Source organism: Halalkalirubrum salinum, from assembly GCF_005543295.1.
In the GTDB taxonomy this organism is placed as follows: domain Archaea; phylum Halobacteriota; class Halobacteria; order Halobacteriales; family Haloferacaceae; genus Halalkalirubrum; species Halalkalirubrum salinum.
The window spans coordinates 1-56,032 of sequence record NZ_SRSG01000003.1 but is presented as its reverse complement, the minus strand read 5'-3'; the positions used below and the strand labels follow the sequence as shown (position 1 = coordinate 56,032).

The following is a 56,032-nucleotide window of genomic DNA, read 5'->3' as shown; positions in this document are numbered from 1 at the left end:
CGATCGCCTCTCCAAGTACCACCACCCCAACCGTCGTGGCGACGATCGGGACGAGATAGCCGACAAGCGCGGCCTGAAACGCGCCGTATCTCTCGAGAATGCTAAAGTACAGCAGGAACGCGATCGCGGTTGAAAAGACGCCGAGATACACAATTGCGGCGACTGCTGTCGGGTCTGCGATCGCAATGGTCGGGCGCTCGCCGGCTAGCGCACTCAACACGTGTAATACAACCGCACCGAGTCCCATCGACCAGCCGACGAGCGGGAGGCGATCGAGCGTCGGACCAGCGCGTTGGATAATGACCCCACCGAGTGAGACGCTCGCGACTTGGCCGAGGATGATCAGCCGACCGATTGTATCCCCGCCGAGGAGGTTCGCTGGATCCGGCTGAATGACGAAGGCGAGTCCGACGAAGCCAAGCCCAACACCGACGACACCCACGCGAGACAGTCGCTCGCCGAGCAGCACGAACGCCCACAGCGCGGTGACGATCGGAACGAGTGAGGTCATGATCGCGGCGACGCTGCTCGGAACCGTCTGTTGGCCGATGAACAACAGTCCGTTCCCGGCGACGAGAAACAGTCCGCCGCCTGCGATCGCCTGGAAATGGTTCATCCCGCGCGGTCGCCAGCCGTCTGTTCGGAGGATTGCGTACGCCAGGAGGACGATCGCCGCGGTATCGTAGCGAAACGCCGCCAAAAGCAGCGGTGGTACAAATTCCAACCCGACTGAGATCGCCGGAAACGATAGTCCCCACAGTGTTGCAAGCGCCACAAACATGGAGGCGTCGGTGAGCCGAGACACGCAAAAAGTATTCGACTGTCAGTGAAATAGTCACCGTTCGGCGATCGGTCGTGGCAGCCCAATAAAAATTGAGACCGGGATTGTCGCTCAGTCGTCGGCGGGCGCAGCCGCGTCGCCCGAGGAGACGCCAGTACCGGGACCGACGTCGATACCGAGCTCGTCGAGTTTCTCGTCGGGGACGACCCCGTCGACCCAGCCGCGGTGGCTGTAGTACTCGTTTTTCATTTCTTCGAGCTCACAGTACTCGCCCTCGGAGGCACCCTGTCCGGCGATTCCGTCTTTGAGGAACCGTGCCGGCAGCGAGTCGTCCGCCCCATCGAAGCCCGCGAGGTTGTTGTAGTACCGCTCGAGGGTGTAGATCCGCTCACCGGCGGTCCACAGGTCCTCTTCGGACACGTCGAGACCGGTCATGCCGTTGTACTGCAGGACGTACTCTTCGATCCCCTCTGCGAAGGCGTTGAACTTGCAGATGTCGAAGGAGTCACTCACCGCGTGCATGTCCTGGAAGGTGGCGGTCAGTTCGCCTTTGCCCTCCCACTCGTAGGGATCGACCTTCTCTGGGACTCCGAGAATCTCTGCAGCCGGCGTGTACGCCCGCAGGTGACAGGCACCGCGGTTCGAGGTCGCGTAGGCAATACCCATTCCCTTCATACAGCGCGGATCGTAGGCAGGAATCGTCTGGCCTTTGACCGCCAGGGAGTTCTCCTGGGCGTCGCGCGCCTCGGCGACGCGGCGGGCACCCTCCGCAAGCAGATCGGCAAGATCGCCGTCGCGGTGGGCGATCGACTCGATCATGTCGACCATCGTCTCCGAGTCGCCCCAATCGAGGCCGCCGACGTCGTCAAGTTTGCCCTCCTCGGTCATCTCCATGGCCATCGCCATCATGTTGCCAACCTCGATCGTGTCGACGCCCATGTCGTTGCAGCGATCGATCATGAGGGCGATGTCGTCGCGTTCGGTGTGCCCGGAGTTCGGGCCCAGCGCGAAGGCGGACTCGTACTCGTAGGACTCCATCCGGACGTTCATCTCCTCGCCTTTGTGCATCGTCTGCACCTCAACCTCTTTTTTGCAGGCGACCGGACAAGAGTGACACGTCGGCTCGTCGACGAGAATGTTCTCACGGACGTTCTCGCCGGACACACGCTCGGCGTCGATGTCGGGACCACCATCGTCGCGGTATGCCCGCGTCGAGGTGTACTTTCCGTTGCGGGTCGGCAGGCCGTCCATCTCTTCGGTGATGTTCATCAGCACGTTCGTGCCGTACATCGAGAGGCCGCCCTCGTTCGGGGCGGTCACGTCGGACTCCCGGATGACCTGCAGGGCCTGCTGGTAACCCTTCTTGAACGTCTCCGAATCGGCTGGTTTCGGCATCTTCGTGCCGGATTTGATGACGACTGCCTTGAGGTTCTTCGACCCCATCACGCAGCCGGTGCCGCCGCGCCCGGAAGCGCGATCGTCTTCGTTGACGATACAGGCGTACTTGACGCCGTTCTCGCCGCCGGGGCCGATCGCCATCATGCTGAGGTTTTTACCGTAGGACCCGTCAACTTCCTCTTCGAGGATGTCGCGCGTCTCGTGAACGCCTTTGCCCCACAGGTGTGAGGCGTCTCGGAGTTCGACCTCGCCGTCTTCGACAACGGCGTACACCGGTTGGTCAGCCTTGCCGTCGAACACGAGTCCGTCCATGCCGGCCCACTTGAGCCGTGCACCAGACCAGCCGCCGTGGTGTGAGTCCGTGACCGTTCCCGTGAGCGGGGATTTCGTCACGATCGCGACCCGTCCGCTCATCGTCACCTGTGTTCCCGTGAGCGGTCCGGTCATGATCGCGAGACGATTGTCCTCGCTCATCGGATCGATCGTCGGATCCTCCTCGAAGAGGTATCGAACGCCGAGCCCTCGAGCGCCGATGTATTTTTTCGCGTCCTCGTCGTCGACCGAGCGATAGTTCACCTCGCTCGACGAGAGGTCGATCTCTCCAACCCTGTCTTGATAGCCACCGAGTTCAGTCATTGTAATGTACAATAGTTAGGTTGGTTCTACAGCGTGTTAGCTGTTCTCACCGAGAAGTAACCAGATGTAGTTACCATCGGGTTGCGTGTTGAAATCGCTCGCCGCGAACCGATTCAGTACCGTCAGTGCGAAACTGACAGCGGGTATCTGTTGACCGATCGACGTTACGCGCGTAACGGGGTTTCAACGGTCCAAAAGCCGTAATTTTGTGCCGTTCGATCGTGACCGCAGGCTTCGAAAGAGGTTTGCGCCGATCCACAAAATCTGTGCGCATGCCGTCTGCACGGGTTGCTGTCGGATCGTGGTGTGTCGCGCTTGTGCTCGCCTCTGTCATTCCCATCCCAGGATCGTCCGGCAGTCCGTCGGTCGTTCCGTTCAGTCCGACAGCACCGTTTCACCTCGTCGGGTACGGGGTACTCGGGGCGCTCACGATCGACGCGGTCGGTCCACGACGCGGGGCGATGGCCTTCGCAGCCCTATTCGCGATGAGCGTTGGAGCGGGAATCGAAGTCCTGCAGGTGACGATCCCATGGCGGACGTTCGCGATCGCAGACCTCGCGATCAATGCCCTTGGTGCCGTCGCCGGGGTATCGATTCGATCGATCGGTCGAGGGAACAAATCGTGAGTGCCAGCGGACACGAGCCAGTCGATCGGGTCGTGTCGGTGTCGTTTTACCCGTCGATCGGGTACAGACGGTAATGAGCAAGCCGAGCCCCGAGGTCTACGAGACGGGGCGCGGGATGGACGCGCACAATCAGGTGATGCGCGAGATCCGCGCCGAGAAACAGCGGACGTACGACCCTCACGAGCCGACCCGCGTGTGGATCGACGAAGACAACACGCCAACCGGGGTCTACGAGAGCCTCACGATCATCCTCAACACCGGCGGCTGTCGGTGGGCCCGCGCCGGCGGCTGTACCATGTGCGGCTACGTCGCCGAGTCTGTCGAAGGCGGCACCGTCGCCCACGAGGCGCTCATGGACCAGATTGACGCCTGTCTCGATCACGAAGCCGAAGAGGCCGAAAGTGAGTGTGACCTCGTGAAAATCTACACCTCGGGATCGTTCCTTGACGAGCGAGAGGTGCCCGCCGAAACACGGGCGGCGATCGCCGAGACGTTTGCCGATCGCGAGCGGATCGTTGTCGAATCGCTTCCGGACTTCGTAACTGCCGAAAAGCTCGCGGACTTCACCAACTGTGGACTCGACACCGACGTGGCGATCGGGCTCGAAACCGCGACCGATCGGGTGCGCCGCGACTGCGTGAACAAGTACTTTGACTTCGCGGACTTCGAGGCCGCCTGCGCAGAAGCCGAGACCGCGGGTGCAGGCGTGAAGGCGTACCTGCTCATGAAACCGCCGTTCCTCGCCGAACCGGAAGCCGCCGCGGACATGATTTCCTCGATCGAGCGCTGTGCGGCTGTTGCGGGCTGTCACACGGTGTCAATGAACCCGTGCAACGTCCAGCGGTACACGATGGTCGACGAGCTGTTTTTCGAGGGAGGCTACCGACCGCCGTGGCTGTGGTCGGTTGCCCACGTCCTCGAGTCGACCGCCGACGTCGACGCGATCGTCGTCTCCGATCCGGTCGGCCACGGCAGCGATCGCGGTGCACACAACTGCGGGGAGTGCGACGATCTCGTCCAGAAGGCGATCAAGGATTTCGATCTGCGCCAAGACCCCTCAGTCTTCTCGCAGGTAACCTGTGAGTGCGAATCGACGTGGGAACACGTGATGGCCGCCGAAACAAGTTACAACATGCCGCTCGTACGGTAATACTACCGAGCAGTACAGGTCGTCGCGACCATCATCGACGATCCAGACAGTTCGAGCCATCTTCCGTGGACAAATATCAGGTATGATATATAGACGCGAGGGTTTATATGAAAGTACCTTGGTGATTAATCAATAGACGAATGGCGGCCACATACGGCGAGCCCGAAGCGGAGTTAACGCAGGTGAGCTCCGGCGATACCGGACTTGACAAGCTTCTCGATGGCGGATTTCCGGCGAAACGATCGGTCCTCGTCGCTGGCGGCCCCGGAACAGGCAAGAGTACGCTCGCAATGCAGTTCCTCCAGGCCGGCCTTGAAGCCGGCGAACGAGCGCTGTACGTCACGACCGAGCAGACTGCCGACGAGCTTCGGGATTCGTTCGCCCCGTTCTCGTTTGACCTGGACGACCCCAAGCTGTCGATCGCCTCCGTCCATGCGCGTCCCGGCCAGCGGATCGACGGCGCTGAGGGATTGATGTTGAGTGAACTCCAACGCGATGAGAGCCGCCCACACGATTTCTATGCGCCGTTTACCACCGAATATCTCGAAGAACATCTAGCTGAACACACGCCCGTCGATCGAATCGTCGTCGACAGCCTCTCTGGGATCGCACCGATGGAAGAGTCACCGGATCTGCTTCGGCGAGATCTCCTTGAGATTATTCGGCTCTTTGCCGATCGATTCGGTGCGACGACGCTTCTCATCGCCGAAGAACCCGAACACGGCAGTGTCACCGGCTCGGCCGCGCCGGAGCTGCTCCGTTTCGCTGCCCACGGCGTAATCTACCTCAGCCACGAACCAATTCACGGCGACTATCACCGATACCTTCGGGTAGAGAAGCTCAGAGGCGTCAATCACGATACCAGAAAACACGAGTTCGAGATCACCGATGACGGGCCATCAGTCGTCTCTCGATGGTCGCCGACCCAGCCGGTCGGGCGAGTCTGGCGAACGGGCGTGCCGGGGCTGGACGAACTCGGCGGCGGCGGGCTCTCAAAAGGTGGATCGGTGGTGTTGTCTCACGACGGCCGAGCGCGAGTGAGCGACATCGTCGCCGAAATCGCCGTCGAGTCGTTGCTTGCGGGGGCCGCGGTGCCGATCTTCGTTCCGGGGACACTCGGTCGCGAGTGGGTCGAAACAAAGATCGCCAATCGGATTTCCTCGCTCGAACAACTCCTCGATGAGAACCGACTGTTCATCATCGACTGGTACGCCGATTGGGACTTCGATCACCCGAACATCTACCGAGTCCACAAACGTGGGCTCGCGGGGCTTTTGACCCACAACCGACTGTACGTCATGCAGCGGATCTTCCGGATTTACCGCTCGATCGACGAGCGTCGTGGCTCCAGAGATACGGTCCCAATCGTCTACTCCGAAACCGCCCTCCAGGAGCTGTCAGCGACGGATCTTCGGTTTCAGCACGGCTGGATCCAGGCAAACCTGCTCACCGACGACGACACCATCGTTTTCGTTCAAAACCCGGCAACGATGAACGATCGACTCTCAGAGTTCTACGTCTACGACGCCCAGCAGGTATTCGAGACGTGGATCGAAGCCGAAAGTGACCTCCAGTATATCCGACTCGACAAGGGGGCTCACGGCAAGACAGGCGTCACTCGACTGGTCAAGCGGTCCAGCGGAACCCCGGCGATCGAGGTTCAATCAAATCATCGAGCCGAGTAAGCGCTGTTGAGTAACGACAAGTTGAGTAACAACAAGAGAGCCACGCGATCAGGCGAATGCACGGAGCACACCGGCGCCGTCGGTGCCGCCGATGTCGGGTAGCGTCGCCCGCTCTGGGTGTGGCATCAAGACCGCCACGTGATTGGACTCACCGAGAATACCCGCGACGTTGCCGATCGATCCGTTCGGATTGGCCGCCTCAGTCACCGAGCCGTCGGGCGCACAGTACCGAAAGAGAATCCGATCGTCGGCTTCGAGGCGGTCATACCGCTCGTCGGTGATCTCAAACCGGCCCTCACCGTGGGCGATCGGGACCTCGATCACGTCACCAGCCTCGTAGGCTGCGGTCCAGGGGGTGTCTGCGCGTTCGACGCGGAGATATACGGGTTCACACTGGAACCGGGCGCGTTTGTTTGTTGTAAACGCCCCCTCGGTAAGCCCCGACTCACAGCCGATCTGTGCGCCGTTGCAGACCCCGAGAACAGGCGTTCCGGCTTCTGCGGCCGATCGAATCTCGTTCATAATCGGCGAGCGGGCGGCCATCGCGCCGGCACGAAGATAGTCGCCGTAGGAGAACCCACCAGGGAGGATGACGCCCGTCGTCTCGGACGGGAGTCCGTCTTCGTGCCAGACTCGCTTGGCGTCGATTCCGAGATGTGTGAGTGCACGAACCGCGTCGCGATCGCAGTTCGAGCCGCCGAACTGCACGACAGCGACCGTCACGATTGCCCCGCCGCCGCGACCGACACCTCGTAGTCGTGGATCGTCGGATTCGCTAACAGTCGCTCTGTCATCTCTGTTGCCGTTTCTTTGGCCGCCGCCGGGCTGTCGGCCTCGAGGTCGATTTCGAAGCGATCCGCCGAGCGAAGCCCAGACAGCTCGAACCCGAGGCGTTCGAGCGATCGCTTCGTCGTTTCGGCCTCCGGGTCGAGTACGCCGCGTTTGAGCCGAACAGTCACCGTTGCGGTGTAGGCGGTCATCGCCCGAGAGTGCGTATCCGTGGTCAAAAGCTCTTTTGGATGTCGTCTGTGATGCACATACATGAATATTTTGAAGGGCGCGCGCTCAAGCAGGCGAACCGACGCAGATCCGTCGGTATTGTGGACCGTTTGGTCGACTACTGCGATTGATCCGGACTCTATCGGCCGTTTTCGTGGGTAGTTTTATTATGTTGACCGCTGTATGTATCAAAAGAGTTTCCTATGTCCGACGATAGCTCAACCCGAAACTTCGCGCTGCGCGACGAGAACGGCGAGGAAGACAGCGTCTTCACCGGCCGATATCCCCGACAGGCTGCGCTCAAGGCCGCCCGTCGGCTGCATCCCGCACCGAGCGAAGACGAGATCGACGATCGAGCAACCCTTCGACTCCGCGAACACGGCACCGACAAAGTCCACATCTACGAGGGATGGGCCTGGAAAGAAGAGGCCGACGAAGATTCACCAGATTGGATCGGCGATTCGGTGACCAAGGCGAACGTCGAAAAACAGGGCATCAAACACCTCGACGAGTAGCGGGACTCGACGTCGAGCGACCACCGAGAACGCCGTATCCAGGCCTTACAGCGATCGAACCGCCGCAACGGCCTCCGCAAGCGGAGGCGCGTCGAAGCGATCGCTCCCGGTGTAGGCGTTCGCACCAGCAGCATACATGTCCGAAGCGGCCGCAAGCACCGCATCGGGCAACGACATCGGCTCGATATCACAGAGCGGTCGCCAGTCTGCATCCGCCGAAAGCGCGACCTCCCGTTTCGCCGCCGAAACCGCAGCAACCCAGTCGGGCTGTTCGCGTTTGTAATACTGTCGAATGACCTCTTTTGAAACCTGCTGGCCGTCGTAGGAGAACCGATTCTCGTCGAATGTCCCGAGGACATCGGCGACTTTGATCGTCCCGTCGTGGTACAGACACTCGATCTTGCCGTCTTCGTGGGTCAATCCAACCGACGCAGCCCGCTCGGTGATGATATGGTTGACAGCGAGCGCAAGTTCTTCGAGCCGATCGAGCTCGGCGGCACCGGCGATCGTCGCAGCCTCTTCGCGGTCGAGATAGCGATCCTGTTCTTCGTACTTCGTCGAGAACTCGACGATCGGCTCGGGCAGCGACACCGGCTCGTCGGGCCACGTCTCGACATCGAGACCGTACTCTTCGGGGGTACCTCGCGTTCGGAGACTCGAGCCAACCGGGACGGTGTTTCGGAAGACGATCTCTAAGGGAATCAGGTAGTTTTCGCCGGCAGCGGCGTGGTAGGCCTCGTAGTCGTATCCCTCGTGATCGCCGTCCGGTCCCTCGTAGGGAAGATCTGGAACCTGGGTGAGTTCGATCGCCATCTCCGTCGGCAGCCCCTCGGTGTCCTCGAGGTCGACAGGCTCCTCGCCGCCCGCCGGATCGATGACGCCGCGGTAGTGCGTCGGAATGTGGTTTTCTTCCAGCAGTTCGAAGTTGAACGCCCCCATCATACAGAGGCTTGCACCCTTGTGCTCGATCGGATCAGGCATCTGCCCCCAGTCAAACACCGAGTACGCGTCGGTGAAGACGAACCGCCCGCGGCCGAGGTCGCTCTCGTCGGCAGGGCGGTCGATCACAAATTCCTTGACGCTCGTCATATCTCACTCGCCGGCCGCCTGGCGTAAGTATCTTTCAGTTCTGTGCGTATTCACTCGTCTTAAGAGACAATTATACCCACGTTATTGCATATTCTGGCCAGTTGATCAACAGACGCCTGCATGCGCAGGGAGGGACTCAGGCGATCACCGGACGCCTGCGCGCTCAAGCAGGGCGTTCGCCCGATCGGTCGCCTCGCGCGTGATGGTTCGTTCTCCGAGCGTCAACAGGTTTCGCTCGTGCATGAGCAGCCGGCCGTCGCAGATCGTGTGGCGGACATCGCCGGCATTGGCCGTGTAGACGAGATCGTCGATCGGATCGTGGCCGGGGTGGAACTTCGGCGCACTGCGATCGACGACCGCGAGATCGGCGTTTGCGCCTGGTTCGATTCGACCGCTGTCGATCCCGAGCGCCCGCGCGCCGTTCACGGTCGCCATCTCGAAGGCGGTCTCAGCGGCGATCGCTGTCGGATCGTCGGCGGCGATCTTGCCGATCATCGCGGCGTCACACATCTCGTCGAACATATCGAGGTCGTTGTTTGAGGCCGGCCCGTCGGTCGCGAGCGCGACGTTGACGCCCCGATCGAGCAGCCGCTGGACCGGCGCGAGCCCGCTTGCGATCTTCATATTCGCCGCCGGACAGTGCAGCGCCGTGACGCCGCGATCGGCGAGCAGGTCGATCTCTGCGTCACTGACGTGGACACAGTGCGAGAGCGTGTCTCCCGGCGCGAGCATGTCGAGGCTGTCTGCGTACTCGATCGGCCGCATGCCGTGCTCGTCAACGATGCGATCGACATCCGCTGCGGTCTCGTTGGTGTGGTAGTGCAAGGGATGACCGCCAGCCCTCGCTTTGGGAATGTACGTTTCGAGGTACTCGGTACCCACGGTCGTCGTGCTGTGGGGCTGAACCGTCGTTTGGATCCGACCGCCGGCGGCCCCGTCAAGTGACGATGCCACGTCGATGCTCCGTTGCATGTCCGCGTGGGCGGCCTCGTCGTCCTTGCCGACCGTGATCGCAGTGTGGCCGAGCGCGGCACGGAGACCAGCCTGTTCGACGACGGCGGCAGTCTCGTCGACTTCGAAGTACATGTCCGAGAAGGCGGTGACTCCCGATCGGATCATCTCGGCGATGCCGAGCGCCGAGCCCGCGCGGACGTCGGCCGGTTCGAGTTCGGCCTCAACGGGCCAGACGTCCTCGCGAAGCCACGCGTCGAGCGGCTTGTCGCCGGCGTGCCCACGGAGCAGCGTCATTGCGACGTGAGTGTGTGCGTTGATGAGTCCCGGAATGACGAGCGAATCGGCGGCGTCGACGATCGTCTGGCCACCGGAGACATCGCCGACTTCGAGGATCGTGCCGTCCGATTGGTCGACCAGCACGTCGGCCTCGTCGATCGTCAGGTCCGGGCGGACAACGTGGCCGCCAGCAATACGAAGCGTTGACATACCGACTCTTTTTTGTGTGAACGCAAAAAGGCGCAGCACCCGTGGCTGTCTCAGCAACAGCGATGCCGAAAGACTGTGATCGATCAGCGCGTCGTTACCGTCCGTTTTTTGCTCTTCGACTCGGTTATTATATCGATGACGCGTCCGTCCGCCGCTGAGCTCGATCCCGACGAGTTCGGCTTCGATCGCCCTCGTACCGACCAGTCGTTCGAAAACGCCCTCGAGAAGGCACGAAACGGCGATCGGCTCACAGTCGACGACGGGATCGAACTGATGGCGACCGGGACAGCCACCCAGGGAATCGATCGTGAGCGCAAAGAGCGGGTGCTGGAACTGGCAGACCGCCGCCGCGCGGAGCTCGTCGGCGAGGACGTGACGTTCGTGACGAACCTCAACAACAACGTCACGACCGCCTGCAACGTCGGCTGTCTGTTCTGTAATTTCAAAAACAGCGCTCACCGGTTCGAAGCCGATCACGAGGGCGACCACGACGGCTTCACCAAAACCCCCGCCGAGTCGCGGACGATCGTCGACGAGGCGCTTGATCTCGGAATCTCTGAGGTCTGTTCGGTCTCAGGACTACACCCGGCGTTCGCGCTGAACGACGAACACCACGAGATTCTCTCGGGGTACGACCGTCCCGCAAGCGAGGTCAACTACAAGCCGCCCGAGCGCTACGAAACAGATCCCGGAACGTACCGCGAGCAGATCAAGGCGATGTCGATCGACGGGATCCACGTCCACTCGATGACCCCCGAGGAGGCCTATCACGCCAAACGCGGCACCGACTGGAGCTACGAGTCGATCTATCGGGAGCTTCGGGCCGCCGGCCTCGACTCCGCGCCCGGTACTGCCGCCGAGATCCTCGTCGACGAGGTTCGCGACGTAATCTGTCCGGGGAAAATCACAACCCAACAGTGGGTTGATGCGATCGAGGGCGCGATCGCTGCGGGACTGGACGTAACCTCGACGATCATGTACGGCCACGTCGAAACCGTCGCTCACCGCGTAGCTCACCTGAAGGTGATCCGTGATATCCAGGATCGAACCGGCGGCATCACCGAGTTCGTCCCGCTGTCGTTTATTCATCAAAATACTCCGCTTTTCGAACACGGCGTAGTCGACGGCGGCGCGAGTGACGCCGAAGACGAGTTGATGATCGCCGTTTCTCGGCTGTTTTTGGACAACATCGAGAACATCCAGTCGTCGTGGGTCAAATACGGCAACGCGAAAGGGCTCAAACTCCTCAACTGCGGTGCCAACGACTTCATGGGGACCATCCTCTCCGAAGAGATCACAAAGCGCGCCGGCGGCACCTACGGCGAGTACCGGACAGTCGACGAGTACGCCGACATGATCGCCGCGATCGGTCGGCCAGCCGTCGAGCGATCGACCGACTATCGGACCCGCGTCAGCGTCGATCCAGCCGACGAGCCGATCGGGCCACGGCTGGGTCCCAGAGCGGATGGATCACCGATGTTCCCGCCGGGGCATCGTGAAAAGCCGCTCGGGGCGGCAACAGCGGACGATTAATCCTGCTCGATGCCGTACCAGCGAATAGTACTCGCCCGCATGATGAGCCCCACCCACATTGGTATCGGTATCGCCCTCGCGACCCCGGTTTGGTTCCTGGCTCCCGAACTGGCTGTCCCGGCAGCACTCGGGGGTATTGTTGGCGGTATCGGTCCTGATCTCGACATGTTCGTCGGCGAGCACCGGCGAACCCTGCATTTTCCGGTGTACTACTGGATCGCTGCGCTGCCGGCGATCGCGATCGCGTGGGTATCGCTGCATCCGATCGCCGTCTTTGCGGCGCTCGCGCTCGTTTCGGCGGCAGTGCACTCCATCATGGACTGGTTCGGAGCGGGCCCGGAGGCTCGCCCGTGGCTCCGAACAACGCCGCACGCGGTGTACCTCCATCCAAGGAAGCGGTGGCTGGAGGCGAAATACTGGGTTCGGTACGACGGCTCGCCGGGTGACCTCGTGTTGTCGCTCGTGTGTTTGCTCCCGGCGATCGTCCTGTACGACGGCACAGTCGAAGCGATCGCAGCGATCGCGATCGCGTTTGGGCTCGTCTACAGCGTCGGCAGAAAACGGATTCCCGACTACGTGACGCTGTAGCCGGAGACGGCGATGCAAACCACGCAGAGGACGTTTGAAACCGAGAACGTCGCGTCAGCAAGCGAAGCCGACAGTCTCACAGACCGTGCAGGCCCCGCTGGGATTAAATAAATTATTTCTGATTTTAGAGTAAGGCGTAAATTATGACCCAGGAAACGCTGTACGATCGGTTGGGTGGCTACGATGGTATTCGGGCTGTAGTCGATGATTTTTACGACAGACTGCTCGGCGATGACCAACTGGGGCCGTTCTTTGCGAACGCAGATATGGAGCGGCTACGAACGACACAGGCTGATTTTTTGTGTGAGGCCGCGGGTGGCCCAGAGACCTACGACGCTGGACCGATCCGTGAAGCCCATCTTCACGTTCCCTTCTCCCCAGCGCACATCCAGCGAGCAGTCGACCTGTTATATGAGAGCCTAGCCGAGTTCAACGTGCCTGAAGCGGACGCAGAGATTGTGGTGCAGGCAGTGGCCGAATACGAACAGGACTTGTTGGCGAGGCCAGAAGACGAGAATCAGTAGCCCGTGACAGGGCTAGCCAGGTTAGGAGAGTGGTACAGAACCAACGCGGTTGGGTGGTTCGTGTAAAATATATTGCGGTCACCAGTGGCTCTCGCGATCGCGTCCGCTGGTTCGTTGTATCGAAAAAATAACCGAAATGGCGCCGTATAGCGCTTTCAGGCCTCGTCGGCGACCGATTCGATAACCTCAACCTCGCCGGTGAGCTGGGTGTGTGCGTACGGGATGTCGATTCCTTCGGCGTCAAAGCGCTCTTTGACTGCTTGGACATACTCCGATCGGATCCGAGCGAAGTCCCCGCGAGTCGGGTCCTCAATCCAGAATCGTGACTGTAACCCCACGTCTGAGCCACCCAGCTCGACAAGTCGAACTGACGGTCCCGGATCGGACATGATCTCCGGATGTGACTCGGCCTCCTCGATGATGTACTCGGTCGCCTCGTTGATGTCGTCGTCGTAGCCGATCCCGAAGACGAACTTCTGTCGAAGCGTATCGTACGCAACCGGATTTTTGACCGCGTTGTTCGCGAGATCACCGTTCGGGACGGTGATCTGTTCGTTGTCGAACGTCCGGACCCGCGAGACCCGCAGGTCGATGTCTTCGACGCGACCGCTTTGGCCGTCCCACTCGATCCAGTCGCCAACCACGAACGGCTTGTCTTTCAGAATGAACACCCCCGCGACGAAGTTGCCGATCAGATCCTGTGCAGCAAAGCCGATCGCGAGCGCGAGCGCACCGCCAAGCGTCGCGAACGCAGCGAGAAACGCCCCGAATCCGCCGAGAGTGAACGCCACCGCGATCGCAGCAAACCATATCAGTGCCCGCGTAACGCTCTCACCGAGGCTTCGGACAGCCGAGTCGAATCCTCGGTTTTCCAACGCTTTTACCACCAGTGGGACGATGAGAATTCGTCCCAGCAACAACACCACGATCAGCCCGATAAGAAACGCCACCACTCGCTGGGCGATCGGGACCACGTTGATTGAATCAACCACTCCCTGAAGTACGGTTGTCTGCATGGATACCGATCAGTATATGTTGAAAGAATAGTAAAAATCTGCCGACAGCAGCAGGATTATCGAATCGCTGGTTCGGAGCCGATGCTGCTGGCAGGATGGATCAACGCGGTGCTATCGAGAGCGGCCCGTCGCGATCGGCAACACCGCGGTACCGCTGTCCATGGATGTCCGACGCCGAAAGTGCTGCAGTGATCCGATCGGAAAGCCACCCCGATGTGGTCGGTTCCGCTGGCGTGACCGCGGATCGACGGTGGACAGCGGGCAGATACCGGTCGTACACCGGCAAGCGTTCGTACAGTGGCACACCGGCCGTCTCCGCGAGCGATCGAAGCTCAGAAAGCGCCGGCCACGCGTACGCAGGATTGATATAGTCGTCTGTCACCGGCGAGACGCCGCCGAGGTCGTCAACCCCACAGTCCAGAAGCTGCTCGGTCGGCGAGAGGTTCGGGGGGACCTGCACCGACACCGAGTCAGGCAGCGCTGTCCGCGCCATCGCAACAACGCGTCGCATGGTCCCGACAGATGGCCGATCGAAGTCTGACCTGTCGTTTGGCACCACGTTCTGGACGATCACTTCCTGGATGTGGTCGTAGCGCTCGGCCAGCGCGGCGATCGCGAGCAGGCTCTCAGCACGGTCGCGCCAGGACTCCCCGATCCCGACAAGGATGCCGGTGGTGAACGGCATGCCAGCCTCCCCGGCGGCCTCGATCGTCCGGAGCCGCTGGGCAGGCTCTTTGCGGCGGGTGCCCGAGTGTGCGTCCACGTCGGCGGTCGTCTCCAGCATGACACCCATCGAGGCGTTGACCCCCTTCAGCCGGCGGAATTCGGATTCAGTCACGTCACCGGGGTTCGAGTGTGGGAGCAATCCCTCCTCGAGTGCGATCTCGCAGGCCCGATAGAGGTAGTCGATGATCGACTCGTGACCAAGTTCCGACAGTTGGGTGTGAATGTCGGTGTAGCGATCGTCGGGTTTGTCTCCAAACGTAAACAGTGCCTCTGTACAGCCGGCGTCCGCGCCAAGCCGAACGGTTTCTCTGATCTCCTCGGGCGATAACAGCGTCGCCTCGCCGGGAACGTCGTAGAACGTGCAGTACGTACAGGTGTATCGACACGCCGTCGTCAGTGGCAAGAAGACATTCCGTGCGAACGTCAACGCGGGGGCAGCCGCGACATCCGCGGGACGGACTGTGAGGAGCCGATCGACGGCTGGCTCAGGAATCTCGATCCCCACGCTCTCGAACGACACCATACAGTTGGCTTGCGATCTGAGCGTAAAAAACGTCGGAATCCCCGCGAAATCGACCACAGTCGGCGACTACTCGAGTTTGCGATCGACCGAAATCCGTCCTGAGGCGACGGCGATCGAAAAGTCTCGGTCGCGGAGCCAGCGCGCTGCACGGCCGTCTGTGTGGAGTAACACCTCGCGGAGGTCTGCAGGCTCGTCAATGTCAGTCGCCAATCGCCGCGAATCACATTCTGCGACTGATAAGCCAAGCCGATCGGCGATCTCACGGTGTTTTCGACAGGATGCACCATGATAGTCAACGTGGAACGCCGGGGTGCGGATCACGAGCGCGTTCGTCCCGCCGCCGAGTCCCGGTGCGAGCACGAGATCGCCGTCGGTGTCGAACAGTCGCGACAGCGTGCGGGGAGTCACCAACGGGAGATCTGCCATCACGATCGCGACCGGCCGCTCTGCCCCCACGAGCACGTCGTTCACCGCCGTCGACAACGGCTGAGGGTCGACGGTCGTTGGGACGGGAACGTCTACTTTGGCTGTTGTGATCACGTGGGCGTCGTGGCCGGCTCGATCGATTGCCGCGAGCACGTCTGAGAGCATCGCGTCGGCGAACGCTCGGCGCTCCTGTGCGGAAAGCACCCGTGCGAGCCGAGTCTTCGGATCGGTCGCGTCGAACGGAACGATGACTCTCATCGCACGGAATACGTTTTCAAGGGGAAAAACCAATCCGATCGCAGGGCGCAGCGACCAGACCGTTAAAACAATGACTCGAGTTCGTCTTCGCCGTCGTTGACGAGACTGTCGAGGTTTTCGGTGCTTTCCGCACGGATCTCTTCGAGGTTATCTTGTGCCTCGATCGCGACCTGTTGGAGTTCCTTGATCCGTGGGACGTTCGTAACGCCCGAAAGCAGGATGACACTCGCGACGAAGCCGCGACCCTTGAGCGGGTAGTCACCGCCGCGGACCTCCATGCTGCCGGTCTGCTCTTCGATCCACTTGCGGCCGCGCTCGATGCCCTTCCGGTTGAGATACTCGGAGGGACCAGCCATCACGAGCAGTGCTCGCTCGGCACCATCAATCTCACACGGAAGCGTAAGCCGTCCAAGCGCCGCTTTGCGAACGAGGCTTGTGATGCGATTCGTGGTGTGGGCCGTGTCAAGATCGTCCGTGGTATTGTCACCGCGGAGCCGTGAGAGCAGTCCGCCGGAGTTCCGTTCTTCGACTTCCTCTTCGGCGTACCCGACTGTCGAGACACCACCACCAGAAAGCGTATTGATGATCTCAGAGGAGTCCACAATGCTTTCAGCTACTTCCTGACCGGCTTGGACCTCACCTGCGCCGAAGAGAATGCCAAATCGCTTGACGATTTCTTCGTTGATCTCGTCGTAGCCGCCCTGGACCGACTCGCCGGTCTTCCGCCAGGCATCGTTGTCAAAGACGAGCAGGTTGTCGACCTCGCGGACGAACGTCTGGAACGATCGCGCCGCGTTCAGCGTGTAGATTCCGCCTTCGTCGCTACCAGGCAGTACCCCAAGGCCGTACACCGGTTCGGTGTAGATCCGCTGGAGGTGCTTTGCGAGCACCGGTGCGCCGCCAGAACCGGTGCCGCCGCCGAGCCCCGCGACGACGAGGAACGCGTCAACCTCGTGGACCGGAATTCCGTCAATTGCACCCTGGATCTCGTCGATGTCCTCTTCGGCAACCTCTGCGCCGAGTTCGTTGTCCGCGCCGACGCCGTGACCCTTGACACGCGATTGACCGATGAGTACGCGCTGGTCTTTTGGGATGTTTGTGATGCCCATCAGGTCAGCCTTCGCGGAATTAACCGCAACCGCCGCACGGACGATCTCTGATCCCGTCCGCCTGTCGTATTCGACAAACTTGTCGACGATCTTGCCGCCCGCCTGGCCGAACCCGATCATTGCCAGTTTCATGTGTACCGTCCCCTTGTCATTAAAAAGTAGACAATAGGAAAACGGGTATAAACCTTGTGATCACCGTATCGACCCTGATAACCGGCCAGTTAAACGATCGCCTAAACGGGACCGCAATCACGTGATTTGCGTGGTTGGCATCGTATAAGTCGCCGAGCGGTGAGCGCCTAGTGCTGGGCGTCCATTACCCCTGGAGATAGGTAGAAAACCGCGTTAGTTCCCCTGGATCGACGTCGAACGCGCTGACGTCGTTGTCGGCAGTTGTGTTGTCGAAGCGTAACGATCGGTACTGGTCTTTGCCCATCGGGAATCCCGGAACAGCACCGAGTACTGAGAGCCCGATTCCGGCCATCGCCATCGGGAGTGGGACAATGGAGATCGATTTGCCTTCGGCATCGTAGACGAGTTCGGTGATCTCTCGCAGCGTCAGCGTCTCGGGACCGCCGATCTCGTAGGTCTGGCCGACGTGTTCGTCTTCGTCGATCGAATCTGCGAGCAGTGGAACGAGATCGCCGACCCAGATCGGCTGGAATCGAGTCTTGCCGCCGCCGGGCAGGGGATATATCGGCACACCAGGCGCGAACATCTTTTTGAGCCGTTTGGTGAAGTAGACAAATTCACCGCCCTCACCAAAGACGACCGACGGCCGGAAGATAACCCACTCAAGATCGCTCTCGGTGACGTGGTCCTCGGCACGACCCTTCGCTCGGATGTAGGCGGTGTCACCGTTTGGATCCGCACCGAGGGCGCTCAGCTGGACGAACCGCGAAACACCGCCGGCTTCGGCCGCGTTGACGAGGTTTTCGGTGCCGTGGCGGTGGACCTCGTCGTGCATCTCGTTGCCGCCCTCGGGTTCGAAAAGCGGTGACAACGCGACAAGGTTGACAACCGCATCGTGGCCCGCAACGGCCGACTCGATCGAATCGTACGCAGAGACGTCACCGGTCGCCGTGGAGACGCCCTCGGGGAGGTCATCTTCGTCTGGGGATCGTGACAAAACCGTCACGTCGTGCCCACGATCGAGCAGTTCGCGGCTGAGATGTGTGCCAATGAATCCGCTGCCGCCAGCAACTATGATCTTCATACCGCTTATTCGAGGGGTAGAAACCTAAAAGTACCGTACGCGACGGTGAGTGCGACACAAACACCGACAGAGAGTACCGTGATCGAAGCGGCTCTCAGAACGCGTGGGAGCCTCGCCGGACCGATCGCAGGGTTCTTTGAGAGCGGGCGGCTCACCTCGTCCATGCTCATCACGCTCGAAGGCCTCGACGGGAGTGGAAAGACGACCGTCTGGGAGGCGCTACACGCCACGTATCCCGAGGCGGTCTTTACCCGCGAACCGACTAATTCGTGGTACGGAGAGGCCGTCCAGCGATCGATCGACGACGACGAGGCGGATCCGCTCGCAGGCCTGTTTCTGTTCACCGCCGATCACGCCGATCACCTCTCGCGGGTAATTCGGCCAGCGCTTGCAGCCGACGAACTCGTGATTTCCGACCGATATTCAGACTCACGATATGCCTACCAGGGCGCGGCGCTCACAGAGACCGACCTCGTCCGCCCGATGGAGTACATCAAAGGGATCCACGAGGCATTTAGCCGCACGCCAGATCTGACGCTGTATCTCGACATCGATCCCGAACTCGCCGCGGCTCGCAGCGGCTCAACAAATAAATACGAGCAGGTGTCGCATCTCACGGCAGTACAAGAAAACTACGAACGATTGATTAGGGCCGAACCGGGACGCTTCGTCCGGATTGACGCCACCAAGCCACCCGAGACGGTGATCGACCACGTCGAGGCATCGATCAAGCGATTTCGCGCAGAACACTGAGTGCTCGATGGTAAAACTACCGCGGTTCCGGCAGATCGACGTTTTCGGGAGCCGGAATGTACAACACGTCGATCGTGAATCCGATCGCGAGCGGCAGGCCGATCATCACACCCAACGCGACAGTCGAACTCCCAAGATCGATCCCGATTCCGAGGACGCCGGTGAAAAACAGCGTCGAAATGAAGAGAACGACTGGGATGAAAAACGCGGTGAAAAATAGCCAGCCGCCGGTGGTCTCGAGGCGAATGCGGAAGAACCGGGTCATGATGGCCGAAAGGAACGTGTGGACGACTAACACGAAGACGAAGAGCACGACACCGATCACAGAAGCCATACACGTTGTAGGGCGTGGGTGCTCTTGTTGGTGTCGTTGTGAGAGCAGCCGCTCGCGACGAATCACTTATTTTACCAGTGGCTGATGATCGGACATGCACAGCGTCATTCGGGAGGGGGCCTTCGACACCGGGCCCTACAGCGAGGCAGCGGCGATCGAACTCTATCGGGATATGGTTCGGACCCGCCGGTTCGACGATCGCGCGATCGCGCTGCAGCGCCGCGGCTGGATGAGCGGCTACCCGCCGTTCCGTGGCCAGGAAGCCGCACAAGTCGGGGCCGCCCACGCGATGAGCACGGACGATTGGCTGTTTCCGACGTATCGATCGAACGCGGTACAGATCGCCCGCGGCGTCCCGATGAGCGACATCTTGGCATTCCGGCGAGGGATGCCGGAGTATACCTCCGAACACGAGATTCCGATCTTCCCGCAGGCGGTCCCGATCGCGACGCAGATTCCGCACGCGACGGGTGCGGCGATGGCCAGAGACTACCGCGGCAATGAGGAAGCAATGGTCGTCTGCTTCGGCGATGGAGCCACGAGCGAGGGAGATTTCCACGAAGGGCTCAACTTCGCGGGCGTCTTCGACGCGCCGGTCGTGTTCTTCTGTGAAAACAACGGTTGGGCGATCTCACACCCGACGGCGCGCCAGACTGCTGCAGCGTCGATCGCCGCGAAGGCCGACGCCTACGGAATCGAGGCCGTGCAGGTGGACGGCAACGACCCGCTCGCGGTTCGAGAGACCGTCGAGTCGGCGATCGCAGACGCAAAAGCCGGGACCGCGGTGCTGGTCGAGGCACTGACGTACAGACAGGGCGCACATACAACCGCCGACGACCCCTCCCGATATCGCGACGACGAGTCCGATCTGCCGGCGTGGCGGACCCGCGATCCGCTCGATCGGTACCGTGAGTACCTCCTCGAGGGCGGTGTGCTTTCGACGGCGACGATCGACGACATCGACGAGGCAGCCGACGCAGAGCTCTCAGCAGCGGTCCAGACAGTCGAATCGTTGCCCGAGCCGAATCCCTCCGAACTGTTTACCCATGCCTACGCGAGCCCGACGATGGCCGTCGATCGGAGCGAGCGGGAGTTCCGAACTGACCACAGCGGCTGAGCCGCGATCGGGTGTGGTTGCGAGTGGGTTCTCGACGGTCCCGATCACGCCTCAAGCGAAATGTACGTCTTCGTGTCGGCGACGCCCGAAAGCGACTGAATCTCGCTGGCGGCCGTTTGTAACACCTCGTGGACGTCCGTCGTTTCAACCTCCGCAATGATGTCGAACTCGCCCGCGACAACGTGTGCCTCCGCGACAAGATCGAGACCGCGAATTTTATCGACCAATTCGGTCGAGGAGCCCGTTTGGGTTTTGACGAAGATGTAGGCATAAACCATGTGACCTACTACCACACCATTCGAGAAAAGCGTTCTGACGGCTATGACGACAGGTGATCAATTGGGACACCACAGGGATACAGTTATTCCCTTGCGTGACAATAGCATACCACATGCGATTTATCGTTATTGGTGGCGGACGGGTCGGGCTCAGAACGGCCCGGGTGCTGACAGAGGAGGGACACGAGGTGACGATCGTCGAGCGAGACGCCACGAAAGCCAATCATGCGTCGTCAGCGGGCTTTCGGGTAATCGAAGGCGACGGCTCCCGTGAGGATGTCCTCACCGAAGCCGGCGTTGATGAAGCTGACGCTGTTGGGGCGTTAACCGGCGATCTAAACGCCAACTTCGCGGCGTGTCTCATCGCGAAACACCACGGCTGTTGGACCGTAATGCGGATCGACGAGGACTACCGCGAGGAAATCTACCAGCAGTACGCGACCGAGGTTGACGAGATTGTCTATCCCGAGCGACTGGGCGCGATTGGGGCGAAAAACGCCCTGCTCGGCGGGTCGATCAGGGCGATCGCCGATGTGGCCCAGAACATTCAGATTATCCTCGTTACCGTGACAGAAGAGTCGCCCATGCGAGGATACTCCCTCAGCGAGGTCGCGCTGCCGTCGGATTCGCGGGTCCTCGCATTCGGCAAGGCCGACGAACCGCTCGGGATTCCCCTTCAGGACGATTCACTGGAGGCAGGCGATCGCGTCGCCGTTATCGCCGATTTCGACGTCTTAGACGAGGTTCGGCAGCTGCTCGTCGGGACCACCGAACCCATTGCGGCGGCCGGAGGTGCCTGAGATGGCCGTCACCGCGTACGTGTTGGTGAAGTCGAATACCGGCGAGGCCGATCGTGTCAAGGAGTCGATTGAGGCGATCGACGGCGTCGTTGACGCACACATCGTCGCGGGCGACGTGGATTTCATCGTCAAACTGTCGGTCGAGTCACCCGCACACGTCAAAGACATCGCTGCGAGCGGGATTTTGGGTATCGAAGGTGTCGAGGATACCCAAACCTACATCGCAATGGGGTAGCGATCGCGCCTATCCCGAATAGCACCCGGTTTTTTCACTCCGCGCCGGCGGCGCGTCGACCCCGGGAGATGAGCGCAGTCACTGGTTCGGTGTACTCGTATCCAGGGATGATACCCTGTACGTACGTCCCCTCAACGAAGTCGATGATTGCACCCGCATCGTCGACGCCACGGCGCTCGTTGATATCTGCAAACTCGACGGAGACAATCGCCTCGCGATCGGCGCGCTCGGTTTCGGGAGAGAGATCGCGATCGACTTTCGTCACGCCATAAAGATCAGCAACACGAAGTTCGAATGTCTCGTACCAGCCCTCTTCGACCACGTCGGCCACGTGGTCTTCGGTGACCTCGTTCAACATCGGGACGGAGACGGTGACGTCGAAGCGGATCTGGCCATCATCGCCGGGGCGCGGGCGGACGCGTCCGTCGAAGACCGTGGTCGTTGATTCGTACGTGTCATCATCGCACCGTTCGAACGAGTCGTGATCGCGGAACGCGCGGCGGACGCGATCGGGGAGTTCGCTCATACGCTAAGAGACGATCCGAGCGCGCAAAAACGCGTTGTGTCCGATACGCGTATGAGGCCCTCGGTCGAAGGATACCGCCATGGGATACCGGCTCGACGAGATTGATCGACGAATTCTATACGATCTTATGATTGACGCTCGAGGAACGTCCGCCCCCGAAATGGCAGAAACGTTGGATGTCTCGCCAGGGACGATCCGAAACCGGATCGCAAACCTCGAAGACGCAGGCGTGATCACCGGCTTTCGAGCGACCGTTGACTTCGCCCGTGGAGAAGGATTTGTCCGATCGGTCTACATCTGTACTGCACCGGTCGAACAAACGCGTTCGCTGGCCGAACGGGCCGAAACGGTGTCGGGCGTTGTTCACGTACAGACGCTGACTGGCGGGACACAAAACCTCCACGTCACGGCTGTTGGGACCGACGTGAGCGATACCGAACGGATCGCCAGAGAACTGTCGGCGATCGGCCTCTCGATCGACGATCAGTCGTTCGTCCACGAGGAACAACACATACCGTTTGCCCCGTATGGACCGACACAATCCCGCGAAACGCCCGGCGTTCCCGACCTCATCAGCCTCTCGGGCGGCTCTGAAATCATCGAGCTCACTGCGGGGACAGACGCACCGATCGTTGGTCATACCCTCGCGGAGGCAGTCACAGAAGAGCTCCTGGATGAGGACACGCTCGTAATCAGCATCGAACGCGGCGACTCGTTCGTCACGCCACGGGGAGGAACCGAAATTGAACCGTACGACGTCGTGACGCTGCTTTCGCGGGACGATGTTGAAGAACAGACGATCTCGGCATTTCGATCGGGGTAATTATAGTAGCGTTTGCAATGATTGTCTCACTTCGCAAGAACGGCTGGGTCATGCTCTCTCGGACTGCATTTCGAGGTGCTTGTTGCAAAGCGTTGCAACCGTTACTACAGTCCCCACCAGAGATCACATGTGCTGCGGACAGCAGCGTACTCCGACACGATTATACCACCCTCGTTTGTGTATCGAGATATGTACACGCGATTGGTTGCTGATTCGAGATTGATATTCTCTCGGATTACTCAATCACCAACAACCCGCACGAGTTTGTGTCTCTTGTGGTGTCCATGACGTGGCACGTCGAGTGGCGATCGAGCGTGAGTTTCGTCGGGACCGTGTTGCAGTATCTGGCGTTGATGATGCTGCTTCCGTTGCTCGTCTCGATCGTCTATGGGGAGGATACCCTAGTATTTGTTATCTCAATCTCGATCGCGGTGGCCATCGGCTTTGGGCTTGAACGGCTCGACCCAGAGCCAGACCTCGGACCCCAGGAGGCGCTGTTGTTGGTTGCGATCGTCTGGCTTGCGGTCGCCGTCGTCGGAGCAATCCCGTATCTGCTCGCAGGATACGGTACTACTTCGACCGTCGGACTCAACCTCTCGTCGGCGGGGGCATTTTCTAGCTCGATCATCAACGCGCTGTTCGAATCGATGAGCGGCTTTACCACTACGGGTTCGACCGTGCTCGGCGAAATTAGTCTCGAACAGCACTCGCACGCGCTGTTGTTGTGGCGACAGCTCACCCAGTGGCTCGGTGGAATGGGAATTATCGTCTTGATGATCGCGATCCTGCCAGAGCTCGCAGTCAATGGCGCCCAGTTGATGCAGTCGGAGGCTCCTGGCCCTGAACTACAGAAACTCACCCCGAAGATTGCCGAAACCGCCCGCGTGTTGTGGGGGCTGTACATCGGGTTTACCGTCTTGTTGGCGGTGATATTGTACTCGCTCGGTGCGCTCGGATTCGCACCGAAGATGGATCTGTTCAATGCGATCGCCCACGCGTTCTCGACGATGCCGACCGGTGGATTCTCCCCGCAGGCCGACAGCATCGGCGCATTCAGCGCAGCGGTCCAGTGGGCGATTATTCCATTTATGGTAGCCGCAGGGGTGAACTTCGCGCTGTTTTGGCAGGTGGTCCGCGGCGAACTGCGAGCAGTACTAGAGAACGTAGAGTTTCGGGCGTACGCAGGGGCGATCGCGGTCTTTGTCGCGGGACTCGCGTTTCTGTTGTTCAGTGGTGCCGCGCCGGCGATCGAACTTGGCGGGACGACACAGGGAAATCCTGAAAACGCGCTCCGGCAGGCGGCGTTTCAGATCGGCTCGGTATTGAACTCGACGGGCTTTGCCACCGCGGACTTCGCACAGTGGGACACCCACGCACAGATCTTGTTGCTGTTTGCGATGTTTATCGGCGGCTCGGCCGGGTCAACCGGTGGAGGTATCAAGATCGTCAGATGGATCATCGTCCTCAAATCAGTCCGTCGAGAGCTGTTTACGTCGGCGACTCCGGACGCAATCAAGCCGGTCCGTCTCGGCGGTCGGATTGTCGACGAGGATGCGGTTCGGGCGATCATGGTCTTTACGCTCTTGTATCTCGTGTTATTTGCGATCTCGGCCGTGTTTTTCAGCCTTGATGCTGCCCGGATCGGCGTTGAACTCTCTGCGCTCGAAGCCACGAGCGCGTCGTTGGCGACACTTGGAAACATCGGCCCCGGGTTTGGTCGGCTCGGCCCCTTTGGGAGCTTCCTGTTCTTTTCGGATACCTCGAAGCTGCTTATGATCTTTCTGATGTGGATTGGCCGTCTTGAGATCGTCCCTGTTCTCGCGCTGTTCGTGCGAGGCATGGATCGATAAATCGACTTCGTGCGAGAAGAAGTGACCAAGTGAGATATTGAAAGCTGAAAATATCTTTTGTAAATTACTGATTCAATAGATATATTTATATACTGAAATACAATATGGGTAGTAACACCGGCTGCGATCGCCGCGAGGAACTTATGAGCCGACACACCGCGGGGACGGAGGGTATGCACGCATGAGAGTCGTCATCGTCGGCGCAGGGGAGGTAGGGACGACGATCGCAGCGAGCCTCGCAGGAGATCACAACGTAATCGTGATCGATATCGATCCCATGCGGGCCGACGAACTCAAATATGAACTTGACGTGTTGACCCTCGCCGGCGACGGCACGACGTGTTCGACGCTCGAAGAAGCGAGCGTTGACAACGCGGATCTATTCATCGCCTGTACGGACAACGATCAGGCGAACCTCGTGGCCAGTGGAACCGCAAAGGCACTGTCAGACGTCTTCACGATCGCCCGGAGCAAAAACGTCGATCATCTTCGGACGTGGCAACAAACAGAGGAGGCGTTCGGTGTCGACTTCCTCGTCTGTACAGACCTCTTCGCCGCCGAAAGCGTCGTCCGCTTGATCGGGCTGCCGGCGTCGATCGACGTCGATCCCTTCGCCGGCGGACTCGTCCAGATGGCGGAGTTCGAGGTGACGGCTGACGCACCGATCGCCGGCAAAACGATCGCCGAAGCCGACCGATACGACTCGCTCACATTCGCCGGCGTCTTCGAAAACGGCAAAATCGTGCTTCCGAGCGGCGATACGCGGATCGAAGCCGGCTATCGCGTTGTGGTCATCGGCAGCCCCGAGAGCATTCAGGCCTTTGCGATGGACCTCGCGCCGGCGGAGACGCCAGATGAAGCCGACGAGATCGTCGTCATCGGCGGGAGCGAGATCGGCTATCAGGTCGCCCGACTGCTCGAAAATCGGGGATTTTCCCCGCGACTGGTCGAAGGCGACGGCGATCGGGCCCGCTGGCTGGCCGAGAAACTTCCGGATACAACGGTGTTACACAACGACGAAACCGACACCAAATTCTTGCTGCGCGAGCATATCGATCGGGCCGATGTCGTGGTTTCGGCGCTCGAAAGCGACGAGCGGAACCTGCTGGCGTCGGTCCTTGCGAAACGTGTCGGCGCGGGACGGGTCATCTCGATCGTCGACAGCGCCGACTACGTCACGCTGTTCGAGGAGGTTGGCATCGACGTGGCCGTCAATCCTCGACAGGTCGCTGCCGAAGAGATTATCGGGTTCAGCTACGAGACGATCGCCGAAAACATCGCGGTGCTCGAAGACGACAAGGCAGAGGTGATCGAACTACAGGTGAGCGCCGCCAGCGATCTTATTGGCAAAACAATTGCCGAGGTTGACCGTGAGGTCGACACGCCGTTCGTCATCGGGGCGATCACTCGCGACGGTTCGGTGATCACTCCGCGAGGAGAGACGACGCTCAAGCTCGGCGATCGGGTCGTTGCGTTCGTCGAGATCGAGGGGGCGAACGCGATCACGTCGTTGTTTTGATATCCCCGCATAGAGTGGACATCGTATGGAAGATATCAAGCGCCGGGCAGGGTATTATGTCCTGTCGGCGGGCGTAATCGTTCTCGTCTCGGCGATCGCGTACGACTTTGGCATGCGCACGTTCGAGCCACGACCGTACCCGCCGCCAGATGTCGAGATTGGGTTTTTACACTCACTGCAGGTCGTCGTCGAGACGTTCACCGCGACGGGCTACGGCTCTGATTCGCCGTGGTACAGCACGGAGATGAACATCCTCGTCATGCTGCTCGATCTAACCGGCGTGGGGCTGTTTTTCCTCGCCCTACCGGCGGTGTTTTTACCGCTATTTCGGGATGCATTATCTGAGAGTCCACCTACGACGCTTGAGACGACGCTTGAGGAGCACGTGGTTATCTGCACGTACTCTCAGCGAGCCGAAACACTCATTTCGGAACTCCGATCGAACGACGTCGAGTACGTCCTCGTCGAACCCGATGGCGATCGGGCAGTCGCACTTGAAAAGGATGGCCATCTCGTCGTCCACGCGGACCCCGAATCGATTGCTGGATTAAAACGAGCAGGGCTTGAAGACGCTGACGCGCTCGTCGCGGACGTCTCCGATAAGGTCGACGCCAGCATTGTGCTCGCCGCCCGCGAGATCAGCGAATCGATCCGGATCATCAGCGTCGTTGAAGATCCAGACTACGCGGTGTATCACGAACTCGCGGGGGCCGACGAGGTCGTCACTCCGAGACAGCTGCTCGGTGCTGGACTCTCACAGAAAGTGACGAGCGTAATCGACACCGATCTTACTGATGATGTCGGACTCACCGACGTGTTCGACATCGCAGAGCTGCCGGTCCACCGAAAGAGCTCGCTCGTTGGGCAGACGATCGCCGAGAGCGATCTGGGCAACACCTACGGCGTAAACATCATCGGAATCTGGCGGGACGGCGAGTTTCAACCGGCCCCGCGCCCAGAGACGCCCCTAGAAGACGGAACAATCCTCCTCGTTACCGGGAGCGAAGCACAACTCCGGCGGCTCCGAACAGCGACTATTTCGACGCGTCGACAGTTTCGAACGGGCCGGACGGTCGTGCTCGGCTACGGCGAGGTGGGCCGAGCGGTCGATCGCGCGCTTGAACGCGAGGAGGAACCGTGCACTGTCGTCGACATCAACGATATCGAGGGCGTGGACATCGTCGGCGATGCGACTGACAGAGCGGTGCTCAAGAACGCCGGCGTTCCCTCGGCTGACTCAGTCGTGCTTGCGATCCCGGATCCGACGGTTGCGGAGTTCGCTACACTCATCATCCGTGACCTGAGCCAGACCGTCGAGATCATCGCCCGAGCGGAGTCAAAAGAGGGCGTCCAGAAACTGTATCGCGCGGGAGCGGACTACGTGCTTTCGATCGCCAGCGTGAGCGGCCGGGCGATCGCGACGAAGTTGATCGAATCCGAAGAGATCCTCTCGCTCGGGACGAACGTCAGAATTATCCGGACAACCGCCCCGTCGCTGGCCGGCCGGACGCTCGCCGATGCCCGAATCCGCAAGCGAACGGCCTGTACGGTCATTGGTGTCGAACGAAACGGAGAGACACTGGTCGAACTCGCCGCGTCGTTCCGGTTTGAGCTCGACGATACGGTCATCGTCGCGGGGACTGACGAGGGGACGAACCGCTTTGTCGAGCTGTTCTGTTGACGTTTTGACTGGACAATATACGGCATTTTGAATACGCACAAGGAACCAACTACCAGATATAATCGCATGTAGAGAACAGACTGGTAGCTGTCGGCGATCAAGTGCCGTACTGCGGTTTTTTCACAAATAGTGGATCGGTCGGCATGTTTAAGTAAATCCGACGAGATGGCTTAAGTGACGCTTCGCTTGGAGGGCCGAAGCGTCAGCGGGGACCAACTGGCCGATCGCCTGCGCGATCTCTTCACTTTTCACGCGGGCGATCGGCCGTTTTCCTTACCGAGGTACTGAGAGAGTGCCACAGGTGACGAGGTCGGCGCGATCCGTATCTTCTTTGCGGAGTCGACAGTATCGCCCCATATGGATGACCCGCAAGCTGATCGGACCGAGGAACTGCTTTCACACGTGCTGGTCCCGGTCGCAAACGAATCCGATGCGCAAGCCACCGCAGCGGCGTTAGCACCGTACGACCCAGCACACGTCACCGTCGTACACGTCGTGGAAAAAGGAGAGGGTGTACCTGACAAGACGCCAGTCGAACAATCCAAGGAGATCGCCGCAGCGTCATATGCGGCCGTTCGGACGGTGTTTCCGGACGCAGACGATCATACTGCTTACGCGCGCGACGTCGCCGAGGCAATCTTTGACGCCGCTGAGAAAGTCGATGCCAGCGCGATCGCATACCGTGCCCGCGATGGCAACCGAGTCATGCGATTTCTCTCTGGTGACCTCTCGTTACGACTCGTCACGCAGGCCGATCGGCCGGTGATTGCGCTTCCACGAGTCGATCGGAACGAATAGTTGCGCCGTTCCATATCGTCGATCACGACGAATAGTTGCGCACTCTCGTATGTTTGTGGGCCGCAGCGCGTCGCAGAGATGAAGCCAGCCCAGTGCGCGCGACACAGTCACGGGACGGTGAGCAGTCATATCGGTGCAGTCGTGTGGTGAGGTGTACAGACACATAGTAACAGATATCACACCATTGTAGTCATGCGATTAATCCGGATTAGGCTGGATTGGGATCCTGAATTCGGTGGAATACGGTCGAATTCTGGTGCAGCGTCTGGACGGTTCATACGGGTTGGTGAGCGAGGTGCAGATACAATGAACACCGAAGGTATCGCACTGATCGCGGTCACCCTGACACTCCTTGTCGGTGGCGCCGCAACCGTGTTCGCACCGACCGTTGTCTCTGGGCCGGGTACGGCTCCCGAGCAAGCGGCGGCAACGACTGCTGCGGTCGCCGATGGTGGCCTCGCGTCGTTACTCGGGATCGCCTTGTGGGGCGTGACGCTCCTCTTTGGGGCGACTGCACTCGTCTGGCTCGTCCTGACGACCGTTATCGGGGCGGGATACGAGGCACCGCCGAACGAATACGGCCTCGACGACATGCAGGTCCGGATCATGACTGTCGATGCCGCCGAGGTCGTCCAGGAGACCGTGGATTCGCTGCCTGCAGGGCTCGATGACGTACACGTAATCGCGGAAGCGCCGATCGACGTGGCTGGGGCGACAGTGCACGTCGTCCCCGAGGAGTTCACGTGTCGAGCGGTCCGGAAGGGCCGCGCCCAAGAGTGGGCTCGGCAGACGCTGGACTGCCAGAAGGAGTTTGTGGTGTATCTCGATGAGGACAGCATCGTCGAGTCGCTCACGGGACTGCCGGACGCTGATATCGTTCAACTCCGTGAGAAACCGCGCCGGACGGGGTCGAATCTCAGCTACCTCGCCGACATGTATCGGATGGGCGTGCAGTTCGAACAGCGCGCGTTCGCGCGACTGTCGATTCCACTGTTCGCGTGGGGTGGCGGGATCGCGGTTCGTACAGAGGTAGAGGAGATGACGACGTGGAACCGTGAGACGCTGGTCGAAGACACTGCGTTCGTCTGGGCGGCGTTTCAGGAGTTGGACGTGACGTTCGAGCTATCGGATGCAGTCTGCCGGAACGAGGCACCACCGTCGCTGTACGAGATCCTCCAGCAGCGTCGCCGCTGGGCCGCTGGAAACGTGCAGGCGTCGAAGATGCTGCCGTTGCGCTATGAGCTGTTGACCCGGGTGCGGAACTACACCTGGGCGCTCTCGCCGATCGTCACCCTGCTCGTCATCCCGCTGTCGCTTTTGAGCGTGACGATCGTCTACAGCGGCTGGTTCTTTGCAGCATCCATGGGGCTGGCACTGTGCACGCTCGGGTGGTTCCTGCTGGGCGTCGCCTACTACGGCGACGATCATCGCCAGTGGGCACTGGCACTGCCGCTGGCGCCGGTGATCACGGTGATTCACTCCATGGGAACGGTCGCGGGTATTCTCAACCCACCGGAGACGTTCCGAGTGACGACGAAGGTCGGTAGTAACTGACTCACAGCACCTGGGTACTACTGTGATGTGGAGTCGAGCAGCGAGCGTCGATTGAGAGGCGTAGTAACTGAGCGCGGACCCCTGCCTCAAGGGCCGACCCGTGGAGTGAACAAAATGCTAGTTATGCGCAATAATTTGCGGGAGAATAGAACTATTACGTTCGAGCGAATACTGTCGCGTATGTCACCCGAGGAGACATCCAACGATGAACCCGAGTGGATAGCGACGTGGAAAGAGCACGCGTCGGCGTTCGATCGGGTGAAGTCAGTCACAATGACGCTCTCAGAGCCCCGATCAGCTTCTTGGATCGCTGAGGAGGCAGTTGTCGCCCCGAATACTGCGCGGGGTCATCTGCGCCGACTCATGGATCTTGGTGTCGTGATGGAGACCGAGCAGGAGGGAACACGACACTACTATCCGGATCCACTATACACGCGGCTTCGAGACGTCCGGGAGTTACTCGAAGACACGACGAAACGGGAACTCTCAGAGCAGGCAACAGCGTTGAAAGAAGACATCGCACAGTGGAAAGCCGAGTACAACGCTGACTCCCCGGACGCACTTCGTGAACGGGCAGCCGTGGACGACGTCCCTGCCGATCAGGCGTACGAACTCACGCGGGCAGCAAGCGACTGGGAACTCGCCCGGTATCGGCTTTCGATCGTGCAGGACGCGATCAAGAACTACGACACCTGGACGTCTGACCCCTCCTCGATCACCGCATGACCGGCGACCGGGACGCGTCGCCGAACCAGACTGACACCGGCGTCTCCCGTCACGCCTCTCCTGAATCCTCCCGAGAACACGTTCGCTTCGATGGGGGTTCGGGTCCGGGTCGTGATCGACACCGAATTTTACGCGAGTTACGCGGCGAACTGGCCCGACACCCTGCCGTACGATTCATTGAGGGGGAACCACCGGACGAGTACCGTGAACTACGGGCTACGCTCGACCCGTCGTGGTTCGGTCGCCCAGCAGAGACCGCGTCGCTCCGGGTAACGTGGATCCCTGACCCGTCACCCAGCCCCGAAGCGTCTGACCGTGTGAACGACGCTTGGATGCGGACACCGATCCGGGCGTACTACACCCTTCATTACAGCGAGCCGGACGGGCTCGACTGTGGGTTCCACTGCGAACCGAATCACCACGTCGATGGATTACTCCACTATCAGGCACGGGCAGACACGGACGACACGTACACGTACGAGAAGATCTCGTTCGGCGCACGTTCCCTATCCGGACTCATATGGGAAATGATGGACGCGCTCGCCGATCGACTCGATGATTCTTAAATGAAGCGCCGGGAATTCAAAGCTCTCAATTAGCGTTGAAATTCTGACCGCTACTGACCGATTCCCGATTATTGTAAAACAGGCATATGTGAAGCGTTTCAGTCCTCCTCGCTCTCCCGTTGGAGGGCGAACTCGTCCCTGTCACTTGGGAAGCGGGGGCCACGTGGTTGCCACTGTCTCTTCGATGAGTTGAGTTTGCGCTCGTCGGAGCCGCTCAGATACCGATGATGGAGTGATATCTAATTCTGCAGCAACGTCTTCGAGAGAGGCCTGCCGCGGGATATCGAAATAACCCAGTTCGTACGCGATCCGCAGTGCTTCGTGTTGACGGTCGGTAAGTCCATTGCCGGGTGGTTCTGACTCGCCATCTCGCGTAAGGCGGTGTAACTGGAAGCCAGCGTTACGTTGCCAGAACGAGGAAAACCTACTGAACGCGTCGCGGTCTGCGAACCAGCCGGTCTGCCGCCACCCGTCTGGGACGACGTCAATCCGCTCGATGATTGCATCGGCCGTAGCGAGGGCCTCAAGCCCCTCCAGATCGTCAAGATGGTCTCCGAGTTGCACCTCCAGACTGAGCGCTGGGACTACCTGATATCGACGAGTGTCTCCGGCTTGCCCAACCAGTGTCCATTCCTTAACATCGTATGCGTCTGTGAGGGCGGTTTCAATAGCCGTCCGAGAGCCGTCTTGAACGGTGACGAGAAACAATGGTCGGTTTCCGTGATTGAACTGCAAGTCGAGAGCAAACGTTGCTTCGGATACGGCTGACGCAACCCCTACAAGCGGTAACACCTGACAGTCAATATCGAATTCAGCGACGAGTCCCATATGATATCGTATCTACCCATTATAATGGGAGTGGCGGAAAGGTCGAATGACCCCGTTGTGATAACCAATGATCCATTTGACTCCAGCGACCTTCTGGGTCCGTGTTCTCCTTTATCGCGTGACTCAATATAAAGGGCCCAATGACTGAGAGAACGGCTTAGCCTTGTCATTCCCGAATACAGGGTTGTATGGTAACGATACAGGCCATAGAACGGTTGTCACACGCTACAACGCCATGAAACCGAGCGTCGAGAGCTGCCAGCTAAACGCGATGCCCAGTAGCGCCAGTGCCGTCTGATGGATGCGTACAGGCAGTGACCAGTATCGGTGCCGCAATCCCAGCAAAGATCCGGCAATTGTTCCGAGCGTGAGGGCCCAGATGAGATACGGGAGGGTGAGTGCGATCTGCATCGTGAGCGGTCGCGTGAAGAGCGCGACCTCACCGCGGGTCTCCAAGACGAATATGAGGAGCACAACAAATCCAATGGAGACACTACTGAGGCCGACACCTGCGGCGCGGCCGAGCCACGGGGGACTCGTCAGCCGGCGTTTGATGCCCCTCGTACCCCCGCTTCGATCTTTGTGCTCGTGTTGCTGGCGCTGAGGGACGTGCTGGTCTGTCATTCGGCGTCCCCCGTGTTGTGAGCCTCCTCGCTTCGGCGGTGCTTCCATTGCTGCCAGGCACTGTGGCCGCCCCATCCGACGAGCGAGAGACCGAACCCGGATAGCGCCGTTCCAAGGACACCCCCGGTGACGAGTTGGCGCTCGTGGAACGGGACTGGCTGGTACACCCCAGTCGGTTCGCTGCTCATATTCAACACGATCACATCGCCGTCTGTGATCTCGAACGCGAGGACATCGTGGCCGCCGACCTCCCGGTACACGTACGGTTCGATCTCGATCCACTTCCGGGCATCACCTTCGAGTGTCGTCGTGCGCAGGTCGCTGTTGTCTGCTGGTTCGACGGTCAGATGCTCCAGCAGGTCTACCACCTGGAGAGGTCCGCTCTGTGGGAGATACGAGAGACTATACTCCCCAGCAACGGCTTCGGCGCGCTCCCGACCGCCCGGTTTCGAAGTCGATGTTGGTGTAGTCGGTGCCGGTTGAAGATCGTACTCCGCGACGATCTCATCGACGACAGCCGACGGAAGCTCGGCGGGGTTGCTATTGTAGGCGACGAAGATTCCGACCTCCTGGTCCGGGGCGAGCAGCAGGTGGCTCGTGAAGTTGACCGTCGCGCCCGAGTGGGCAAGGAGGTTCGCGTCCGGGTCGCCGTACTCGTGGAAGCCGTACCGCCAGTTCGTGACTGCTGGATGGCGTATGTGATGGCGACTGTGCATCGTGTCGGCGGTCTCCGAGTCGAGAATCCGTGTGTCACCGGCTGCACCGTCGCCGAGGTGTGCGCTTATGAACGCCGCCATGTCCGTCGCCGTCGCGCTCAACGAGCCCGCGGGACGCATGTTGATGTACACGTCGTCGGCCACCGTGAACGACGCACTGTCGCGGACGTGTGGGGCAGCGAGTTCGCCAGACTGGTCGTTGGGGACGGGTTGGGCGAACGTGCTGTGAGTCATGTCGAGCGGGTCGAAGATCTTCGACTGGACGTACGCCTCGAACGTTGTGTCGTGTGCTTTGGCGACGATATGCCCGGCGAGCGCTGCGCCGTAGTTGGAGTATCCGACGAGCTTGCCCGGCGGACGGATACGTGAGGGCTGCTGGTCGGTAAGCACCGTCTCCAACGGGTCGAGCGCAGCCGGATCGGCGACGATGGCAGGGTCGAGCATAGATTCGAATCCAGCGGTATGAGTCCCGAGATGCCGGAGTGTCACCGGGTGGTCGTACGTGTCCGGCACTGTGACGGCAGAGTCACCGAGATACGCGTTGATGTCAGTATCGAGGTCGAGGACGCCCCGTTCGACCCCCTGCATGACGGCGGTGTAGGTCACGAGTTTCCCGACTGATCCGACGCGGAACGCCGTCTCATCAACTCGAACGGGAACGTCAGTATCAACGTTAGCAGCGCCGTATCCGTTGGTGAGGATGGGTGTGTCTCCCGAGACGATAGCGACAGTGGCCCCGGGCGTTGTCGTCCCAACCCGCTCGGCCATCACGTTGTCGACGAACGCTTCGAGTTCATCCGAGTCCGTGAATGGGTTCTCGTCTAGCTGTGAGCTAGTGGTGGAGGCATCGGTTGTTGCCCCAGTCCGCCCAGTCGGTGTTCCGAGAGCGATGGCTCCGAGGCTACCGACACCAGTGAGGAACGATCGTCTCGTGGTTCCATCACCGCTATCGTTCATAGTGTGTGGTCGTGTCCGCGTCATAGCGTGTTCATCTTGGAGTGGCTTCGATGGTAGTGACGAGACCGAAGAACGCGGTTGAGGCGTTCTCGACCGGAATTCCGGCTTGCTCCACGGTCTCCAGCGGATCGTGATTCAACCGACAGCCGTTCTTTTCGTAGTGGGAGTTGGCGCGCCAGTCCTGGAGCCAGGCAAGTGGAGTGGCGTCGCTGCGTCTGTGTTCGAGTAACAGAATCTCGCCGCCAGGGGTGCAGACTCGCTCCATCTCGTGGAGCGCGGAGATTGGGTCGGGGAATGTACACGTGGAAAACGACGAGATGACGGTGTCGAAGCTGTCGTCGGGGAAGTCGAGTGCCTGGGCGTCCATCTGCTGGACGGTGCCGTCTAGTTCGAGCCTGTCGAGTTCACCGCGGGCGTGGGCGAGCGTCTCGTTGCTGATGTCGATACCGATGACTTCACTCGCCGACGAGAGGTAGCCGAAGTTTCGTCCAGTGCCGCAAGCGACGTCGAGCACTCGACCGGTCGCGTGCTCAAACTGGCGTCGACGATATCGACCAGCGAACAGGCGGTCAAGCTGTCGCCACCGTGCGAGTTTGTCAGCGACGTCTGCGTACGCATCGGCGATCTCCTCGGCCGACTTCGAGCGTCTCTGTACCGACTGCTGTTGGTCGGTCGTGTCGGTGTGTGTTCGATGCTGCGGTCTTGCCGGTTCCTTGGAATTGCTCGATGACATGGGATGGGCCTCCGTTGACTGTGAGTATGCATCGAGCCAGCAACACCGATAAATATATCGTTATATTGATAATTTATCGGATCTGCTTCAAAACGAGAATTGAGTGGAAAACAGGGACAGTAAACTTCATAGACGGACAATCAGAGAATCACCCGAGTAGTACCACTCTCCACTCAACGTTGCTTTCGTAATAGTTCTGTCAGGAAACTCAAAACTCGCCGCTCGCGCCTCGCACGCGCTCCGTCTCCACCACCGTCGCAGTCGAATCGAGATAGAGTCGAACTGCATCGTCTTCGTGGCGCAACTCGACTTCGTACTCCTCGGGATCAGACGCCGTCTGTTCGGACGTCCAGCGGCCCTCGTAGACGTATTCGTGGAACTCCCAGATACCCCGCGCCGTCACATCGACTCCGCGATCCCAATAGAAGGCAATCGACGCCGGATGGTAGACGACACTGTAGGTCAACGGGCTGTTGTACTCCCGGAGACACGCCTCACAAGTACTCGTCACCACGTACGAATCAGCATCAGGCAACGGGCTGTCGGGTACCACAACTACGTCGGCAGACAGATGCGCCCCGCACTCTGGACACATCCCCCGCCGGATCTGTCTGGCATCCTCCGAATTGCGTAACTTGACGCTCTGCACGAGCGACTCGCCGTCCCGCGTCCTGACCTGTGCCGGCGTGATCGGCTGTCCCGTAACCTGTTGCTCACAGGTCGTACAGTCGATCCGGAAAAATTGATGTGAGAGCTTCGCTTCCATCGTTTCCTCACCGCAGAAGACGCACACTCCATCAACTGGTTCAGGCCCAAACGGTTGTGGTTGCTCGTAATTCTCCGACAAGATGAATCGAACGATGCGCTCACCGGCGTGTGAAAGCGAATATCCGTCGTCGCTTTTCCGGAGATAGGTCCCTGTGAGTTCGCCGAGGTGGTACGACAGCTTCGACGTGTTCTCCACGTCGACGTGGTCATAGATCTCAGAAAATGCGAGTTCAGCAGCCCCTGACCCGACCTGTTCGAGTTCGTACTGCGCAACAGCAACCGCGCGAAGAATATCAACCCGTGTGCCGTCAGCGAGAAGGCGAAAAATATCCGTAGCCGAACGATTCTCTGTCATTGTCCTTCGTATATACTCCCATTTTGGCGGCGATATTGAAACCTATAGTCGGCGTACCCCCGGTAAGGAGATGATTTTCCGAGAGGCACAGCAGTAACTGGGCATCTCTATTCATCACGGAGCCCTCTGTCCCGCGGAACTCGTGAGCAGTCTCTTCTCAGGTGGTGTGCGGATAATGATCTGCGCAGTGACGGAGAGAATTGTCGGTCAAGTTCCCGAATTGATCGTGAGAATATCCCGGGATTCCCGCCCGCAGAGCGCCGCAGGCATTTGAACTCTGAGTCTAATGCCGCCTCCCGGATTTGAACCTCGCCGAGACAGTCCGGGCATGTGGCTCGCTTCGCTCTCCATTCCGGGCTGTGACTCGTCTGGTTCAAATCCGCTCGGGAGCAGATTCACGGCCGACGGCTCACTCGCGGCGTCGGCCGCAGAAGTATGCCGCCTCCCGGATTTGAACCGGGGACAGCTCGATCTTCAGTCGAGTGCTCTCCCAGTCTGAGCTAAGGCGGCGCACTCGGAGGGAAGCCGATCGGAAACAAAAGGATTTCGAATGACGGCGATCCGACGACCAGTATTGATGCTCGGTGTCAGACCGGCCGTCCGCATTTTCGAGGGATCAGACAGCGATCCTCCACACCTTCGCCATCGCGATTGATACCCTCGTGAGTACACCCTGTGGCACGTTCTGATCGGGCGGGTGGGCAACGACTGACAGAAGCCATCGTTTTGTCGATCGGGACCCAAACCCGAACGTGTCCGCGACGACGACCCACCGGCCGACCCACCGCGAGGCGCTGTGGGCACTCGAAGCTGCCTTCGATCGCGGCGACCTCATTACAGTCTTCGGTCGCTGCACGGTCGAGTACAACGGCCGCGCGAGCGCCGAACTCGGGGCCGGCGATCGTCTGGTGATCCTCAAACCGGACGGAACCGCGTTGGTACACACCGACGAGAATCAAAAGCCGGTGAACTGGCAGCCGCCGGGATGTACCCACTACGCGGCCGTCCGGGAGGGCCGGCTGCGGATCCGCAGTGAGCGATCGAGCCCCGAGGAACGCCTCGACGTCTGCTTCGAACGGATCGAGCAGCTCTGTGCGTATCCGGTGACTGGCGGCCGATCGCCTGATCTATTGGGTAGCGAGGCCGATCTCAAAGACTACCTCCTCGCACATCCAGACCGCATCGAGCCCGGATTCACGCCGATCGAGGCCGAACGCCAAAGCAGCGCCGGCCCGATGGACATCTTCGGCCGAGACGCAGATGGGGTTCCTGTGGTCGTCGAGTTAAAACGCCGCCGGGTGGGCCCGAGTGCAGTGAGCCAACTGGAGCGGTACGTCAATGCCCTGCGGCGAGAAATCGGCGACAAGGCTGCCGTTCGTGGGGTGCTTGTTGCGCCCTCTGTGACCGATCGGACCGCCGAACTGCTCGAACAACGCGGCTTTGGGTTTGTCGCGCTCGATCCGACTGCACCCGAATCCGACGAGCAGGGGCGCGAGTCGATCGAAGCGGCCGACAGGGACGATCGATCTGGCGACGAGGACGATCGATCTGGTGACGAGGACGATCGATCTGGTGACGAAACCGGCGTGTGAGCCCGTCACACTCCCGATGATCGCCGAACGGCATCGAAGGGTTTATTCAACGCACGAGCATTTGCCTTCACAAGTAACCATGTCAGACAAACCGGCCTCTATGTACCGGGAGATCGACAAACCGTCGTACACGCGACGGGAGTACATCACCGGTATCCCTGGATCGAAAATCGCACAGCACAACATGGGGGACCTGCAGGCAGACCCCGACGACTACCCCGTGCAGATCAACCTCGTGGTCGAAGAGGACGTCCAACTTCGGCACGGCTCGCTCGAATCCGCGCGACTGTCGGCGAACCGTCACCTCATCAAGACCCTCGGTGAGGGTCAGTACAAGATGATCCTCCGGAAGTTCCCCCACCAGGTCCTCAGAGAGAACAAACAGGCGACCGGTGCGGGTGCAGACCGAGTCTCCGACGGAATGCGTCAGTCCTTCGGGAAGATCGTCGGCACCGCCGCACGAATGAACAAAGGTGAGATCGTCTTTACCGCCTACTGCGACGTCGATCAGGCCCCTGTTGTCAAGGAAGCGTTCCGGCGTGCGTACAACAAGATGTCCCCGCCGTGTCGGGTCGTCGTTGAGCGCGGTGAGGAACTGCTCGTCGCCTGAACAGTCGGGTCGCGCTCAGGGCCCGGGGTCGGATCCCTTTTTATTCTCGACCGCCAACGCCGAGCGTATGCTACGGCTCGCGGTGACGACCCGGGCGGAGACGTTCGATCGCATGGCCGGCCCGCTAGGCGATCGCGGGATCGCGGTCGAACACCTCCAGACTGATGGGCGGACCTATACTCTCGGGACAGAGCCCGACGATCGCTTCGATGTTGGGTTCGTGTATCCCTCGCGGATCAGCGAAGGAGCCGTCGTCGATGCACAGTACGGAATTCCCTGGGTCAACGATCGGGCAGCGATCCTCACCTCACGGAACAAAGCGGGTGTGCTCGCGATGCTAGCTCGGGCGGGCATTGCAGTGCCACAGAGCGTTTTCGTCTCGAACCCCGTTTCGTCGACGGACATTGCGGCGGCGATCGACACCGCTGGACTCTCCTATCCGATCGTGGTCAAACCGAACTCGACGACTCGGGGCATTGGGATCGCAAAGGCTGAGGATCCAGACTCGCTTTCAGGTATTGTCGACTATCTCGATCTAATCCACGACTTCCCGGCGACGGGCGACAAAACCTACCTCCTACAGGAGTATGTGCCTGGCGCCCGCGACTATCGGGCGATGGTGATCGACGGCGAGTACATGGGGGCCGTCGAACGACGATTGCCGGAGGGCGATCGCGCCGAGGGGCGCTGGAAGCACAACGTCCACCGCGGTGCAGTGGCCGAGGGCGTCTCGTTGCCCGACGAACAACGACAGATCGCAGAACAGACAGCACGGGCGCTCAGAATCGAGTATCTGGGTGTCGATCTGCTCGTCACCGACGATCGAACCCTCGTCGGTGAAACGAACGCGCGGCCGACGATCGACGCGGCAACAAAGTACGAGCCGAACTTTTACGATCGACTGGCAGGGCTCATCAAACGGACTGCACAGACACAAAAAACCGAAACTGGGTGACTTACCGAACGTCGATCGACGCGGAGTCGTCGGCCTTCTCGAAGGAGACCTCGAGGACGCCGTTGTTGAACGTCGCGGTCGCGGAGTGTTCGTCGACGCGAACCGGGAGCCGAACGCGCTCGTCGTATTCGCGACGATCGTTGGCAGCGCTGATGGTGAGCGTCTCGCCGTCGCACTGGAGGTTCAACTCAGATTTTTCGATGCCTGGGAGATCAGCGACGAGTCGAACGCGGTCGGTTTCGTCGTACACGTCGACGTGCGTCTCGGAGGCGAAGCCCGATCGGTCGTCGTAGCCGCCGGTCATCCCGTGCATCATCCGCTCGATCTCGTCGAAAATGTCGCCGAACGGATCGTCGCGATCGTCTCTACTCATGGATTCTGATAGGAACCTCGCTATCAAAAGCGTTCTGTCCGTGAGGCAATTCCGCCGTGTTACGCTCCAAGTCCAACGCTCATGATAAACTATCGATAACGTTACTGCCGATTTTAAGTATCTGGGGATCGCTTTTTCGAATATGAGTAAATCGTACCTCAACGCAGGCGAAGCTGTCGCCGAGGAGGATGTCGTTCGCATCGGTCTCAACGGCTTCGGGCGGATCGGTCGCAGCGTATTCCGTGCGGTACTAGAGAGTCCGCATATCGAGCTTGCAGGGATCAACGACGTCATGGATCCCGAAGACATGCGGTATCTCGCAAAGTACGATACCATCATGGGGCGGCTCGACGGGCTCGAGCTCACCGACGGCGCGCTGACGATCGGCGACACCTCGACCCCGGTGTACAACATCCAGAGCCCGGCTGAACTCCCGTGGGACGACCTGGACGTCGACGTTGCCTTCGAATGTACCGGAATCTTCCGAACGAAAGACGACGCGAGCGCTCACCTCGATGCAGGCGCGGACACAGTCATCATCTCCGCGCCGCCGAAGGGTGACAAGCCGGTCAAACAGCTCGTCTACGGAGTCAACCATGAGGAGTACGAGGGCGAAGACGTGATCTCGAACGCCTCCTGTACCACCAACAGCGTCACGCCGGTGGCGAAGGTGCTCGACGAGGAGTTCGGCATCCGATCGGGGACGCTCACGACCGTCCACGCCTACACCGGGTCGCAGAACCTCATTGACAGCCCGAAAGCCAAACAGCGCCGCGGTCGCGCAGCCGCCGAGAACATCGTCCCAACGACGACCGGCGCAGCCCAGGCGGCGACGAAGATCCTCCCGCAACTGGACGGCAAACTCGACGGAATGGCGATCCGGGTCCCGATCCCGAACGGCTCGCTCACCGAACTCGTCGTCGATCTCGAATCGAGCGTCACGGTTGAGGACGTCAACGACGCGTTCCGCGCGGCCGCCGATTCGGGACCGCTCGCGGGCGTACTCGGCTACACCGATGATGAGGTCGTCTCCTCTGACATCGTCGGCCTGCCGTTTTCCTCGTACGCGGATCTGAACTCGACGGACGTCGTTGGCGACGACGGCGACGGCCTCGTAAAGATCCTGACGTGGTACGACAACGAGTACGGCTTCTCGAGCCGAATGCTCGACATGGCCGAGTACGTCACGAACGAAGCGTAAGACCCGATCGCCTACACGACCACACCGATTTTTGTTCGCATCCACCAACGGATAGTCACAGACACCATGACAGCCTTCAACACCATTGACGACCTCGACGACGCACAGCGCGTCCTCGTCCGGCTCGACCTCAACTCGCCGGTCGAAGACGGAACCGCCCAGGACAACCGCCGGTTCGATCGCCACGCCGAAACCGTCGGCGAACTTGCCGAGGCGGGCCACCGCGTCGTGTGCATGGCCCACCAGGGCCGGCCAGGACGCGACAGCTTCATTTCGCTGTCGAGTCACGCCGAGGTGCTCGCCGACCACATCGATCGCGACGTGGGGTTCGTCGAGGGCATCTACAGCGAGACGGCCCTCGAGGCGATCCGATCGCTCGAGGCAGGAGAGGTGCTCCTACTCGAAAACACCCGGATGGCCGACGAGGAACTCCCCGAAGAAGATCCCGAAGTGAAAGCCGAAACCAAGTTTGTCCAGACACTTGCGGGTGAGTTCGACGCGTATATCAACGACGCGTACTCGGCGGCACACCGCAAACACGCCTCGCTGGTCGGCTTCCCGCTCGTCCTGCCCGCGTACGCGGGTCGTGTGATGCAGTCGGAGTACGAGGCCAACACCGCGATCGCCGAACGCGAATTCGACGGCCAAGTGACAATGATCATCGGCGGGACAAAAGCCACCGACGTCATCGGCGTGATGAACGCGATCGGCGATCGCATCGACACCTTCTGCATGGGCGGGATCGCCGGTGAGCTGTTCCTGCGTGCAGACGGCGCAAATGTCGGATACGATATCGACGACAGTGAGCTCTTCGACAGCCAGTGGGATGAAAACGCAGACACGATCGGCGAGCTCTTGGCCGATCGCGGTGACCAGATCGAACTCGCCGTCGACCTCGCGTACGCTGACGAGGAAGACGATCGCGCAGAGATCGACGTGGCCGAAATTGCGGAGAAGACGGAGTCATTCCTCGATATCGGCTCCGACAGCGTCGCGGCCTACGAGCCGATCATCCGCGACTCGGATGCGGTGTTCGTCAAAGGGGCCCTCGGCGTCTTCGAAGACGAGCGATTCTCGGTCGGGACGGTTGGGGTACTCGAGGCGATCGCCGACACTGACTGCTTTTCGGTCGTCGGGGGTGGCGACACCTCCCGGGCGATCGAGATGTACGGGATGGAAGAATCGGACTTCTCACACGTCTCGATCGCCGGTGGGGCCTACATCCGTGCGCTGACCGGCGAGCCGCTGCCGGCGATCGAGCTGTTGATCGACGCGGCCAAATAACAGTACAGGTACGGCGATACTGTTTATTGTAGCGAATGACCTCTCGATCGAGCAGGGGCTGGAGGCCCTGCTGACGATCGATCCGGGAGACGACTACAATAGACATAATGAGTCAGTACGGCTACTCGCGGGATTTATGCGCCGGCCACCTAATGAATCGCTATGGGCGGTATTGAGCTTCGAAACGATACGCTCATTATCGAGCGTGAGCCGAACCAACTCGACGAGTTAGCGATCACGTTCTCCGATATTCTCAATCGATTCGGGATCCGACATGTCTACATCGCCGGATACGTCTCGATTCTCGCCGGCCGAGCACGTTCGACCGAAGATGTCGACGTTCTTATTGAACGGATCGACGAAGAGACTGCAGAGGAACTTGCGGAGATGCTTGCCAAAGAAGGATTTTGGGGCCCAGCAATGCCGCTCGTTTCAATATACGAGATGCTCAACAACGGTGAAAACCTCTGGGTCGCGCCGGAAGACCAGATCACGCCGCATCTCGAAGTCAAATTTGTGCGGGATGAGTTCGATCGTTCATCGCTCACCAACGCGATCACAGCGCAGATCGGCGATCGCGCAGTCCCGATCGGCCCGCTCGAACTACAGATCGCGTACAAGTTGTACCTCGCTGCGCAGAAGGATCTCGAAGACGCCGTTCACCTCTTCACGCTGTTCGAAGAAAGTCTTAGTGTCCCCCGCCTCGAACAGTGGGTAACACGACTCGATGTCGAGGACGAATATGAGCGACTCAAACAAGCGTGAGCAGCTTGCGGCGAAGCACGAACGCAACCGCGAGCAGCGCATCAAGGGTATCAAACGCTGGGTCGAATACATCAAGTCCGAGCCGCCCGAAAGATGGGGGCCACAACAGAACGCGGTCGTCGACGGACAGCTCGATGCGGCCCAGAGCGCACAACTCTCAGCAGCGCATCAGCAACACGTCACAGATGTGGCGATCGAGATCCGTGAGGCGAACAAGAAGTCCGACACTGATGCTGAGTAACGGGTTCGTTGAGTTTTATCATTTCAGAGCGGCGGTATGCTTTTGTAACGATACGGCGTGATTTTATATATGGATCTGAGTGCAGCGACGCGTTCTACCCTAGCGGAGACGGTCTGCGCTGATCCAGATATTGTGTTTGCTGTCGTCTTTGGATCACAGCTCTCGGGTGAATCGACGTCCTCATCTGATTTTGATCTTGCCGTCAAGTTCGCTGATGAGCTTTCTAAGCGCGATCGATTCGACAAGCGCTGTTTCCTGTCTGGTGAGATCCAACACGAAGATCTCCCCTTTGTTGATGTCTCTGATATCGAATCACTCCCAGTGGATGTTGCACACGATGCCGTGAACGGCGAACTTCTCTGTGGCGACAAACAACTATTTGAGAAATTCAAGGCGACAATAGAGACAGAATTTGATGCGCAACGTGAGGCGCTTCGTCGTGAACAGCGCGCGGTAATCGATCGGATTGCGGAGGGCGGATTACGTGGTTGACGAACGGGTCATCTCGGTTAAACTCAAACAGATTGAGCAGTACCACGGCGAGCTCAAAAGAAAACAAGAAACACTCTCCAACCGCGAATTTCTTTCAAGTACGACCGAGCAGCGTGCCGTCGAACGGATGTTCGAAAACGTAATTCAGGCCTCTGGCGACCTTGCGCAACACATCGCCACACGCGAATTTGGATTCAACGGCACAACATCCAAAGGCGCCATTCGCGTGCTCAGCCGTGAGGGTGTTATCGATGAAGAAACGGCCAATACGCTTGTCGCTGCAATCGGCTTTCGGAACGTGCTCGCTCACGAGTACGGCCATTTGACATCCTCCCCGCTCTGAAGGGCGAGGATTCCCGAGCGTTGGGATATTAAGGTTCGCAACCCACCTGTTCCCTCGGGTGGAACGACCCGGAGGTTTGGTTGAACAGGTAGGCTACTGGCCGTGCCAAACGACCGTTACTCATATCCTCTGTTGGAGGATTCTGAGTTATCTTTCTCCGAATGTTCACTGCACCATTCACGTCCGCGTTCATCGTCGCTCCGCACGACTCACAGACGTACAGGCCACGCTCCACGCGATTCGCATCACGCTTCCGTCCACAGCACGAACACGTCTTACTCGTGTCGCGCTCGCTCGTTCGGTCAACGAGAATACCGTGTTCCTCCGCCTTGTATTCGAGCAACGTGGTGAACCGATCGAACTCCCGTCCGTGGAGTTTCTTGTTCCCACTTCGACCCCAATTCCGTGAGTCACCGTTCTCGTCCTTACGAATCTCGCTCAGGTCTCCGATGACAATACGACCGACCTCGTGGTCGATGCACTGCTCAACGACGTGCTTGGCGAGTGCGTGAAGGAAGTGGTCTTTCCGACGCGAGAGTTTCTGACGGGCACGAAGCGCACGACGTGACGGGCCGTTTTCGCCTTCTGTATCGTACTCGTCACGGGTGAAGTAGTGCTTGTCTTGTTTCAGCACGTTCCCCGGATACAACTCAGCGTCACCGTCGTCGTAGGCGATGGCGAGGTAGTTCTTGATACCGAGGTCAATACCCGCCGTGTTGTCGCCGGGAGCGTCCTCTGTGGGTATCTCAACCTTGCAGACGAGGTGGAGTTCCCAGCGGTCGCCGTTCCAGACGGCTCGAACTTGCTGGATGTTCTCCACGGTCACGTCTGGTCGCGTCTCGTACTCGCAGAGGATGAAGTCCGAGCGGTGGTTCTTCAGGTTGAAACCTTTACTCAGGCGGAGCTTGTTGTGGTTGGCGTCGTGCTTGATTCCTTTCTGCTTCCACGTCACGGTGGAGCGTGGGTGTTCGTCGCCGTGTTTGCGGTAGCCGGGTGGGTTGGCATTCTCGTCTCCGCGTTGGCGTGCTTTGTACCAACTAGTGAACGACTCAGCAAGCTCTTCGAGAACTCGCTGACTTGACTGAGAATGTAGGTCACTGTATCGTTCGTGTTTCTTGAGTTCGGATTTGAGTTCGCCGTCGTCGGGGATTTCCCCGTCTTCACCCCATCGGCCTTGCGTGTAGTATCGGGCGACGTTCCACAGTTTCGACGCGGAGAACCCACACTGGTCGAGGTCGTCTCTCACTTGTTGGTGGTTGACGATTTTCGCTCGATAGGTGCGGGTTATCTCCAGCATCAGACTGTGTCCATAACCAGTTATGAGAAATTGTATATTAAAAGTAACGACTGGGCGTGGAATATCCGGCAGTGCCATTGAACAGGGTTAGTGTATGGGTTGTCGGTTGTATCCCCGCCCTGAAGGGCGGGGTTTTAGCCTTGAAACTTCCATAAATAATGAAGAGGTGTATGAAATCCTTCAAACAGGCCTCTCTGTGTACGATACGTATAGTCAACAGATCGCATAATGGACAAAAGGGACCAACTGAAATTTGCGGAACCACAAGGTTCGCAAACTCACGCGTACAACCCCACAGCAACGAGCAGCCGAAAACTGAGGGTCCACAGCAACTGGAGTAAGGGCCCAGCGGCGATCGCGATCCACGCCCGCGTCTCGTCAGTGGTTCGAGCGGCGATCACGTACGCGATCGTCAGCGCGAACACGAACCACAAAAACGTCCCAAGATCGAACAGGAGCATCTCGGGTTCGGTCAACGGGCGCGGAAGCCGGTAGGACAGCGAGTGCAGCGCATGACCGAGTAGCGCAATCCCCGTGCCGAAAACCGCCCACACGGACACCACGGCAAAGCGGCGCGGCCACGTGTTGGGTCGGAGATAGATGTATGTGAATACAGCGACGAGTGGCGCAGCGATCGCGATCGGGACGGGCCCAGCCCGGAAATTCAGCGCCTGATCGACGACGTGCAGCGCGAGGCCGATTATAAATGCCAGTGGGACGGGGAAAACCGACTGCCGTGGATCGAGGTATTGAAACACGGAATGCATGGGTTGGCGACCGACGATGGCTTTTATCCGCCCCAGAACGGTTTCTGCTCGGGAATTATAGGTCTTCGGAGGCACAGCAGTTTGGATAACGAAGCGATCGTGTCGTTAATGGGATTCAATGCGAGGAGTAGGTGGCGATTGTTGTCGATCGATACAGTACCGCTGAGATTTCACCGGAAAGTCGACAAATTAATTCAGGTGTTCTATTAGGCGTTCAGGGAGTTCGTGGATTCGTATGTCCAGGGGAAGAGTAATGTTGGGCAGTTGTGATGTTTTTGAATATGCATACACCGCCGCAGGATCTTGAACTGGGCGATCGGCTCACTCAAGAGGAAATTGAGCAAGCCTTCGATACGGGCTTCGGTTATCGAATTTCCGGTATCAATCCACGGCGAGATCACAACAACAATCGGTATCTGCTGATCTTTGCGAATGAGGACGGGCCATACAGCGATTCCGTGAGACAGGGACAGTTCGAATATATCGGCGAAGGGTTACGCGGCGATCAAAACGAAGACTCTCCGGGGAATTCAGTGCTCATTGACGCGATTTTAGCGGATTTTCCGGTATATTTCTTCTATAAGAGACAGGATAGAACAGGGTGGGAATATCAAGGCGAAATTGATGTGCAAAGCTATCGTCGTGAGGAACAGGGTGGGCGGGAAGTTCTCATTTTTACTATGCAACATCGAGACCCCTCAGACGCAGAAGATTGCGGACTCTATCTAATCCCCGTTAATGATGAGTGGAGAGATCGGTTTAGGAATTCAGTCGAAGAGCCCCATGACCTGCGACAATACGGTGAGCTTCCCTCTCAGCTAGAAGGAATTGCACGGCTCCGGATGTGGGGAACGACCGAAACAGATGCTCAGAAGAAACGATCAGCGATCGACAAGATGGAACCAGACGACTACGTTCTCTTCTATTATCAGGGGAGATTCTTTTGCGGGGGCATTGTTAGCCGTACTTTTGAGAATGCAGATGTTGGGAAATTACTATGGAATAATCCAGAGAGTCGCCATCTCTTCACAATCGATGAATTCACTTACAATGTTCCTGGTGTTGACCGAGTGTGGACGTTGCTGGGATACGACGGGCGGCAGGTCGTCCAAGGTTTCACTAGGGTTGCAGATGAGCGGGCAGTGAGTGTACGACAGGAGCATGGATCGCTTGCTTCTGTGTTATTTGCAAGTGAACCAACTATATCGGAAGTCGAAGATCAAAAATCCAAATTGAAGAAAGCGGTTGAACAAGCGCCGGAATTGACTGAAGATGAAACGCAGTATGTTGAGACACGCCGAAGAGCGCGTGACCGTGCGTTCACTGAATTAATTCGGGAGGCGTACGACAACACCTGTGCTGTCTGTGGGTGCCAACGTGAATCCCCCAGTGGAAACCCAGAAGTCGAAGCCGCCCACATCTATCCGGTGTCTGAAGGCGGACGTAACGACGTCCGGAACGGAATCGCTCTGTGTAAGTTCCATCACTGGGCATTTGACACAGGTTGGTTGTCGGTTACTGATAGCCACGAAATCATGGTAACTGAAGCACCAGACAAGAACGGCCATTATGAGTTCAAGCAGCTTGAGGGCCAGTCATTGCACCTTCCAGATGATGCAGAATTGTATCCACATTTACTTTTTCTTGAACAACATTGGGCGATCCACGGGTTTGAGCGGTAGTGAATAGTTTGAGTCGTGTAGATTTTTATTTCTTCTGGTTATATGCTATAAAAATACAGATATGAAAATAGGGTGAACATATGCCTCGCTATCAGAAAATTGGTTAAATACTGGAATCGGTGATGAAAAGTTAATTTTCTCGTTTGAGGAGGATCAGGACGGTACACTGCTCTGTCAGTAACGGTTGCCAGTCGGAATCATGTGCACCTCATAGGAGGATACACTCTTAGGCACATAGCCCGGATAGAAAGGTACGATGGCGTCTACCAGCTCTGGTGCGAGCGACGAACTAGCGACCGTCATCGGTCAGTACGCCCTCGGTGAAATTTCACTTGGGAAAGCTGCTGAATCGGCAGGAATGTCGCGCTGGGAATTCGAAGAACTCCTCGAAGAGGCTGGATTTACAGCGCTGTACGGTCCACGAACAGACGACGATCTCCAAGCAGAACTTGACGTCGCACAGAATATTGACGAGTAGATCGCTAGCCGGTATCCCCAACCAGTCGTTCTTGATACTACCGTTGTTAGCAATTTCGCCAGCACAGACAGCATCTCATTTCTGATCGCTACATTGGAGTCGCCAATGGTGGTTCCAGCGATTCGTGATGAACTGCAACGTGGTCTAGATACAGGCCACAAATACCTTGATTCCGCAGTTGACGCTCTCAGCGACGAACTACCCGTTCGGCCGCTTTCGTCAGACCAGGATTTCAATGGTATCCGAGAACGATTAGACCTGGGCGAAGCGGACTCATTACTTGCAGCAATCAAGTATGACGGGACATTGGCAACCGACGACCTCGCCGCCCGTACGGTCGCCGAGCAGCATGACGTGCCGGTCACAGGGTCGGTTGGACTGTTGGTTCTCGGTGTTGAGTATGATTACATCGATCGGAAGATCGCCGATGAATGGCTCGACACATGGCGAGAGCAGCGTGGATACTACGCCCCTATCGAAAGCGTGACCGAGATACTCGATACCGAAGACTAGCGGCTTGTCACTCATATTCGGTTTGGGATGAAACGTGTGAGTACGAGAAGTGTCACATGTTCTAGGAACAGATTTTCGACCCATTCAGGACAACAGATTATTCATCGGATTTCTGGGATCCGGGCCAGTCCCTTGATTTTCTCGTTTTCTTGGCAGCTACGCCGTCTTTCCGTCAAAGTAGTATTATCAAATACCATCATAAAGCGCCGGGGACACATCCTTTCTGCACGAGCAATAATGCTACAGAAGATCACTCCTGCTTATATCGATCATTCAATAGCTTGGCGCTCACAGCACCGACTACGCTAGCTGCTCCAGCTACCCAGCCAAAGCCAGGGATTTCCTCACTAGTCTCCGATGTTTCTCCATTCGAACCAGTCTCCGATGTTTCTCCATTCGAACCAGTCTCCGATCGGTTCTCGTTTGATTCAGAAGAAGTTTGGGTAGCTTCCGCATGTTCGATCGCTCCGGTGAAGTCTCTGGCCTCAAGGGCACGTTTAGCTGAAATTAACGTATCTTCAGCGTGATCATCTTCGACAACTTCCTGTGCATCAACAATTGCCTCAAGCGCCTCCTCATATTCCCTGCTGTGAGGAGCCACCACGACAAGAACAACGTGATCCGGAGCAACCTCGACCAATAGCTCGGTCGCAGATGGATTGTCGAGTCGTTCGTACTGACCGTTTCGAACGACATACGTCAACGTCTCGCCCTCGGGGATGGAGAACGGCTGTTCACCGAAATCAATATCTACCTCAAGTGTCTGTGGTGTATCCCCGCTGCTAACATTCGTGAATGTAAGCCCCGTCTCGCCCTCTGCTGATTCCCACGCACTTCCCAAGACGGCGTCTGTGTTGACTTCAACTCCACTATGGCTGGTAAGTAGTACTTCATCAGTGTCGATAACTGGTGGCGGAAGCATCCGCCCTCGTGCAAGGAACCGGTTAGCGTAATCTGCCCGGGCCTGAGCGACACGTCGAAAGTGTAGCAGCGACTCTGGCGGGTTGTCGAACCCAGGAACCTCCGGATCCGCTTCGGGATCAGCATAACGGAACACGGGAAGCGCTCCCCACATGAGGGCGCGCGCCGTGAACAATCGTGTGATGGATGGTTCGTTTTCGAGCCCCTCGTGGTTCTGGTTCCGAGATACCACGATATCCCCGAACGCGTATTCGAACAGTGGGATTATCTCGACCCATCCTGTATCGATATCTTGGATGAAATATTCTCCAAAGACATCACGTGTGTTGAAGACATCGAGATACGGGACATAATAGTCACAAATCCCTTCACCACTTAACACGCCATCGTCCGTCTTCCTGAGCAGTTCCTGGAGTTCTCGAGTGTCCTCCCGTGCGGCTGATGAAAACCAATTCCCACCCTGTCCAGGAGGGTGATTATGGTTCGGATCATAGCACTCAGGCAATACGTATGGAAAGCCATCGTACTGAATTTCAGTGACTCCACGATCTAGAAGATTCTCGATGTATTCTCGGATATATTGTTGCCACCCTTCCTGGGTCGATTCAATTTGATACAACTGTTCTTGATCACCGATCCAATCAGGTTCGCCATTCTGATCCCGAACCACCCAGTCGGTAGCATCCTCCTTTTCTTCAAAGACCGAATTATCTCGACCGATGATGTTTCCGCCGACAAATGAGTTTGTCCGGATTCCGGCGGACGCAAGATCATCGACAGTTTCTGTGAAACTCTCCCAGCCCTCAACCGGACTATCATCTGGCCCGTGTTGCCACTGACCGAATTGGAACTGGAGAGGAAGGTCAAGGAACGTATCCATCTCTTGAACGAGCTCACTGGCTCGATCGAATTCGACGGTTGTACCTTCAGGATGATAGGTTTCGATTCGGTAGGTCGCCCCGAGATCACGAAGCCAATCGGGTTGTTCACCGTCAAAATCGCTAAGCCAACCTTCGGAGTTGACCCACGTACGATACCGATCTGCTGCATCGTACCACTGACCGTCCAACGCTCCGAATGTCACAGTGTATGGGACGTGAACATCTTCTCCCGGCAATTGCGGTGGAAAGTATGAAGCATCAAACCGAAGCCGATCTGCGTCCTCCCAACTCTGCCCCCAGCGCCATCGCTTGACGTGTCCCTCAGTATCTCGAGCATCAGAGTAAAATCCGCCATTTGGACCGGCATAAGAGGTGAACTGCATCGTCCCAAAACCTGAAGGATAAGTCATACCTGCCGATTCTCCGAGTTCCTTGAATTTCTGTGTCGGATCAACGAAACGACGCCCCATCTCAGACGGGAGCGTGATACCGTCAGTACCATCATCTGCGACCGCATCAATGTCCATGATTTTCGGACATTCGATTGATTTGATTGCCAAACTATCGTTGTTTTCAACATCAATCTGCCAGTAAGACAGGGGGTCGTTTTCGCGAACAGACACCTCTACAGTGACTTTTCCCTCAAAACGAGGCCCTTCCTGGACATTAGGGTAGAGTCGCGGGTTCGTCCACGTTATCGTTACACCCACCTCGTCACCGTCATCTCTTGTTTGGACTATTGCCTTCTCTGCCTCGTACGATGGCGCAGTCAACGACTCGGTCTCAGGATGATAGAAAGAGAGTTCCCACGTCATCTCCGGTCCTTTTCCTGAACTGTTCCGGAGATCAAGTCCTAACTCTACGGCCCTCACTTGTTCGATACTTCCAGTCTCTTTTCTAAATGTGAGTTCAAGCTGGCTGTTTCCGATCCGAACATGCGACTCGTCCTCATCGACGAAAACGCTTGTTTCCGCCTTTCCCGGACGTGACGCCCACCCTATGAACGGGAGTATTGACGCCACCTTAAGCAGCACACGTCGTGATAGATGCAAAGTGTTCACATCGGACATGATTGTCAAGTTGAATTACATGTAAATAAAGTTCCGGTGATTTATCAACGCGGCCTCCCAGAAACCACAACCAAGGCACACTTCCCCAGTTCATCAGAGCCATCGAAGAACTCCAAACCCAATGGCTCGGCCTCAAAAACACCTCCCCAATCACCAGCTACGAAATCAGGAGAACACAGAACGGCCTACAACTCCAGTTCACCGTTCCCACAAAGAGACTGGAACGGAAAATCCGGGCACAACTCACCAACCACCTACCCGAAATACGGTTCGACACCGGAACCTCAGGCCTACCCGTAACACCCGAAACCACGATCGGCGGAGGCCTACTCACCACCGGACAACTCGACCACTACCCGCTCAAAAACGAGTTCAAAGAACCGCCCACGAACTCGATAGCAAAAGCACTGCACCGCCACTCAATGCGGGGAACCCAGGTAGTGATTCAAATCCTGTTCCAACCCGCCGTCGGGAAACCACTACGAGGCAAGTACTGGAACCACCGGGCCTACCAACGAATAGGCTTCCTCGGAAAAGAAAAAGAAAAACTCTGGGGATCGAGACCCGCTACTCCCCGGGAAAAACGGCAAGCCGACGCCATCGAGGACAAAGCCGGGAACAACCGGTTTCACACCTCGATACGGTTCGCAGTAATCGGTGCCGGCGAACACACCAAAAGCCGGGTAAAAGAACTCTCCGGGGCCTTCAACGTCTACGAGAACCCGGATACCGGCCAATACTTCAACACAACCACGGTTCAGCCGCTCCGAGAGCACCGCTTAGTCGACTTCGCCAACTCTATCGCTGACAGACAGTTCGACAACTGGAACTTGCCTTTCCAAACCACAGTAGAAGAACTGGCCGCGCTCACCGCCGTACCCAGCACCACTCAAGAAAACATTCAGTACGCCTCATCATGAAATCCAGCGAAGCCCAGACACTGATCCAGAGCACCGGCGACCTCAACACGACCTACCTCGGCAGCCGAGAGTCAAATCTTGGAGTAGAGGAAAACATCGGCCTCAGCGACGAAAAGCGCTTAACACACGTCCTCAACGTCGGACCCACCGGCTACGGAAAAAGCCAGTTACTGACACACGTCGCACTCCAAGACGCGGAGAAAGACCACGGATTAGCGATCATCAATCCGAAAGGCGATCTCATCGACGAATTCCTCGCCAAACTCCCGAAAGACCGGATCGACGACATCGTCTACATTAACCCGGCAAGAGACCCCGTCACACCGATCAACGTCCTCGAACCCCACGTCACCGAGGAAATGTCCGAAGCACAACGAGAAAACCAGAAAGAGATCATCGTCTCCGACCTCATCGACTTATTCAAACGCCAAAGCGAGAACTGGGGTGACCAGTTCGGACGCGTCCTCGAAACCCTGCTCCGCGCCCACCTCGACCTAAACATCCAGAAAAACCAGGGAAACAGTCTGCTCGATGTCTTCCGCTGCGTCGTCAACCAAGACCAGCTCACCCAACTAATCGACGACACCGACGACCAGATCATCCGAGAACAGCTCGTCCGCGTCAAAGAAGACATGACCTCGTATGAAATGGAGCCCCTCCAGCGCCGACTAAACGACTTCGTGATGAACCCCACCATCCGAAGAGTCATCGGCCCCGAACAATCCGGAGTCAACTTCCGCGACGTCGTCGACGACAGCAAAATACTGCTCGTCGACATCCAGAAAGGCGAAGTCGGAGAAACAGTCACCCAACTCGTCGGATCTATCGTCACCACCAAAATCTGGGCCGCAGCACAAAGCAGAGTCACCCAACCCGTCGAACAACGAACACCCTTCTTCCTCTACGTCGACGAACTACAGAACTTCGGAGGCGAAGGCAGCAACTTCACCAAAATCCTCAGCGAGGCCCGCGAATACCGCTTAGGTTGCTGGCTCGCCACACAGTACCTCCAACAACTCGCAACCGACATGCGGAGAGCAGTCGTCAACAACTGCCGTACCAAAATCACATTCAACCCCTCCGGGTCAGAAAACGAAACCCAGATCGCCGGAATGTTCCAAGGCCTCTCCAAAGATCAATTGAAGGCCTTAGGCAAGTACCGGGCCGCAGTCCAGAAACCCAGCAAGAAAAGCCACAACAACGCCATCCTGTTCGACACCTACCCGCCCTGGGAACCCGAAGACACCGACGTCGACCAACTCAAAAAACAGGGAACCGCCGCCACCTCCCACACCGCAACCCAGTTGAAGGCCTCGCAGAGCCTCGGGAAAGGCAACAACGCCGGCGGCGACAAACACCGCGAACTCCTCGCACAAGCCAAGAAACAACTGGAAGAACGCGGCTTCACAGTCAACCTGCTCTACCAGGACCAAGGCGACGAAAAACCGGACGGCCACGTACACCTACCCAACGAAAGTATCGCACACCTCGAAGCCGAACACAGCACACTAAGCAGGCCTGTCAAAGTCCTACGCAACCTCCAACGAGCCGTCGAGGAAGACCGAGAAGTCTTCTACGTCGTCGAAGGTGGTAACGCTGCGAAGCTTCAGAACATCGTCGACGACCCCAAAAACCGGCGCGGAGACCAGTACCAGGACGAACAAGGCAGCTACAGCTACTACAATGACGAAGACGGAGAGGCCTACACCGACTTCGAAGACCTAGAAAACGCAGAGTACCGAATAATCGAAATCACAGATGAAGACCTGGAAGTCCACGACGAAAAAATAGAGCCAGAATGCCCCGAACTCCACCACAACACCAGTGAAGACCTACAGGCCTTCTGCCTCTACCGCGAAGAATCCGGATTCTGCACCGAACTCGAACAACCCTGCGTCCTCCTCGAACAATGACCGAACTTCGGGATATCGACCAAGCAGTCCTCCACGCCATCCAAGAAGGCCACAACGACACCCAAAAAATCACCCAGGAAACAACCCTCGAAAACCACCACGTCCGCTACAGTCTCAAAAAACTAGAAACACAAGGCCTCATCCACCTGGAAAAACCCGACGGCATGACAGAACGCATCATCAACGGCCAAAAAAGAGTCTTCCAAACACCACTACAAGCCCAAACCACCGAAAAAGGCCTCCAAACCCTCAGTAAAGAAGATAGAGAAGATCTAGAGGCCTACCAAAACATGACCCACAAAGAACTCATCCAGAAAGTACACCAACTGGAAGCTGAGATAGAGACCCTCCAAGCCTCAGTAGAGGCCTTCAGAAGGCAAGTCCAAAAACATCTATAAATAGGCATTCTGAGAAGCAAAGGCTCAAAAGTCATCATCAAAACCTACTATATTTTTGCTGTTTTAGCTACGTATTCTTTGTCCAAAGGTTAGCGCAGTTACAAGGATTGAAACTCCAGAAGTGGCTGAAGATCTATGAAGACGGCGATGGCAACGAAATCAGCGAGGCATATATAACTGAAGGCAGTCAGGAGGCCGGGCAAATACAAGTAGAAACACGTACTATTGTTCCGACCGATGGTTACAATCTGGATTGGCTACATCAGAGGTCTGCGAACTATGAGCAGCAAGACGGCCAAGATCCGCAAATCGGCAACTCAGAACACCTACCCGAAGGAAACAACCCATGGCCACACCACCCAAGAGAAGGAGGTTTTGATGCAGGATCGCCTGAGGATGAAGACTCCTTAGTCAGACATCCTGTAGACGTGTTCAATTTAGAATAAAGGAATAAATATGAGGTAGTTGGATAGCAGTTCTATGTCGAGACGATTTCGTAGCAGTCTCATAGACCGTTCTCTAATGCAGAACTAACTGTGTCACTGGGGAGTCGTGGA

Annotated in this window: 57 protein-coding genes and 1 tRNA gene (1 of these 58 cut by a window edge); 34 read left to right on the top strand and 24 right to left on the bottom strand. The window is 58.4% G+C overall.

Features of this window, described 5'->3' with window-relative positions; all coding sequences use genetic code 11:
* Window positions 1-805, bottom strand: partial view of a DMT family transporter gene (locus tag E5K03_RS00705; protein WP_138004464.1) — the 5' portion only. 95 nt of this gene lie to the left of the window's left edge; the window shows 805 of its 900 coding nt (coding positions 1-805); it begins with the start codon at window positions 803-805; the stop codon falls past the left edge of the window.
* An 87-nt stretch (window positions 806-892) separates the two neighbouring features.
* The gene (locus E5K03_RS00700) at window positions 893-2,815 is read right to left on the bottom strand and encodes an aldehyde ferredoxin oxidoreductase family protein (RefSeq protein WP_138004463.1); all 1,923 of its coding nucleotides are present in this window, start codon (window positions 2,813-2,815) and stop codon (window positions 893-895) included.
* Between the two features lie 272 nt (window positions 2,816-3,087).
* Between E5K03_RS00700 and E5K03_RS00695 the strand changes: the two genes are divergently transcribed.
* The 3 genes from E5K03_RS00695 (at window position 3,088) to E5K03_RS00685 (ending at window position 6,276) form a co-directional block, all read left to right on the top strand.
* A complete protein-coding gene (locus E5K03_RS00695) occupies window positions 3,088-3,441 on the top strand; it encodes a VanZ family protein (protein ID WP_138004462.1) in 354 nt (117 codons plus the stop codon).
* Window positions 3,442-3,514: 73 nt separating this feature from the next.
* Window positions 3,515-4,591, top strand: coding sequence for an archaeosine biosynthesis radical SAM protein RaSEA (locus tag E5K03_RS00690; protein ID WP_138004461.1), 1,077 nt, complete (start codon window positions 3,515-3,517; stop codon window positions 4,589-4,591).
* A 140-nt stretch (window positions 4,592-4,731) separates the two neighbouring features.
* Window positions 4,732-6,276, top strand: coding sequence for an RAD55 family ATPase (locus tag E5K03_RS00685; protein WP_138004460.1), 1,545 nt, complete (start codon window positions 4,732-4,734; stop codon window positions 6,274-6,276).
* Window positions 6,277-6,324: 48 nt separating this feature from the next.
* Here the strand turns inward: E5K03_RS00685 and purQ are convergent, their stop codons facing one another.
* Both purQ and purS read right to left on the bottom strand, forming a co-directional pair.
* Complete coding sequence (purQ, locus tag E5K03_RS00680) at window positions 6,325-6,999, bottom strand: phosphoribosylformylglycinamidine synthase I (RefSeq protein ID WP_138004459.1); 675 nt, start codon at window positions 6,997-6,999, stop codon at window positions 6,325-6,327.
* Complete coding sequence (gene purS, locus E5K03_RS00675; protein ID WP_137196774.1) at window positions 6,996-7,256, bottom strand: phosphoribosylformylglycinamidine synthase subunit PurS; 261 nt, start codon at window positions 7,254-7,256, stop codon at window positions 6,996-6,998. The genes purQ and purS overlap by 4 nt, the downstream gene beginning before the upstream one ends.
* A 222-nt stretch (window positions 7,257-7,478) precedes the next feature.
* On the opposite strand from purS, the gene E5K03_RS00670 reads away from it, so the two are divergent.
* Entirely contained in the window at window positions 7,479-7,790 is a 312-nt protein-coding gene (locus E5K03_RS00670) for a non-histone chromosomal MC1 family protein (protein ID WP_138004458.1), read from the top strand.
* Window positions 7,791-7,835: 45 nt separating this feature from the next.
* On the opposite strand, the gene E5K03_RS00665 is transcribed toward E5K03_RS00670, so the two are convergent.
* Both E5K03_RS00665 and E5K03_RS00660 read right to left on the bottom strand, forming a co-directional pair.
* Window positions 7,836-8,879 (bottom strand): phosphoribosylaminoimidazolesuccinocarboxamide synthase, encoded by a 1,044-nt coding sequence (locus E5K03_RS00665; protein WP_138004457.1) that lies wholly within the window; start codon window positions 8,877-8,879, stop codon window positions 7,836-7,838.
* Window positions 8,880-9,023: 144 nt separating this feature from the next.
* A complete protein-coding gene (locus tag E5K03_RS00660; RefSeq protein ID WP_138004456.1) occupies window positions 9,024-10,319 on the bottom strand; it encodes an amidohydrolase in 1,296 nt (431 codons plus the stop codon).
* Window positions 10,320-10,454: 135 nt separating this feature from the next.
* Between E5K03_RS00660 and cofH the strand changes: the two genes are divergently transcribed.
* The 3 genes from cofH (at window position 10,455) to E5K03_RS00645 (ending at window position 12,964) form a co-directional block, all read left to right on the top strand.
* Entirely contained in the window at window positions 10,455-11,852 is a 1,398-nt protein-coding gene (gene cofH, locus E5K03_RS00655; protein WP_138004455.1) for a 7,8-didemethyl-8-hydroxy-5-deazariboflavin synthase subunit CofH, read from the top strand.
* A gap of 42 nt (window positions 11,853-11,894) precedes the next feature.
* Window positions 11,895-12,440 carry a metal-dependent hydrolase gene (locus E5K03_RS00650; protein ID WP_240729903.1) on the top strand — a complete coding sequence of 182 codons (546 nt, stop codon included), beginning with the start codon at window positions 11,895-11,897 and terminating at the stop codon, window positions 12,438-12,440.
* Between the two features lie 143 nt (window positions 12,441-12,583).
* Entirely contained in the window at window positions 12,584-12,964 is a 381-nt protein-coding gene (locus tag E5K03_RS00645) for a truncated hemoglobin (protein ID WP_138004453.1), read from the top strand.
* Window positions 12,965-13,119: 155 nt separating this feature from the next.
* On the opposite strand, the gene E5K03_RS00640 is transcribed toward E5K03_RS00645, so the two are convergent.
* The 5 genes from E5K03_RS00640 to E5K03_RS00620 all read right to left on the bottom strand — a co-directional run bounded on the left by E5K03_RS00640 (window position 13,120) and on the right by E5K03_RS00620 (window position 18,238).
* On the bottom strand, window positions 13,120-13,980 hold the full coding sequence (locus E5K03_RS00640; protein WP_138004452.1) for a mechanosensitive ion channel family protein: 861 nt from the start codon (window positions 13,978-13,980) through the stop codon (window positions 13,120-13,122).
* Between the two features lie 100 nt (window positions 13,981-14,080).
* On the bottom strand, window positions 14,081-15,229 hold the full coding sequence (gene cofG / locus E5K03_RS00635; RefSeq protein ID WP_138004451.1) for a 7,8-didemethyl-8-hydroxy-5-deazariboflavin synthase subunit CofG: 1,149 nt from the start codon (window positions 15,227-15,229) through the stop codon (window positions 14,081-14,083).
* Window positions 15,230-15,295: 66 nt separating this feature from the next.
* On the bottom strand, window positions 15,296-15,913 hold the full coding sequence (cofC, locus tag E5K03_RS00630) for a 2-phospho-L-lactate guanylyltransferase (protein ID WP_138004450.1): 618 nt from the start codon (window positions 15,911-15,913) through the stop codon (window positions 15,296-15,298).
* A gap of 62 nt (window positions 15,914-15,975) precedes the next feature.
* On the bottom strand, window positions 15,976-17,154 hold the full coding sequence (locus E5K03_RS00625) for a tubulin/FtsZ family protein (RefSeq protein WP_171006557.1): 1,179 nt from the start codon (window positions 17,152-17,154) through the stop codon (window positions 15,976-15,978).
* A 184-nt stretch (window positions 17,155-17,338) separates the two neighbouring features.
* On the bottom strand, window positions 17,339-18,238 hold the full coding sequence (locus E5K03_RS00620) for a complex I NDUFA9 subunit family protein (RefSeq protein ID WP_138004449.1): 900 nt from the start codon (window positions 18,236-18,238) through the stop codon (window positions 17,339-17,341).
* Window positions 18,239-18,400: 162 nt separating this feature from the next.
* On the opposite strand from E5K03_RS00620, the gene tmk reads away from it, so the two are divergent.
* Window positions 18,401-18,991: a dTMP kinase gene (gene tmk, locus E5K03_RS00615; RefSeq protein WP_138004534.1), complete on the top strand. Its 591-nt coding sequence runs from the start codon at window positions 18,401-18,403 to the stop codon at window positions 18,989-18,991.
* Between the two features lie 16 nt (window positions 18,992-19,007).
* Here the strand turns inward: tmk and E5K03_RS00610 are convergent, their stop codons facing one another.
* Complete coding sequence (locus E5K03_RS00610) at window positions 19,008-19,325, bottom strand: hypothetical protein (RefSeq protein WP_138004448.1); 318 nt, start codon at window positions 19,323-19,325, stop codon at window positions 19,008-19,010.
* A gap of 94 nt (window positions 19,326-19,419) precedes the next feature.
* Between E5K03_RS00610 and E5K03_RS00605 the strand changes: the two genes are divergently transcribed.
* A complete protein-coding gene (locus E5K03_RS00605; protein WP_138004447.1) occupies window positions 19,420-20,442 on the top strand; it encodes a thiamine pyrophosphate-dependent enzyme in 1,023 nt (340 codons plus the stop codon).
* A gap of 44 nt (window positions 20,443-20,486) precedes the next feature.
* Here E5K03_RS00605 and E5K03_RS00600 read toward each other — a convergent pair whose 3' ends face one another.
* Window positions 20,487-20,720, bottom strand: a complete 234-nt coding sequence (locus E5K03_RS00600; RefSeq protein ID WP_138004446.1) for an Lrp/AsnC family transcriptional regulator — start codon at window positions 20,718-20,720, stop codon at window positions 20,487-20,489.
* Between the two features lie 113 nt (window positions 20,721-20,833).
* Here E5K03_RS00600 and E5K03_RS00595 point away from each other — a divergent pair, with 113 nt between their 5' ends.
* Both E5K03_RS00595 and E5K03_RS00590 read left to right on the top strand, forming a co-directional pair.
* Window positions 20,834-21,520: a potassium channel family protein gene (locus E5K03_RS00595; protein ID WP_138004445.1), complete on the top strand. Its 687-nt coding sequence runs from the start codon at window positions 20,834-20,836 to the stop codon at window positions 21,518-21,520.
* A gap of 1 nt (window position 21,521) precedes the next feature.
* Window positions 21,522-21,755, top strand: a complete 234-nt coding sequence (locus E5K03_RS00590; protein ID WP_138004444.1) for an Lrp/AsnC family transcriptional regulator — start codon at window positions 21,522-21,524, stop codon at window positions 21,753-21,755.
* Window positions 21,756-21,789: 34 nt separating this feature from the next.
* Here E5K03_RS00590 and E5K03_RS00585 read toward each other — a convergent pair whose 3' ends face one another.
* The gene (locus tag E5K03_RS00585; RefSeq protein WP_138004443.1) at window positions 21,790-22,281 is read right to left on the bottom strand and encodes a DUF5813 family protein; all 492 of its coding nucleotides are present in this window, start codon (window positions 22,279-22,281) and stop codon (window positions 21,790-21,792) included.
* A 79-nt stretch (window positions 22,282-22,360) separates the two neighbouring features.
* On the opposite strand from E5K03_RS00585, the gene E5K03_RS00580 reads away from it, so the two are divergent.
* The 8 genes from E5K03_RS00580 (at window position 22,361) to E5K03_RS00545 (ending at window position 31,798) form a co-directional block, all read left to right on the top strand.
* A complete protein-coding gene (locus E5K03_RS00580) occupies window positions 22,361-23,104 on the top strand; it encodes an Lrp/AsnC family transcriptional regulator (protein ID WP_138004442.1) in 744 nt (247 codons plus the stop codon).
* A gap of 284 nt (window positions 23,105-23,388) precedes the next feature.
* Window positions 23,389-24,954, top strand: coding sequence for a TrkH family potassium uptake protein (locus E5K03_RS00575; RefSeq protein WP_138004441.1), 1,566 nt, complete (start codon window positions 23,389-23,391; stop codon window positions 24,952-24,954).
* Between the two features lie 181 nt (window positions 24,955-25,135).
* Window positions 25,136-26,473: a Trk system potassium transporter TrkA gene (gene trkA / locus E5K03_RS00570; protein WP_138004440.1), complete on the top strand. Its 1,338-nt coding sequence runs from the start codon at window positions 25,136-25,138 to the stop codon at window positions 26,471-26,473.
* Window positions 26,474-26,498: 25 nt separating this feature from the next.
* Window positions 26,499-28,154 carry a potassium channel family protein gene (locus tag E5K03_RS00565; protein WP_138004439.1) on the top strand — a complete coding sequence of 552 codons (1,656 nt, stop codon included), beginning with the start codon at window positions 26,499-26,501 and terminating at the stop codon, window positions 28,152-28,154.
* Between the two features lie 357 nt (window positions 28,155-28,511).
* A complete protein-coding gene (locus E5K03_RS00560) occupies window positions 28,512-28,952 on the top strand; it encodes a universal stress protein (protein ID WP_138004438.1) in 441 nt (146 codons plus the stop codon).
* Window positions 28,953-29,258: 306 nt separating this feature from the next.
* A complete protein-coding gene (locus E5K03_RS00555) occupies window positions 29,259-30,506 on the top strand; it encodes a glycosyltransferase (protein ID WP_138004437.1) in 1,248 nt (415 codons plus the stop codon).
* 180 nt (window positions 30,507-30,686) lie between these two features.
* A complete protein-coding gene (locus E5K03_RS17350; RefSeq protein ID WP_205742927.1) occupies window positions 30,687-31,232 on the top strand; it encodes a winged helix-turn-helix domain-containing protein in 546 nt (181 codons plus the stop codon).
* Window positions 31,229-31,798, top strand: coding sequence for a hypothetical protein (locus tag E5K03_RS00545; RefSeq protein WP_138004436.1), 570 nt, complete (start codon window positions 31,229-31,231; stop codon window positions 31,796-31,798). The genes E5K03_RS17350 and E5K03_RS00545 overlap by 4 nt, the downstream gene beginning before the upstream one ends.
* Before the next feature lie 141 nt (window positions 31,799-31,939).
* On the opposite strand, the gene E5K03_RS00540 is transcribed toward E5K03_RS00545, so the two are convergent.
* The 6 genes from E5K03_RS00540 to E5K03_RS00515 all read right to left on the bottom strand — a co-directional run bounded on the left by E5K03_RS00540 (window position 31,940) and on the right by E5K03_RS00515 (window position 37,289).
* Complete coding sequence (locus tag E5K03_RS00540) at window positions 31,940-32,626, bottom strand: helix-turn-helix domain-containing protein (RefSeq protein WP_138004435.1); 687 nt, start codon at window positions 32,624-32,626, stop codon at window positions 31,940-31,942.
* 225 nt (window positions 32,627-32,851) lie between these two features.
* Entirely contained in the window at window positions 32,852-33,250 is a 399-nt protein-coding gene (locus E5K03_RS00535; RefSeq protein ID WP_138004434.1) for a hypothetical protein, read from the bottom strand.
* Complete coding sequence (locus E5K03_RS00530; RefSeq protein ID WP_138004433.1) at window positions 33,247-34,923, bottom strand: serine hydrolase domain-containing protein; 1,677 nt, start codon at window positions 34,921-34,923, stop codon at window positions 33,247-33,249. Before E5K03_RS00530 ends, E5K03_RS00535 begins: the two co-directional genes overlap by 4 nt.
* Window positions 34,924-34,954: 31 nt before the next feature.
* Complete coding sequence (locus E5K03_RS00525) at window positions 34,955-35,656, bottom strand: class I SAM-dependent methyltransferase (RefSeq protein WP_138004432.1); 702 nt, start codon at window positions 35,654-35,656, stop codon at window positions 34,955-34,957.
* 208 nt (window positions 35,657-35,864) lie between these two features.
* A complete protein-coding gene (locus tag E5K03_RS00520; RefSeq protein ID WP_138004431.1) occupies window positions 35,865-36,779 on the bottom strand; it encodes a winged helix-turn-helix domain-containing protein in 915 nt (304 codons plus the stop codon).
* Between the two features lie 436 nt (window positions 36,780-37,215).
* A tRNA-Phe gene (locus tag E5K03_RS00515) sits at window positions 37,216-37,289 on the bottom strand.
* Window positions 37,290-37,531: 242 nt separating this feature from the next.
* Between E5K03_RS00515 and nucS the strand changes: the two genes are divergently transcribed.
* The 3 genes from nucS to E5K03_RS00500 all read left to right on the top strand — a co-directional run bounded on the left by nucS (window position 37,532) and on the right by E5K03_RS00500 (window position 39,936).
* The gene (gene nucS, locus E5K03_RS00510) at window positions 37,532-38,371 is read left to right on the top strand and encodes an endonuclease NucS (RefSeq protein ID WP_138004430.1); all 840 of its coding nucleotides are present in this window, start codon (window positions 37,532-37,534) and stop codon (window positions 38,369-38,371) included.
* 79 nt (window positions 38,372-38,450) lie between these two features.
* A complete protein-coding gene (locus E5K03_RS00505) occupies window positions 38,451-38,981 on the top strand; it encodes a 50S ribosomal protein L16 (protein WP_138004429.1) in 531 nt (176 codons plus the stop codon).
* A 67-nt stretch (window positions 38,982-39,048) separates the two neighbouring features.
* Complete coding sequence (locus E5K03_RS00500) at window positions 39,049-39,936, top strand: ATP-grasp domain-containing protein (protein WP_138004428.1); 888 nt, start codon at window positions 39,049-39,051, stop codon at window positions 39,934-39,936.
* A 1-nt stretch (window position 39,937) separates the two neighbouring features.
* Here the strand turns inward: E5K03_RS00500 and E5K03_RS00495 are convergent, their stop codons facing one another.
* Window positions 39,938-40,309, bottom strand: coding sequence for an Hsp20/alpha crystallin family protein (locus E5K03_RS00495; RefSeq protein ID WP_138004427.1), 372 nt, complete (start codon window positions 40,307-40,309; stop codon window positions 39,938-39,940).
* Between the two features lie 142 nt (window positions 40,310-40,451).
* On the opposite strand from E5K03_RS00495, the gene gap reads away from it, so the two are divergent.
* The 6 genes from gap to hepT all read left to right on the top strand — a co-directional run bounded on the left by gap (window position 40,452) and on the right by hepT (window position 44,635).
* Window positions 40,452-41,510, top strand: coding sequence for a type I glyceraldehyde-3-phosphate dehydrogenase (gap, locus tag E5K03_RS00490; protein WP_138004426.1), 1,059 nt, complete (start codon window positions 40,452-40,454; stop codon window positions 41,508-41,510).
* Window positions 41,511-41,576: 66 nt separating this feature from the next.
* Entirely contained in the window at window positions 41,577-42,794 is a 1,218-nt protein-coding gene (locus E5K03_RS00485) for a phosphoglycerate kinase (RefSeq protein ID WP_138004425.1), read from the top strand.
* A gap of 162 nt (window positions 42,795-42,956) precedes the next feature.
* Window positions 42,957-43,559, top strand: a complete 603-nt coding sequence (locus E5K03_RS00480; RefSeq protein WP_138004424.1) for a hypothetical protein — start codon at window positions 42,957-42,959, stop codon at window positions 43,557-43,559.
* Window positions 43,537-43,800, top strand: coding sequence for a hypothetical protein (locus E5K03_RS00475; RefSeq protein ID WP_138004423.1), 264 nt, complete (start codon window positions 43,537-43,539; stop codon window positions 43,798-43,800). The genes E5K03_RS00480 and E5K03_RS00475 overlap by 23 nt, the downstream gene beginning before the upstream one ends.
* 69 nt (window positions 43,801-43,869) lie before the next feature.
* On the top strand, window positions 43,870-44,292 hold the full coding sequence (gene mntA / locus E5K03_RS00470) for a type VII toxin-antitoxin system MntA family adenylyltransferase antitoxin (RefSeq protein ID WP_138004422.1): 423 nt from the start codon (window positions 43,870-43,872) through the stop codon (window positions 44,290-44,292).
* Complete coding sequence (gene hepT / locus E5K03_RS00465) at window positions 44,285-44,635, top strand: type VII toxin-antitoxin system HepT family RNase toxin (protein WP_138004421.1); 351 nt, start codon at window positions 44,285-44,287, stop codon at window positions 44,633-44,635. Before mntA ends, hepT begins: the two co-directional genes overlap by 8 nt.
* Before the next feature lie 28 nt (window positions 44,636-44,663).
* On the opposite strand, the gene E5K03_RS00460 is transcribed toward hepT, so the two are convergent.
* Complete coding sequence (locus E5K03_RS00460; protein ID WP_138004420.1) at window positions 44,664-45,932, bottom strand: RNA-guided endonuclease InsQ/TnpB family protein; 1,269 nt, start codon at window positions 45,930-45,932, stop codon at window positions 44,664-44,666.
* A 278-nt stretch (window positions 45,933-46,210) separates the two neighbouring features.
* The gene (locus E5K03_RS00450) at window positions 46,211-46,699 is read right to left on the bottom strand and encodes a hypothetical protein (protein ID WP_138004419.1); all 489 of its coding nucleotides are present in this window, start codon (window positions 46,697-46,699) and stop codon (window positions 46,211-46,213) included.
* A 281-nt stretch (window positions 46,700-46,980) separates the two neighbouring features.
* Between E5K03_RS00450 and E5K03_RS00445 the strand changes: the two genes are divergently transcribed.
* The 3 genes from E5K03_RS00445 to E5K03_RS00435 all read left to right on the top strand — a co-directional run bounded on the left by E5K03_RS00445 (window position 46,981) and on the right by E5K03_RS00435 (window position 49,372).
* Window positions 46,981-48,381: an HNH endonuclease gene (locus tag E5K03_RS00445; protein WP_138004418.1), complete on the top strand. Its 1,401-nt coding sequence runs from the start codon at window positions 46,981-46,983 to the stop codon at window positions 48,379-48,381.
* 256 nt (window positions 48,382-48,637) lie between these two features.
* Window positions 48,638-48,859, top strand: a complete 222-nt coding sequence (locus tag E5K03_RS00440; RefSeq protein WP_138004417.1) for a UPF0175 family protein — start codon at window positions 48,638-48,640, stop codon at window positions 48,857-48,859.
* 105 nt (window positions 48,860-48,964) lie between these two features.
* The gene (locus tag E5K03_RS00435; RefSeq protein WP_240729902.1) at window positions 48,965-49,372 is read left to right on the top strand and encodes a hypothetical protein; all 408 of its coding nucleotides are present in this window, start codon (window positions 48,965-48,967) and stop codon (window positions 49,370-49,372) included.
* A 250-nt stretch (window positions 49,373-49,622) separates the two neighbouring features.
* On the opposite strand, the gene E5K03_RS00430 is transcribed toward E5K03_RS00435, so the two are convergent.
* Window positions 49,623-52,244 (bottom strand): DUF6259 domain-containing protein, encoded by a 2,622-nt coding sequence (locus E5K03_RS00430; protein WP_138004415.1) that lies wholly within the window; start codon window positions 52,242-52,244, stop codon window positions 49,623-49,625.
* A gap of 422 nt (window positions 52,245-52,666) precedes the next feature.
* Here E5K03_RS00430 and E5K03_RS00425 point away from each other — a divergent pair, with 422 nt between their 5' ends.
* Genes E5K03_RS00425 through E5K03_RS00415 form a run of 3 tightly spaced genes read left to right on the top strand, consistent with a single transcriptional unit; the run spans window position 52,667 to window position 55,475 of the window.
* Window positions 52,667-53,164, top strand: a complete 498-nt coding sequence (locus tag E5K03_RS00425) for a hypothetical protein (protein ID WP_138004414.1) — start codon at window positions 52,667-52,669, stop codon at window positions 53,162-53,164.
* Window positions 53,161-55,077, top strand: coding sequence for a type IV secretory system conjugative DNA transfer family protein (locus E5K03_RS00420; RefSeq protein ID WP_138004413.1), 1,917 nt, complete (start codon window positions 53,161-53,163; stop codon window positions 55,075-55,077). The genes E5K03_RS00425 and E5K03_RS00420 overlap by 4 nt, the downstream gene beginning before the upstream one ends.
* Complete coding sequence (locus E5K03_RS00415; RefSeq protein WP_138004412.1) at window positions 55,074-55,475, top strand: winged helix DNA-binding protein; 402 nt, start codon at window positions 55,074-55,076, stop codon at window positions 55,473-55,475. The genes E5K03_RS00420 and E5K03_RS00415 overlap by 4 nt, the downstream gene beginning before the upstream one ends.
* Window positions 55,476-56,032: the final 557 nt, after the last annotated feature.

Bases quoted from the DNA above. Each gene is read 5' to 3' on its own strand.
- E5K03_RS00620 (WP_138004449.1), bottom strand. From the start codon at position 18,238: ATGAAGATCATAGTTGCTGGCGGCAGCGGATTCATTGGCACACATCTC.
- trkA (WP_138004440.1), top strand. From the start codon at position 25,136: ATGAGAGTCGTCATCGTCGGCGCAGGGGAGGTAGGGACGACGATCGCA.
- E5K03_RS00690 (WP_138004461.1), top strand. From the start codon at position 3,515: ATGAGCAAGCCGAGCCCCGAGGTCTACGAGACGGGGCGCGGGATGGAC.
- E5K03_RS00525 (WP_138004432.1), bottom strand. From the start codon at position 35,656: ATGTCATCGAGCAATTCCAAGGAACCGGCAAGACCGCAGCATCGAACA.
- cofG (WP_138004451.1), bottom strand. From the start codon at position 15,229: ATGGTGTCGTTCGAGAGCGTGGGGATCGAGATTCCTGAGCCAGCCGTC.
- E5K03_RS00445 (WP_138004418.1), top strand. From the start codon at position 46,981: ATGCATACACCGCCGCAGGATCTTGAACTGGGCGATCGGCTCACTCAA.
- E5K03_RS00415 (WP_138004412.1), top strand. From the start codon at position 55,074: ATGACCGAACTTCGGGATATCGACCAAGCAGTCCTCCACGCCATCCAA.
- E5K03_RS00560 (WP_138004438.1), top strand. From the start codon at position 28,512: ATGGATGACCCGCAAGCTGATCGGACCGAGGAACTGCTTTCACACGTG.
- E5K03_RS00485 (WP_138004425.1), top strand. From the start codon at position 41,577: ATGACAGCCTTCAACACCATTGACGACCTCGACGACGCACAGCGCGTC.
- E5K03_RS00645 (WP_138004453.1), top strand. From the start codon at position 12,584: ATGACCCAGGAAACGCTGTACGATCGGTTGGGTGGCTACGATGGTATT.
- E5K03_RS00660 (WP_138004456.1), bottom strand. From the start codon at position 10,319: ATGTCAACGCTTCGTATTGCTGGCGGCCACGTTGTCCGCCCGGACCTG.
- E5K03_RS00595 (WP_138004445.1), top strand. From the start codon at position 20,834: ATGCGATTTATCGTTATTGGTGGCGGACGGGTCGGGCTCAGAACGGCC.
- E5K03_RS00535 (WP_138004434.1), bottom strand. From the start codon at position 33,250: ATGACAGACCAGCACGTCCCTCAGCGCCAGCAACACGAGCACAAAGAT.
- E5K03_RS00600 (WP_138004446.1), bottom strand. From the start codon at position 20,720: ATGGTTTATGCCTACATCTTCGTCAAAACCCAAACGGGCTCCTCGACC.
- E5K03_RS00495 (WP_138004427.1), bottom strand. From the start codon at position 40,309: ATGAGTAGAGACGATCGCGACGATCCGTTCGGCGACATTTTCGACGAG.
- mntA (WP_138004422.1), top strand. From the start codon at position 43,870: ATGGATCTGAGTGCAGCGACGCGTTCTACCCTAGCGGAGACGGTCTGC.
- E5K03_RS00440 (WP_138004417.1), top strand. From the start codon at position 48,638: ATGGCGTCTACCAGCTCTGGTGCGAGCGACGAACTAGCGACCGTCATC.
- E5K03_RS00695 (WP_138004462.1), top strand. From the start codon at position 3,088: ATGCCGTCTGCACGGGTTGCTGTCGGATCGTGGTGTGTCGCGCTTGTG.
- cofH (WP_138004455.1), top strand. From the start codon at position 10,455: ATGACGCGTCCGTCCGCCGCTGAGCTCGATCCCGACGAGTTCGGCTTC.
- E5K03_RS00450 (WP_138004419.1), bottom strand. From the start codon at position 46,699: ATGCATTCCGTGTTTCAATACCTCGATCCACGGCAGTCGGTTTTCCCC.
- E5K03_RS00685 (WP_138004460.1), top strand. From the start codon at position 4,732: ATGGCGGCCACATACGGCGAGCCCGAAGCGGAGTTAACGCAGGTGAGC.
- E5K03_RS00530 (WP_138004433.1), bottom strand. From the start codon at position 34,923: ATGAACGATAGCGGTGATGGAACCACGAGACGATCGTTCCTCACTGGT.
- E5K03_RS00575 (WP_138004441.1), top strand. From the start codon at position 23,389: ATGACGTGGCACGTCGAGTGGCGATCGAGCGTGAGTTTCGTCGGGACC.
- E5K03_RS00625 (WP_171006557.1), bottom strand. From the start codon at position 17,154: ATGAAACTGGCAATGATCGGGTTCGGCCAGGCGGGCGGCAAGATCGTC.
- E5K03_RS00590 (WP_138004444.1), top strand. From the start codon at position 21,522: ATGGCCGTCACCGCGTACGTGTTGGTGAAGTCGAATACCGGCGAGGCC.
- E5K03_RS00545 (WP_138004436.1), top strand. From the start codon at position 31,229: ATGACCGGCGACCGGGACGCGTCGCCGAACCAGACTGACACCGGCGTC.
- E5K03_RS00605 (WP_138004447.1), top strand. From the start codon at position 19,420: ATGCACAGCGTCATTCGGGAGGGGGCCTTCGACACCGGGCCCTACAGC.
- E5K03_RS00425 (WP_138004414.1), top strand. From the start codon at position 52,667: ATGCGGGGAACCCAGGTAGTGATTCAAATCCTGTTCCAACCCGCCGTC.
- E5K03_RS00700 (WP_138004463.1), bottom strand. From the start codon at position 2,815: ATGACTGAACTCGGTGGCTATCAAGACAGGGTTGGAGAGATCGACCTC.
- E5K03_RS00580 (WP_138004442.1), top strand. From the start codon at position 22,361: ATGGGATACCGGCTCGACGAGATTGATCGACGAATTCTATACGATCTT.
- E5K03_RS00540 (WP_138004435.1), bottom strand. From the start codon at position 32,626: ATGGGACTCGTCGCTGAATTCGATATTGACTGTCAGGTGTTACCGCTT.
- E5K03_RS00435 (WP_240729902.1), top strand. From the start codon at position 48,965: ATGGTGGTTCCAGCGATTCGTGATGAACTGCAACGTGGTCTAGATACA.
- E5K03_RS00640 (WP_138004452.1), bottom strand. From the start codon at position 13,980: ATGCAGACAACCGTACTTCAGGGAGTGGTTGATTCAATCAACGTGGTC.
- E5K03_RS00610 (WP_138004448.1), bottom strand. From the start codon at position 19,325: ATGGCTTCTGTGATCGGTGTCGTGCTCTTCGTCTTCGTGTTAGTCGTC.
- E5K03_RS00480 (WP_138004424.1), top strand. From the start codon at position 42,957: ATGGGCGGTATTGAGCTTCGAAACGATACGCTCATTATCGAGCGTGAG.
- E5K03_RS17350 (WP_205742927.1), top strand. From the start codon at position 30,687: ATGTCACCCGAGGAGACATCCAACGATGAACCCGAGTGGATAGCGACG.
- E5K03_RS00460 (WP_138004420.1), bottom strand. From the start codon at position 45,932: ATGCTGGAGATAACCCGCACCTATCGAGCGAAAATCGTCAACCACCAA.
- purS (WP_137196774.1), bottom strand. From the start codon at position 7,256: ATGACCGCCTACACCGCAACGGTGACTGTTCGGCTCAAACGCGGCGTA.
- E5K03_RS00565 (WP_138004439.1), top strand. From the start codon at position 26,499: ATGGAAGATATCAAGCGCCGGGCAGGGTATTATGTCCTGTCGGCGGGC.
- E5K03_RS00650 (WP_240729903.1), top strand. From the start codon at position 11,895: ATGAGCCCCACCCACATTGGTATCGGTATCGCCCTCGCGACCCCGGTT.
- cofC (WP_138004450.1), bottom strand. From the start codon at position 15,913: ATGAGAGTCATCGTTCCGTTCGACGCGACCGATCCGAAGACTCGGCTC.
- E5K03_RS00430 (WP_138004415.1), bottom strand. From the start codon at position 52,244: ATGTCCGATGTGAACACTTTGCATCTATCACGACGTGTGCTGCTTAAG.
- E5K03_RS00520 (WP_138004431.1), bottom strand. From the start codon at position 36,779: ATGACAGAGAATCGTTCGGCTACGGATATTTTTCGCCTTCTCGCTGAC.
- E5K03_RS00500 (WP_138004428.1), top strand. From the start codon at position 39,049: ATGCTACGGCTCGCGGTGACGACCCGGGCGGAGACGTTCGATCGCATG.
- E5K03_RS00555 (WP_138004437.1), top strand. From the start codon at position 29,259: ATGAACACCGAAGGTATCGCACTGATCGCGGTCACCCTGACACTCCTT.
- E5K03_RS00475 (WP_138004423.1), top strand. From the start codon at position 43,537: ATGAGCGACTCAAACAAGCGTGAGCAGCTTGCGGCGAAGCACGAACGC.
- E5K03_RS00585 (WP_138004443.1), bottom strand. From the start codon at position 22,281: ATGAGCGAACTCCCCGATCGCGTCCGCCGCGCGTTCCGCGATCACGAC.
- tmk (WP_138004534.1), top strand. From the start codon at position 18,401: ATGCTCATCACGCTCGAAGGCCTCGACGGGAGTGGAAAGACGACCGTC.
- E5K03_RS00670 (WP_138004458.1), top strand. From the start codon at position 7,479: ATGTCCGACGATAGCTCAACCCGAAACTTCGCGCTGCGCGACGAGAAC.
- E5K03_RS00420 (WP_138004413.1), top strand. From the start codon at position 53,161: ATGAAATCCAGCGAAGCCCAGACACTGATCCAGAGCACCGGCGACCTC.
- E5K03_RS00505 (WP_138004429.1), top strand. From the start codon at position 38,451: ATGTCAGACAAACCGGCCTCTATGTACCGGGAGATCGACAAACCGTCG.
- gap (WP_138004426.1), top strand. From the start codon at position 40,452: ATGAGTAAATCGTACCTCAACGCAGGCGAAGCTGTCGCCGAGGAGGAT.
- E5K03_RS00665 (WP_138004457.1), bottom strand. From the start codon at position 8,879: ATGACGAGCGTCAAGGAATTTGTGATCGACCGCCCTGCCGACGAGAGC.